This is a genomic window from Nocardia kruczakiae NBRC 101016, assembly GCF_001612965.1.
Lineage (GTDB): Bacteria > Actinomycetota > Actinomycetes > Mycobacteriales > Mycobacteriaceae > Nocardia > Nocardia kruczakiae.
Genome location: NZ_BDBL01000001.1, coordinates 230686 through 286744, shown reverse-complemented (window position 1 = coordinate 286744; position 56059 = coordinate 230686). Strand labels below are relative to the sequence as shown.

Genomic DNA, 56059 nt, shown 5'->3' with positions numbered 1-56059 from the left:
GCCGAGTCCGCCGCGCACGACCTCCTCGTAGGTCTTGGTCAGCTCCCGGCACACCGCGGCCCGGCGTTCGGGGCCCAGCACCTCGGCGGCATCGGCCAGGCAGCCGGCGAGCCGATGCGGCGCCTCGAAGAACACCACCGCGCGCGGCTCGGTGACCAGCGTCGCGAGCCACTGCTTGCGCTGCCCGGACTTGCGCGGGGCGAAGCCGTCGAAGCAGAACCGTTCCATCGGCAGTCCGGACAGGGCCAGGGCGGTGGTGACGGCCGAGGGACCGGGCAGACAGGTCACCGCCAGGCCCCGCTCGATACATGCCGCGACCATCCGATAACCGGGATCGCTGACCGAGGGCATCCCCGCATCGGTGACCAGCAGCACGGTCCTCCCGGATTCGATCTCGTCCAGTAGCAACGGAATTCGCGCGGCCTCCACATGATCGTAGAAGCTCACCATCCGCCCGCTGATCTCCACCTCGAGCGCCTTGGCCAGCGCCCGGGTCCGGCGGGTGTCCTCGGCGGCCACGATGTCCGCGCTCGCGAGGGCGTCGCGCAACCGCTGCGACGCATCACCGATATCGCCCATCGGCGTCGCCGCCAGCACCAACCGCCCGCCGTGCTCGCCCATCGCCGTCCTTTCACCGCCGGCCGACCCATCCGACCGGCCGCCACCGCGCACCCGCGCCCGGTCCGGGCAAACGCTACCCCTGGGACGGACCGCGCCCGAGTCCGCAGGTCGGCTCACCGCCGCGCAGCCCACCGCCGCACACCGCATACGATCGGAGCGTGACCCAGCTGACCGATACGCGACCGGCGATCGGCGCGGGCCCGGCCTTGTCCAGTCCGGCGCCGCTGCGCCCCGCACCCGATTTCGGACCGACCGACCGGGCCCGAGGCTGGCTGGTCACGCTATTCCTGACGGTGGTCGCCGCGGTCACCCGGTTCACCATGCTGAACTACCCGACCGACGCCGGCACCCCGGTCTTCGACGAGAAGCACTACGCACCGCAGGCCTGGCAGATGCTCACCGGCGGCGGGGTCGAGGACAATCCGGCCTATGGGCTGGTGGTCCATCCGCCGGTCGGTAAACAGATGATCGCGCTGGGTGAAGCGCTGTTCGGCTACACCAGCTGGGGCTGGCGATTCACCGCGGCGATCTTCGGATCGCTGCTGGTCCTGCTGGTCATCCGCATCACCCGGCGAATGACCCGATCCACCCTCATCGGCGCGATCGCGGGTGTGCTGCTGATCGCCGACGGCCTGACCTTCGTGTCCTCGCGCATCGGCATGCTCGACATCTTCCAGGCGGTCTTCGTCGTCGGCGCCTTCGGCTGCCTGATCGTCGATCGCGACGAGATGCGGGCCCGCCTCGCCCGGGCCGACGCCGAAGGCCGGACAGCGCCCGCGGCGCGAGCGGCGGGCCCGGAGGCGGCAGCGCGCGTAACCACGGAGGGCACTGGGAGCGCCGCCATCGCATTCAGCGTGTTCGGGCCGCGACTGGGTGTGCGGTGGTGGCGGTTCGGGGCCGGTCTGCTGCTGGGGCTGTCGTGCGGAACGAAGTGGTCGGGCCTGTATTTCATCCTGTTCTTCGGGCTGATGACGGTGTGTTTCGATGTGGCCGCGCGCAAGGCCTACGGGGTGCCGCGTCCCTGGGCCGGCACGGCGGTCCGCGATATCGGTCCGGCTCTGTATGCGCTGGTGGCGATTCCGCTGCTGGTCTATCTGGCCACCTATTGGGGCTGGTTCGCCAGCGAGGACGGTTACGACCGCTATTCGGTGGGCAATGCCGTCGGCACCGGCGGCACCTGGTCGTGGATTCCGGACGCGTTGCGTTCGCTGTGGCACAACCAGGCCGAATCGCTGAAATTCCATCAGAGCCTGACCAATTCGGCCGGTAACCATCACCCGTGGGAATCCAAGCCGTGGTCGTGGCCGATGGGCCTGCGCCCGATGCTGTACTACTACGCCGACAACGGGGTCACCGGCTGTGGGCAGGCGGTCTGTGTGAAGGCCGTGATGCTGATCGGTACCCCGGCGATGTGGTGGCTGTCGCTGCCGATGCTCGCCTGGGCGGTGTGGCGCACCGCCACCCGCCGCGACTGGCGATATGCGGCGATGCTGGTCGGCTACGGCGCCGGGCTGCTGCCGTGGTTCGCGGATCTGGACCGGCAGATGTACTACTTCTACGCGGTCCCGATGGCGCCGTTCCTCGCGATGGGCCTCGCCTTGACGCTCGGCGACATCCTCGGCCCCGCGCCGCTGGTGCGCGCCCGGTCGGGGCGGTGGTTCGCGCTGTCCGGCGAACGCCGAAGTCTCGGACTACTTCTGGTGTGCCTGTATCTGGGTCTGGTGATCGCCAATTTCATCTGGTTGTGGCCCATTCTCACCGCCCTGCCGATCACGCCGTCCAACTGGCACGACCACCTCTGGCTACCCAGCTGGCGTTGAGGTCGGCTAGGGGGTCTCGCCCAGCGCCGCCCGCACGTAGCGCAGCGCCGCGTCGTCGTCGAGCCCCAATCGGCGTACCACCGCAACGTATTCCGTGGCCGCGCGCCCGGCCGCGTCGCGAGTCGGATCACCGGAGGAGGCGATGAACGACCCGAGCCGCCCCCGGGTCTCGAGCACACCGTCCTGTTCGAGCTCGCGGTAGGCGCGCGCGACGGTGTTCGGCGCCAAGCCGAGCTGAACGGCCAGTGCACGCACCGTCGGAATCTTGGTTCCGGCGGTGAGTTCGCCGGATTGCACCCGGGCGACGATGCCCAGCCGCAGTTGTTCGTACGGCGGGACCGTCGATTGATGGTCGACCGGGATATCCAGCATCGGTTTTTCACACCTCGTCACGCGACAGCGGGCAGGACAGGCAACGGGGCCCGCCACGCCCGGAACCCAGTTCGGATCCCGGAATGGTCAGCACCTCGATGCCCGCATCGGCCAGCCGTGTATTCGTATTCTCGTTGCGTTCATAGGCCACCACGACCCCGGGCGCCAGTGCGAGGGTGTTGTTGCCGTCGTCCCACTGTTCCCGCTCGGCGGTCACCCCGTCCAGCCCGGTGTCGATGACCCGTAGTTTGTCGATCCCCATCGCCTCGGCCGCGGCGGGCAGGAACGGATCGGGACCACTCATCCGCACCGAATCGCCGTCGGACCGGATGGTGAACGCGCGCAACGAATTCTGCACACCCGGGTACATCACCACCGCATCGCGGTCGACCATGGTGCACACGGTGTCCAGATGCATGGTGGCCCGGTTCTGCGCGATCGGCACCACCAGCACGGTGTGGGCCAGCGCATCGTCGAAGAGGCTGCGCGCCAACGCTTCCGCACCCGCCGGCGAGGTGCGCTCCCCCACCCCGATCGCGACCACGCCGGGCGAAAGCAGCAGCACGTCACCGCCTTCCATCGGTGCGGTGTGCGATTCGTAGGCCCGGCGCACGCCGAGGAATCGCGGATGGAACGCGTATACCAGGTCGGTGAGCGAGGTTTCGCGAGCGCGGGCCGGCAGCGCGAGCGACGTGATCGCCACCTTGGGCCCCACCCAGAACGAGGAATCGCGGGTGAACAGCAGATTCGGCAGCGGTTCGATGACGAAATCGGTGCCGTGGTGCATCCGCCGCACCAGTGAGGCGGCATCCGGTTCGAACGGCAATTCGTCGAAGGTCATGCCGGCCATGAGGATTCGCGACAGATCCGGCGCGGGCACCGCGCGCAGATAGGTCTTCAGTTCCTCGGCGAGGGCGTAGCCGATGCGGCGGGCGTCGACGGCCGCGGTGATGCCCATACTGCGTCCGGCGCCGCTGACCGCGAGCGTCTCGGTCAGCAGATCGGCGAGCAACAGCACCTCGACGCCCCGGCCGCGCAGCACATCGGCGAAGATCTCGTGCTCCTGCTGGGCCCGCTCGACCCAGGGAATGGCGTCGAACAACAGTTGATCGTTGTTACGCGGCGTGAGTCGGCGCAGCTCATCGCCCGGGCGATGCAGCAGTACCGCGCGCAGCGTCCCGACCTCGGTCGTCACGGAAAACGGTCGCGCCGGGGGCACAGCCTCTGTTCCCATATCCCGACCGTAATGGGCCGTCGCCGGGTTGGCACGAAATTGTTCGCCGACCGCACCGTATCCGGCTCCGGACGCTGCCCCCGCTGCGCGGCGGCGAAGTTCCCGGTTCTCGCCCGGCCACCCAGAACCTGAAGTATCGTTGAGGTATGCAGCATACGACGTGGCAAGCCAAGGAGCTCACCCCCGGCCAACTGTCGGAACGCAGTGGCGTCGCGGTGTCGGCACTGCATTTCTACGAACGCGAGGGCCTGATCGCCAGCCGCCGCACCAGCGGAAACCAGCGCCGATACTCACGGGAAACGCTGCGCAGGGTGGCATTCATCCGGATCTCGCAGCGCGTCGGAATTCCGCTCAGCGAAATTCGCAAGGCTCTCGACACCCTACCGGAGGGGCGGACGCCCAATCGGAAGGATTGGGAACGATTGTCGGTAACGTGGCGCACCGATCTCGATCAGCGGATCGAACAGCTCACCCGGTTGCGCAACAGCCTCACCGACTGCATCGGCTGTGGGTGTCTGTCACTGGGCAGCTGCCGGATCGTCAACTATCACGACCGGCTCGGCGACGAGGGCCCCGGCGCGCGCACGCTGGATGTGAGCATCGACTGCACGCGGGCCGAGGGATGCGAGGAACCGCCCGCGGCGGGCCGCGAAAATCTCACGGATGCCGATGTGGCGGCGTGCGCCGAGAAGATGTGCGGATGAATCCCGCCGAGCTCAGCGCAGGAAGCGGTTGAACTGGTCGTTGGCGCGGCGCATCGTGAACTCGTAGGGCCAGGCGAACTTTCGCGCCCACCAATATCCGAACCGCACGTCGAACGAGGTGTAGACGAGGAAGCGATTCTTCTCGATGCCCCGGAAGATGGCTCGCGCGGCCTGGTCGGGTGAGGCGGCGTGCGACTGGAAACGCTTCACATACCGTTGGATTCGCGGATCGTCGCGGTCCACACCGGCGATCTCGACGGTCTGCACCAGATGGGTGTTCACCGCGCCCGGCGCCACCAGATGCACCGTGATCCCGTGCCGGGCCAGGTCGAAGCGCAGCACCTCCGAGACGCCGCGCAACCCGTATTTGCTCGCGCTGTAGGCCGCATGCCAGGGAAAGGCCAGCAGCCCCGCCGCCGAGGACACGTTGACCAGCGCGCCGCCCCGCCCGGCCCGCACCATCTCCGGCACGAAGCTCTCGATGACGTGGATCGGACCCATCAGATTCACATCGACCATCGAGCGCCAGTGCCGGTGCTCGAGATTCTCGACGGTGCCCCAGGCCGAGATGCCGGCCACGTTCATCACCACGTCCAGGCTGCCGTGCCGATCGTGCACGTCGCGGGCGAAGGCGGCGACCGCCTCGTAATCGCTGATGTCGAGAGCCCGCGATGCCAGCACCTTGCCGCCGGTGCGCCCGATTTCCTCGACGGTATCCGCGAGCCCGGCGGCGTCGATATCGGTCAGGACGAGTTCGGCCCCCTGTGCGGCGGCGGCGATCGCGGTCGCCCGACCGATTCCGCTGGCCGCGCCGGTGACCAGAGTCTTCTTGCCGCTCACGGACTTCAAGCGATCACGCACGCCGTTCCTCGAATGCTCTGCGGTGTGATGCCGGTGCTGGGCCGGCATCCGGACTGACTATCTCCGTCGCCCTGGAGCATACGTGTTCCCCGACACACCGCATCCGTACCGGGCCGCACGGGCACGTCGCGGCTACGACAACCCGCGCAATACCGACAGCATCCCGGCGACCGCGACCGGCCACGGGAATTGTTCGGCCCGCGAGCGCGCCGCACGCCGTCGCTGCGCCGCCGGGCGGGCCAGCACATCGGTGACGGCCTCGGCGAAGGCTGACGGGTGATCGGCGGCCACGGCCCCGCATTCGGCGGTCACGATGTCGGCCAGCGCCGAGGAACGGCTCGCCACCACCGGGGTGCCGGCGGCCAATGCCTCGAGCGCCGCCAGTCCGAAGGTTTCGTGCGGACCGGGCGCGAGGGAGATGTCGGCGCTGGCCAGCAGGGTCGCCAAATGCGTTCGGTCGTCGATGAATCCGGCGAAATGGACGCCGGGACGCCCGTCGGGCAAAGCCGCCACGCCGCGCGCCTGCCGGACCAGCGCGTCGCGGCGCGGGCCGTCCCCCGCGACCACCAGGCGCACGTTCACCCCGCCCCGGCGCAGATGATCCACCGCCTCGATACTGCGATCGACCCGCTTCTCCACCGACAGCCGCCCGCAGTGCACCACCAGATGCGAACCACCGAGCCGCGCTCGCAGGGCCCGATCGTGACGATGCGGCGCGAACAGTTCCAGATCCACCCCCAACGGGACGAGCGCGACATTCGGGGCATCGATCCGGTCGAATTCCGCGCGGGCGAACGCCGTCGTGCAGACGACCATGTCGTAATCGGCGGCGGTGCGACGGTTGGCCACATCGGCGGCTCGGCGAGCGACCGAGGTGGGCAGCACCTGGCCGAGCAACCGGTCGAGACGCTCGTGCGAGATCATCACCGACGCGATATCCCGGCGGCGGGCCCACCGTCCGAAACCGCGCAGCGTCAGCCGATCCGACACCTCGAGCGCATCCGGCGCCAACCCCACCAGCAGATCGGCGACACGACGCGGATCGGCCGCGCGATATCCGCCGGTCCACGGAATCCCCACTGCCGGCACGGTCATCCGCACCACACCGTTGGGCAGGATCTCCTCGCCCCGGCGCGCGCCCGGCACGATCAGCACCACCTCGTGCCCGGCCCCCACATATCCGGCGCCGAGGTGATGCAGTGCGGTGCGAAGTCCGCCCGAACGCGGCCCGTAGAAGTTCGCCAGCTGAGCGATGCGCACGCGCCGATCGTCCCCGTCCCGCGAACCGGCGGGACGAACACGGGATGAATGCTCGCGAAAGCCTGAGCCAATGCCGCGTCCTCGGTCTGCGGGCGCGCGCGGCTCAGCCGGCGGCTACGACCCTGATCATGCCGTGCGCGCGCTCCGAACCGAGCCTCGACAATTCCGCCCGCACCACGATCCAGTCCGAACGTTCGAATCGGATGCGAAATTCGAATTCCCTTGCCGACGAGTCGATCTCATCGGCGAGGACGGCCGCGAACGCGGCCCGGTAATCCCGCTGATCATCGGGATGCACGAGCGGCCGTTCGGTGCTCCAGCGTTCCAGCGGCGGTGGCGGCGGACTGGCCCACTCGTACACCAGCCCCATCGCCAATTCGACGAACCCCACACCGGCATCGGTCGACCGCGATACCGCCCGGGTGATCGCCAGATCGGTATCCGGGCGCGGCGGGCTGACGTCGGTGATCTCGTGCACCAGCGCGCGGGTGACATGCGCGGTCCGGGGCGAGACGGCCAGATGCGGATCCTCGCGATGCACCCGGACGACCAGCTGGAAGTTGCGCACGATCTCGTCGTCACCGCGAATCGCCAGTTCCCCCTGCCAGCGACCGGCCGGGTCGGTCCCCGCCACCACCGCGGTGTAGCCCATCCGCTCGTCGAAGCGCACCATCCGCCCGAACACCTCCGGCGGCGTGCGCACCACCCGCACGTGTTCGCGGGCGCGGGCGAAGGCGAGTTCCTCCAGGCCGGGGCCGTGATGGGCGAGTTCGGTATCGGAATCCCAGTCCCATGCCGCGACCGCGCGCCGGGGCGGCGGCTGCTGTCCCGCGCCACCCACCCATACCTGCACCCCGTGCACTGCCCCGAACGCGCAGAAGACCGGCACCGCGATCGCGGTCCAGCCGCCCTCGGAGACGACGATCCGGCCGTCCGCCGACTCCACCGAGCCGGACGGAACGGTCGCTGCTGCTATCTCGACGGCGGCGACGGCCAGCGCGGAGGCACCTGCCCCGAGGGAGCGTCCGGCGCGCGAAAGACTCGTCCATTCCCGGACGCGAGGCCCGTCGGCGACGATCGTCGGCGCATTCGCGGGCGCGAGCGTTTCCACCAGGAGCCATGGCGAACCCACGGATTCGGCGACGGCCATCCGCGGGAAATCAGATCCGATGCGCCCCACGGGAAACCCGCGGGAGTTCCAGGTCGAGCGGGATCCGCCCCTCCGCCAGATGCGGTTCGGCCTCGTCGGCGGGCATCGGCCGCGCGATGAGGAAGCCCTGCGCCCGATAGCAGCCCAGCCCGACCAGGGTGCGCGCGGCCACCGCCGTCTCCACCCCTTCGCCGACCACCCCGAGGCCGAACGAACCGGCAAGTCCCACAATGGATTTCACGATCGCCAGATCGTCGGTACTGGCGCCGAGCCGCTGCACGAAACCGCGGTCGATCTTCACCGCGTCCACCGGCAGGGCCTTGAGATGCGACAGCGAACTGTAGCCGGTGCCGAAATCGTCGATCGCGATCTGCACGCCCATGCGCTTGAGTCCGCGCAAGGTCACCTGCGTGCGGGTCAGATCCGAGACCACGACGTGTTCGGTGATCTCCAGACACACCGAACTGCCGTCGATTCCGTGCCGGCGCAGCACATCCTCGACACATTCCACGAAGTCCAGGCTCACCAGCTGCACCGGCGAGACGTTGATCCGGATCACCACGTTCGAGGCGAGCCCGGCGCGCCGCCATTTCGCGAATTGCGCCAGGGCCGTGCGCAATACCCAGCGACCGAGTTCGCCGGCCAGATTCGTGGCCTCGGCCACCCCGACGAACGCACCGGGCGGCAGCAGTCCGCGGGTGGGATGCTGCCAGCGCACCAACGCCTCCAGCGCCACGATGCGCCCGGTCCGCAGATCCACCTCGGGCTGATAGTGCAGCAGCAGCGAACCGTCGGAGACCGCGCCGCGCAGATTCAATTCGACGTCGTCCTGCAGTTCGAACTGCGCGCGCATGGCATCGGTGAACACCGCGACGCCGTTGCCGCCACCGGATTTCGCCGACAACAGCGCGTGGTCGGCCCGGCGCAACAGATCGGCGACAGTGGTCTCTCCCGGCATACCCAGCGCGACACCGACACTCGCGCCGCGGCTCACCGTTTCCCCGCCGACCGACACCCGGCGGGTGATCAACTGCTGAATCCGGGTGGCCTCTAGTTCGGCCGCGACCGGATCCACCGGTTTGGCCGGAACGATCACGAATTCGTCGCCGCCCAGCCGCGCGATCATGTCGTTCGGATCGAGATGTTCCTTCAGCCGCGACGACAGGGTGCGGATGAAATTGTCACCGGCGGTATGCCCCAGGAAATCGTTGAGCGCCTTGAGCCGGTCGAGATCGAGGAAGAAGGCGGCGACCGGCCCCGAACTGCCCGGACGCAATCGCTCCTCCATATGTTCGAGCAGGGCGCGACGGTTGGCCAATCCGGTGAGGTCGTCGTGCAGGGCGATGTAGCGCAGCCGTTCCTCGGCCACCACCCGGGCCTGCAATTGCGCCAGCAGCGCCGCGATCGCCTTCAGGACGTTGATCTCCCGGGTGCTCCACTGCCGGTCGCCCTGTTTCATGAATCCGAGTAATCCGGTCGGCTCACCGCGCGACATCAGCGGAACGGTCGCGGTCGTCACATCGCTCAATCCGGAACGGCGAATCGTCTCCTGATAGTCGGAGAATTCCGGGGTGGGGCGGGCGATCATCGGTTCGGTGGCGTGCTCGACGGCGCGGAACACCGAATCGGCCTGTTCGAAATACACCACACGCAGCGGGTCGGGGTCGGGCACGTCCTGACGCGGCGGCCATTCGGCGACCAGCACCGTCGCCCGCCGCTCCCGGTCGGTATGGCGGACGAAACTGAAATCGACGTCGAAGTAGTCGACCAGCTTGGCCAGCACTCGTTCGGTCGCCGCCACCATCGTCGTGGCGTCGACACCCATCAACTCCGCGGCGACCTGGGTCACCAACGAGTCGAGCGTTCGCCGAGGCACCTTGTCTCCGATCGCGCTATCCACGGCATGTCAAGGGAAGGACGTCCACGCCCCGAGCGCCGATGAATCCGCCCTGAACCGACGCTAGTGTATCGACGTATTGCGATGAAATCGCGGCGAGTTCGCGGAGAGATGCGGCAGAGAATTCGCCGAGGGCCGGCACGGGGGCCGTACGGCGGGGTCGCACAGGGTGGTCAGCAGCCATATCGTCGCAGCGCCTCCGGTGCGACTTCCAGCCCAGTCATACGGTTCCTACTCTGTTGCTGCGCGGCGCGGCGCGATCGTTCGGCCACCTCCGCTCGGCACGCGGTACCGCCGGTGTCGGATATGGCCACCTAGGGAAGTATCCGTCATCCCTCCGAAATTGACCAGACGTCCGGCAAATCTTCCGAAACCCGAGCGTGGCGCGCGGTATCGATCGAGGTCATCCAGTCGGTGTCGTACACCACACAGAACAAAAAGACCGCCCGGTTCACAGTTGGTTACCCGTTGGCAACCAAATATCACACCAGAATCGAGATGAACAACTCCAACCGGTCGGGACCACGCCACACCTCGATCTCCTCGCGATACGCGCGGGTGATCTCGGCCGACGCGGTGGCGTCGTCGACCTGGGCCCAGACGTCCTCCACCGGATCGTGATAATCACCGTTGGGTTCGAATCGGGCATATACGCCCTTCGGGACGCGAATCATCACATCGCCGACCGGCACCTCTTTGGGTGCGTGATATTCGTAGCTGACCAGCACGTTGTAATTTCCGGCCGGATCGGGAACGTACACGGTGTAGAGCGGGCCGCCGATCTCGCGATCACGCAGCCGGTCACGCAGAAATTCGATCAGCTCACTGTTGCTGACCTTGAAACTCGGCCGGACCCGCGGCACCACCAAGCCGCCGTAGATGGCCGCGTCGCGGACCACGATCGAATATGTCATCGGGGGTCTACCGCCAGGTACAGATCGATCTTGTACGCGTGCGGATAGCATTCGAAATCCCCGGTGAAGGTGCGTTTGATCTGATTGTGTTCCTCGGCGTAAGCGATCTGGGTCCACAGGTCGGTCATGATCTGCGGAAAATTGCCGACCGCGGAGAAACGCGCATAGGCGCCGGCCGGCAGACGGGACACGATATGCCCGCGGGTCACCCGGTCGAACGAGGTGCATTCGTAGCCGACGATCTGCGTATTGAACGTGCCCAGATCCGGTGCGTAATCGGTGTACGAGGAGGCCAGCGGACCGCCCAATTCCTGATGCAGCACCGCGGCCCAGGCCGCCTCGAGATCACGGTCGCGCAGTTCTCCGAGCGCACGTTTCGGACTGCGCACCGGTAGCCCGGCGACCCACGTCTCGTCCCGCTCGACGATTTCGAACTGCATGCAAGAACTCTCTCGATGTGATCGCGTTGGGCCGCGCAACCGGTGCTGCGGCGGACCGTCCGGCTGGAAACGCCATGCTATCAACATCGAAAGCTACGGACCTGCACGTCTGCTGCCGGGACAGCTGATCATCCGACCGGTCCGGTTCCAGCGACCTGTCGGCTTTTCGACCGACAGCCGCCCCCATCCCGAAAATCGGCGACTCTGCTCGCCGCCGCGAACACCTCGCGCCGGATCGAACGAATCGCCCACAAGGCACGAATCGGCATGTACCAGACGGTGCGCCGAGCCTCGCTACCTGCCAGCTATCGACAGCGGTAGGTGTGACACGACCGGAGAACGGGCAGACTCGCAGGTGCACCGACCGAACGGAGGGACCGATGGCGCGTCGCACCGCCCACAGCGAAACACCGAACACCGCCGCGACCGCGTCGGCCGACTATCCCGACCTCGACGCCATGGACACCGCGCTCACCGACTGCCGCGCCTGTCCGCGACTGGTCGCCTGGCGCGAACAGGTCGCCCGCGAGAAGCGCGCCGCCTTCCGCGACGAGACCTACTGGGGCCGCCCGGTGACCGGTTTCGGCCCCACGGATGCCGCCATGCTGCTGGTCGGCCTCGCCCCCGCCGCCCACGGCGGAAACCGCACCGGCCGGATGTTCACCGGCGACCGCAGCGGCGACGTACTCTTCGCCTCCCTCTACACGATCGGCGCCGCCACCCAGCCCACCGCCACCCGCCGCGACGACGGCCTCCGGCTGATCGGCACCCGCGTCACCTCCCCCGTGCACTGCGCGCCCCCGGACAACAAACCCACCATCGACGAACGCGACCGCTGCCGGCACTGGCTGATCAACGAACTCGAATTGCTCTCCCCCACAGTCCGTTCCGTCGTCGTCCTCGGCGCCTGGGGCTGGCAGGCACTGATGCCCGCCCTCACCGCGGCCGGCTGGCAGGTCCCCCGCCCCCGCCCCAAATTCGGCCACGGCGTCCACTACTCGATCGAACCCGCCCGCCCCGGCCGCCACCGCCTCGAACTGTTCGGCAGCTACCACGTCAGCCAGCAGAACACCTTCACCGGCCGCCTCACCCCCGCCATGCTCGACACCGTCCTCGCCGAAGCCGCCACCGCCGCCGGCCTCCACCTCACCCCACCCACCCCCGAACCCACCTGACCCCGCATTTCCCCATCTCGACCAGCCGATTCGGATTCTCCCGCCCCCACCTGCTAAAGTTCTCCTCCGTTGGCCCGGAAACGAGCCACGGGGCTATAGCGCAGTTGGTAGCGCGTCTCGTTCGCATCGAGAAGGTCAGGGGTTCGATTCCCCTTAGCTCCACCAGGAAAAGGCTCAGCATTTGCTGAGCCTTTTGTCTATTCCGATGACAGTTCTGATGGCAACTCATACCGCGTTGCCGTCATCCGACTGTTCGACCAGCGACCCCATCGAGTCCACGACTGCCACCTCATCTTCGAAGGCTCGAAACCGACCTCGTGCTCCAGGATCCCGACCGTAGGGTTCCGCGGTCCGCGCCGTGCCGGTTCGAGTCCGGTCTACCTGGACCGTGAAAATGCAGGTAGACAGGGGTTTTGAAACCTGCGAACTCGGACACACCGGCGATCAGTGCACTGTCGACCTGCGCCCGAACAGTCTTCCCCTACCGTGCCGGTGGGGCGCGGTCGGGCTTCCGGTGTCGTGTTCGGCGACCTCGGGAGGTGCGGATGTGACGCTGGTGGTGCCGGTGTGACTGTAGTAGACCGGGGTCTCCCGCCGGGTCGACTCGAGTTCGTGGCGGGCGGCGCGTCCACGGCGGGCAGTGCGGCGGGTGCCGGCGAGTAGCAGGGCCAATCCGGCGACCGCGATGGCGCCGAGCACCATGCCGTATAGGAACAGCACGCCGGTCGATCCGGTGACGTGATAGCCGAACACCGCGAAGTTGTCGGTCAGGAGGTGACTGTTGCCGCTGTTGGCGAATACTCCTATGACGCCGATGATTACGGCGGCGACCAGGATGACGAGTCCGATGATGACGATCACGGCAATTCCTCGGTTCGGTTTATTTCCCCGCCGGTCGGGCGCGGTTGCTCGAGCCGGTCTCGCCAGCTGGGATGAGTGCGGATATGCCGCGAGCCACCGGCGTTTTCGTGCAGGTCGCGGTCGGCCGCCGAATCGTGGTGACGACGGCCGGGACGGGCTCGCCGGGCAGAGGGGTAGACACCGGATCGGCGGCGATCGATCAGGGCCATCGCGACCGCTCCGATCGCCATGCCGGCGAACAAGGTAACGATGATCATCCGCGTATGCCGCGCTGGTTTCGGACGTCGCGGCGAATCTCGTCGAGTTCATGTCCGCGCGCCGCGATGTCGACCGCAATCGGATGAACAGGGGGCGCGGAGTCGGTAGGTGCCATCGTTCACAACCTCGGTTCTCATCCGGCCGAGGGTGGCCGGATAACTCCAGCGTAGGCCGCTCCTACAACGTATGTCTACAGCGTTGACGGACAACGTAGGCGCACAAACACCCCCGCGCCCGATGAAGGACGCGACACCGATGCTGACCCTCGATGGGTACGGGAGCAGAGATATCGCAGTCACCGCGGGCGAGGCGGACTGGCCCACCGTGCCCGAGGCGCGCGACGCCCTTGAACGCCCCTGTCCGCGCGCCGGAGGCGCGCGGACAGGGGGTTGAGATCCTTTCGGTGAGTCGGCTCAGGCGGCCGTGATGGTGTCGGTGTCGAGGGTGACCGCGCCGTTGAGGGCCAGGACGCTCCCGTTCACGGTGGTGCCGGTGGTCACCGTGTCCGAGGTGAAGGTCAAGATGTTGCCGGCGAAGTTGGTGTTGGCACCCAGCGTGGCCGAGCTACCGACTTGCCAGAACACATTGTGCGCGGTGGCTCCGTTGATGAGGTTGACCACACTGTTCGCGCCCGTGATCAGCGTCGACCCGGCCTGGAAGATGAACACCGCATTCGGATTGCCTTGCCCGTCCAGGGTGACGGTGCCGTTGAGACCGATCCCGCCGGTTGCCTTGTACACCCCGGAGGTCAGGGTTTGACCCGCGAGATCAGCGGTCACGAAAGCGGTGGGCGTGCGGCCCGCCGCGTCGAGGTAGGCGGCCTGCAAATCGGTGTGCGCCTGCGCCGCGACCGCGTCCCCGGCATGGATCGCTCCACCGGTCACCGTGCCCGGCGGGAATCCGGTCACTGCGGTGCCCGGACTGACGCCCAGGTTCCCGGTGATGGCCGTGGCTCCGGCGTTGGTGACTGTCGAGGCACCCAGCACCGCGAACGTCGACGCCGTACCCAGATTGACCGGCGCCAGACCCGACACGTAGGTGTAGGTGACTCCGTTGCTGGTACCGCCGGGGGTGGTGACAGTGACCTGCACTGTCCCCGCCGAATGGGCCGGGGTGAGAACGGTGATCTGAGTGTCGGAATTGACAGTGAACAGAGTCGCCGGTGTCCCACCGAAACTCACCGCGGTCGCTCCGGTCAGGCCCGTGCCGGTGAGCACGACCACCGTCCCACCACTCGGCGGACCCGAGCTCGGAGTAACGCTGGTAAGCGTCGGCACCGCGATATAGGTGAACGCGACCCCGTTGCTGGTACCGCTGGGAGTGGTGACAGTGACCTGCACTGTCCCCGCCGAATGGGCCGGGGCCACCGCGGTGATCTGGGTCGAGGAGTTGACTGTGAACGAGGTTGCCGGTGTACCACCGAAACTCACCGCGGTGGCTCCGGTCAGATGCGTCCCGGTGAGCACGACCGTCGTCCCACCGGCCGCCGACCCCGACGCCGGGATGATGCTGGTCAACGTAGGAAGCGCACCGCCATAGGTGTAGGGCAGCGGGTTGCTCGTGCCGTCCAGCAACGCCTGTACGGTGACGTTCACCGTGCCTGTCCCCGGCGGGACGATGGCCGTGATCTGGGTGTCGGAGTCGATGGTGAATGTTGTTGCCGTCGTGCCGAACCGAACAGTCAGCGGACCGACATTGGCGAAGCCGGAACCGGTGATGATGACAGAGTTGAGACCCGCCGGAGGACCGAAAGAGGGATTCAGCGAGGTGATAACAGGTGACATTTTCTTGCCTTAATACGGGAAGCAGTGAAAAGGGTTCTCACGCAGCGACACCGACTCAGCTGGATGACGCCGCTGCTATCAGTTACCGCCCAGCGAAGGCACCTCGGCAATGACTCTTCGGTTCGGTTTGAGTCCGTTTTCCGTTCAGCGGATAGCTGTTCGGAAGCTGGACACCAGCAGTGATCTTTGCTTCCCCGCTCCGGCCGGCGCCGCCGCCCGGCTGCGTTCGCGAAATCCGATATCGGTCGGGCGGGGTGGTTCCGATCATGGTCGGCACCATTGACATCGCCTGCGGCGGTGCCGGATTGGCGTGTCGTGCTCGCGTGAAGGACGTCCGCGGTCGGGTGTCCGGACGCCCTGGACACCGATGGGGGTACCTAACGGCCCAGCTGAGCGCAGCGTGGAAGAAACGTGGTCCATCGCCCCTGTCCGCCCGCTCGGTCATCGGCGGGAGCTCCGAGCGAGAACTCGCCACCCCCGGGTGTCGACATCACTACCAACCGCAGCCCGGATCGGCGATGAGAATCACGTGCCGGCAAGAGTCGTTTTCTGTGAAATATTAAGCGGCACCGACTGGTAGCTGACGATGACCGGTGGAGTTTGCCGTGTGAGGAGGGGATTGACAAAGATGATCTGATCGACTGGTGAACGCGTCCCGGCGAGGTAGTGGCCATCGAAACGACAACGCGGCCATCGAGGTCACCCTCCTCGAGTTGAAGGACATCCAACTGCGCGAGAGCATGAAACAGGCGATGGCCCGCCAGGCCGAAGCCGAGCGGGAGAAGCGCGCGAAAATCATTGCCGCCGAGGGCGAATCGATGGCTGACTGGTTATCGGACGGTGGAGGCACCCATCGCGGCGTGGTTGGTAATCGGCCGTCCTGGGGCGTGGTCCTTATCCGTCGCAGATGGTGCCACGGATCGAGCGGGCTCGCCGGTTGCTCTCGATGCCGAGTCCGTGCCGGTGCGCGAGGGGACGACTCGTAGCACGATGACGGTGCCGTTGGTTCCATACGCGTACAAGGTGCCGAAGAGCTCGAAAGGATACGGATCGAGTCGTATGACCCGATCGTCGATGCGCAGCCGCCGCTCGGCGGGTGACCAGGCGGTCGGATCGTAGACCACGCGCCATATCGGCCCGGTCCGCAGCTGGAGCGCGGTGATCAACTCGGGAAGCTCGGTGACGAGGCTGCCCGATAGGGGCCACCATGTGGCCTCGATGTAGCCACCGGGGTCCCCACCGAGAAGGAATCTCGGCGTGCCGGTGGGGGCGCGCGGCGATACCGAAGGCGTATGCAGCGGTGACAGCGTCATCGGACGCTCCTGTCCAGGCCCGAAAAAGAGGCCGGATCCGAATCCGGGAACGGCGCGATCTCTGCTGATCGGCGCGCGTGATGCCGCCGGATACACCCCAGCCTACGCCCGCGGGTGGCCGCTGGCGTGGGTAGACAGCGGCACCGGCGCGGGCGGTGATGGCCGGCCGGACGGCTCAGGGATGTGGAGCGCTACGAGCCCGCTCACGCGGGAGCTGGTCGGCGTCCCAGACCGGTTGCAGCATGTGCCAGTCGGCGGGATGAGCGGCGATCGCCGCGGCGAACCGGTCGGCCAATGCCTGCGTGGTAGGCCGCAGACCGCCGGCGGTGTCGATCGGTGCGCCGACCTCGAAGCCCCAGCCGTCGGGGGTGAACCAGCAATGCACCGGTAGCAGCGGGGCACCGGTGTCGATCGCCAGCCGAGCCGGACCGACCGGCATGTGTGCCGGTTCACCGAAGAAGGTGACCGGCACTCCCGTGCCGGACAGGTCGCGTTCGCCGAGGAGTCCGACGATTCGTCCCTGCCGTAGCCGCGTGGTCAGCTGCTGGAAGGGCGGGGTAGCGGCGCCGTTGAGTGGGACGATCTCGAAACCGAGGCGCTCCCGAAACCGGACGAAGCGCCGGTACAGCGATTCCGGTTTCAGTCGCTCGGCGACGGTCGTCGGGGAACCGATCCGCTGGACGAGCCAGACGCCGGCCACCTCCCAGTTGCCGCTGTGCGGTAGCGCCAGCACCGCTCCACGCCCGCGCCCGGCCGCCTCGTGGATATGTTCGAGCCCGGTGGCCGCGGAGTCGATACGCTCGGCCAACCGCGCCGGATCCATCGATGGCAGCCGGAACGCTTCGCACCAGTAGCGCGCGTAGGAGCGCAGGCTCGCGCGCACGAGTTCGTCGGGCACCTGCGCCGGGGTGGTGGCCAGCACCCTGGCCAGGTTGCGCCGCAACTGAATCGGTCCACCGCCGCGGGCGGCGCGGTCGGCGATGGCTTCGAACGATCGCATCGCCCACCGTTCCGGCAAGGCTCGCACCAGGTGCCAGCCGGCCGCGTACCCGAGATCCCACGCACGCTCGGTCAGGGGCATCGGCCACCACCGATCGAGGAGGTCACGATTTCGTCGCCGCAGGCTCCGGGGAAATCGGCCAGCCGGAAAATGATGATCATGATGGCCCCCAACGCCGGGAGGTGTACTTCCCCAGTGAACGCCGGGTAGTGCGCGCTGTCCAGGCTCGACTCGCCGACGAGCGATTCCGCTTCAAGGTATGGGCTCACCGTGATGCCCGAAGGTTCATCGTCGACGCACGAGGCGGCCCGGGTGGGTTCATCGCGGGTAGGCTCGAAGTGTCGGGGGCTTTTCGTACGAGACCATCCACAGTCTCGTCGTCGCTCGGCGAATGAACAGGGACCATCTATGCGGTCCCGGTCAGGAGCGTCGCGATGACGCTACAACACGAGCCGATCCTGCTGGACCGCTCGGCACGCTTTTCCCTCCGCGGCGGCCCCTCGCCGCTGTCACCGCAAGCGCCCAGGCCCGGGGTGGTAGGCGGGGCCTGGTGGCCCCACACGACCGACCTCGTCGCCGAAATGGCCGGTCTCGAGGCGCTTTTGGGCCGGCGGGCGGGCGGCGTGGAACGAATCGTGTACAACATCGATGCCTGGGACCCGGCGCCCAAGCGCACGGTGCTCGGGAAGCGTTCGGTACGCCTGGACGGCTACCGGCATCTGCCCGCGCACATGCTCTGTGTCCTGGGACTCGACGGCACCCGCCTCGTCCTGCTGGTGATCCCGGCAAGAACCGAGGCCGCGGCGGCCCAGGCGTTGCTGACGGCCGCAGCTCGACCGGGCAGCGAGTTCACCGCCGACGAACTCGTGGCCGCCGGTACCGGCCGCAGCCTCGAGAACACCCAGAACCGGGTTGCGTTGTGCCGCTGGGACGACGAAGGCGGACACAATGCGCCAGTGGCCCCGCAAGACCGAGATACGTCTATCGCGGTTGCGGGAGGTTCGAGATGACACAGAACCCGCCGCCGAAAGAGGGCGGTGGTACTGGCGGCGGTGATGCCGGACGACCCCGGCACACCGGGGGCGGCGGCCAACCATTCGACACGCCGACCCGCACCCCTCGGCTGCTGCTACGCGACCGTGATGAGGAATCCGCAGGCGTGGACGGTGCCTGGTGGCCCAGAACCGACAACCTCACCACCGAACTGCACGACCTGGTCGCCGCTCTGACCACGCGACTGGGCGCCACCGCGCGCATCACCTTCGATTGGAATTTCCTGAGCCGGTCGCAGCGCGGAATCGATCCTCCGGACGGGATCGAGGTCACCGGACCGCTCCCAGGACAACCGCCCGGACTGATGTACGTCTTCGGTCCGCACGACCGGCACCTTCGATTGCTGGTGATCGACCCCGCCACCTTCCCCGCCCAGGCCGAAGCACAGTTCCGCAAGACCGTGAACGACGCCGCGGAACAGCCACGATGACGAACCACTCCATGCCACTGCCCCACCACCGGTTTCCGTAGCGAACCTCGCCGGACGGGACCGCCCCAGCATCGCACACGCATATCTCTGTGGCCGGTGTCCTGCCACCGCGAGGCGCATGCGCTCGCGGGCGTGTCCGAGCGAAGCCGCTGACGACGGGGCGTCGTGCAGGCGAGGCATGCCTCGACCCGAAACTCCGGCCGAGCCAACTCACGCGTCGAAGGCAAGGGCCACGAAACGGGTGATCACCGTGGATGCTTCGCTGGGGGCGACGTCGCCGCGGGCCAGTTGCAGCAGCAAGCCCTCGACGAGGGACAGGAGTCCGCGCGCGGTGGACAGCGCGTCATCGCGTGAGTGTCGGGTCGTGGGGAGGGTGGCTGCGATCGCTTCCGCTAGTCGGTCGGAGCCGGCGGAGAGGCGGGCCGACATTTCCGGATTTCGTGCGGCCCTGGTGACCACGGCCAGCCATGCCATCACCTGAATGCGCCAGGTGTCGCCGGGGTGCTGCCCGGCCGCGGAATCGACGACGGCTCCGGGGATCATGCTCCGAAGTACTTCGCGCACAGTCGATTCGGCGTCGCGCGGGTCGGCGAGGGTGGTGAGTTGCTCGACGAGCCGCTCGTCGAGCATGTCGACCACTCCCCCGACGGAATAGTCGAGAAGATCGTCCATCCCGGCGAAATAGTGTTGCAGCGAACCGAGCGACAACCCCGCCTCCGCGGCGACCCGGCGCAGGCTCACCGCGTTCCAGCCCTCGCGGTAGGCCAGTCGCCACAGTGCGGCCGCCACCTCGTCGCGCCGTTGGGTCCGATCGACGATCTTCGGCATCGCACCTCCTTTTTAGTACAGTGACTTATATCAGAGTTCTGCCGAAGCAAGGGAGGGGCACGATGGATGTGGTCGTTCGCACGGCGTGTGGGGCGGTCCGAGGCGAAGCGCGACAGGGGTACTCGGTCTTCTTCGCCATTCCCTATGCCGCACCCCTGGTCGGCGTCCGTCGCTTCCAGGCCCCGGCTCCGCCGCAGCGGTGGAGTGGTGTGCGCGATGCGCGCAGGTTCGGGTCCTCGGTTCCGCAGCCGATTCTCTGGCATCCCGGCGACGATCCGGAATGCTTGACCGTGAACGTGTGGACGCCCGATGCCGGCACCTCCGGGATGCCGGTCGTGGTGTGGCTGCACGGCGGCGCCTGCATGGGCGGCACCGCCGTCACCGCCGATTTCGACGGTGCGGCCTTCGCGGCCGCGGGAGTCGTCCTCGTCACGATGAACTATCGAGTGGGCTACGAGGGCTTCGGCTGGGTCGACGATGCGCCGTGCAATCGGGGTGTACTCGACCAGATCGCCGCGCTCGGCTGGGTCCACGACAACATCGCCGCCTTCGGTGGCGATCCGGACGCGCTCACTCTGATCGGACAGTCGGCGGGTGCGTCGTCGGTCGTGGGCCTGATGGCCGGCGATCGCGCATCCGATCTGTTCCGGCGCGGAATCGCGCAGAGTCCGGGGAAGATCTTCGTTCCCGCCGACGAGGCGCGTGCCGTGTCGGCGATGATCACGTCGCAACTCGACGTCCGCCCGACGACCGACGCATTGGCAGCGCTGCCGCCCGAAGCGATTCACGCCGTTCAGATGGCGCCGGTGGCTGTGATGGCGGCGGAGCCGGGCAGGTGGACCCATCCGAACGCGCCGTACTCGATGATCATCGACGACGAATTGTTCGACGCCCCACCCTGGTTCGACCACCGAGCGTCCGGAACGAGCCTGGAACTCGTGTGCGGATTCACCACGGACGAGGCTCGGATGTTCACCGCGGATGTCGACCTGTCCGGCTCCGACCCCGTCGAGACCGCCCGTGCCTGCGGTCTCGACGCCAACGCGGTCCGGACCTACCGAAGGGGAAATCCGGGCATCACCGACGAGGAGCTGCACGCTCTGATCCTCTCCGATGCCCTGTTCCGGATGCCCGCGCTGTGGTGCGCCGAGGCCGCCGCCGAGGCGGGAAACGACACCTACCTGTACGAGTTCGCATGGCCGAGCCCGGCGCGCGGCGGCGTACTTCGGGCCTGTCACGGCCTCGACGTTCCCTTCACCTTCGATACGCCCCACGGCCCGCTCGCCGCGGAGCTCATCGGGCCGGAGATTCCGCCGGACTTCGGCGACCTCTCGGCGGCGATGCGCCACGCCTTCATCTCCTTCGCCGCGACCGGCGACCCCGGATGGCCGCGTTTCGACACCGCCGAACGGATTCGCCGCATCTGGGCGACCCCACCGGAGCAGGGCAGCGACACGCTGGCGACGTCCCGCCGGATCTGGCAGCGCGACCGCCTCCCCGATCGGCCGAGCTCGGCCGACGTCTGAAAACCGGATAACTCGAAATGCATACCCATCCGGTGCCGAGCGAGTTTGATGGTGATGTGGACGGCACCACGATGTCGAGGCCGGTGAACCTGGTGGTCGGCGCCGCCGCGAAGGTCGGCGGAGCTGCCGGGCGCGTGCTGGGGTTCGGATTCGATGTCGGCCGGCATGTGCCGGGCGTCGAGCCGGCGCTCGCGGAGCTCGGCCAGCGGGGCGCCGAGACGCTGGAAGCCGTCGATGATCTCACCGAGCGGGTGCTGCAGGCGGTGATCGGCCGGATCGTGCGGACCGCGGTCGGCGCCGTCGACCTCACGGCGATCGTCGTCGACAATGTGGATCTCGACGCGGTGGCCGAACGGATCGATGTCGACAAGATCATCGGGCGGGTGGACCTGGTCGGGCTGGCCGATACCGTGATCGACGGCGTCGATCTCCCCCGGATCATCCGGGAATCCACCGATTCGATGTCCGCAGAGGCGGTTCTCGGCATCCGAAGCCAGGGGATGCATGCGGACGACGCGGTCGCGGGGTTCGTCGGGAAATTGCTCCGGCGAACACCGTCCGAATCGGGCGCGGGGTGAGCGCCCCTGCCCATCGGCCCGCCGGAATCGTGACCCGGTCGGTCGCATCGGGGGTCGATATCGCCGTCGTCCTGGCGATCATGGCCGGGATCTACCTGTGTCTGGCGTTCGCTCGGCTGCTGTTCTCGCCGCAGGACTTCGCATGGCCGGACACCGGCGCGGTCATGTCGACGGGCATATTCATCGTGGTGTCGGTGCTGTACCTCACCGGATGCTGGGCCGTGAGCGGTCGCACCGTCGGCGCCGTGATGATGGGCCTGCGGGTGGTGAGCCGCGACGGCGAACTCGTGGGATGGCCGCGGGCCTTGCTGCGGGCGGTGTTCTGCGTGATGTTCGCCGTCGGATTGTTCTGGGTGGCAATCGATTCGCGTCGGCACTCGATTCAAGACATCGTTTTGCGCACCACAGTCGTCTACGACTGGCAGCCGGAGTCCCATCCGGCGACGTAGGTGCGCCCGTGAACGATCGGCCGACAACCGCAGATGCTCGAATGCACCGCGCCCTCGACCATGTAACCGCTTATCCCCCTGCGACTTTCGGCGATGTGGCCGGTGGACGTGCGGTCGCCGGAGCCGTCGGACGCGACTTCGGGTGTGGCGGGAGCGCGGTCGTCTTCGGCGCCATCGTCGTCATAGATCGCGTCGCCGGGGTTGTCGGCGGCCCGGATGTCGTGACCACCTCCGGTGATGGGGATGGCGTCGCACTCGCCGCATTGGTGGTCGTCGAGGCGGGCGTGGACACCGTCGTGGTCCCGGCCGGAGTGTCGGTAGGTGCCGTCGTCGCGGTGTCGGCCGGTGCCGTCGGCGTGGTGGTCCGCAGCGTTGTGGTCGGCACTGGGGTGGTGGGCACTGTCGATGTCGGCACCGTCGTGGTCGGCGCCGTGGTGAGCACCGTCGTGGCGCGCAGTGTCGTTGTCGCCGCTGTGGTGGTGGGCGCTGCCGTTGTCGGCACTGTCGTGGTCGCTGTACTTGGATCGGCCGTCACCGTGACCGTCGACGTCTCCGTCGGCGCCGTGGGTATCGCAGGCGGGACGACCGGGCCCGAGTCCGGCGCGCCGGGCATGATCTGGATCGAAAGGCTCGCCGTGGCAGAGAAACTCGCGCCGAGCGAACCGGCCGTCGAGCTCGGAGGCGTGGATTCCGTCGCAGTGGCGGGGCCGGAACCCGGGTCGGCGGGATCGGCGGCCGGCGGGGCGCTTCCGGGATCGGCAGCCGCGCCGGTATCGCCCGAGACGTCGACCGGTACGGGGAGCTCGCTCGAGGGGCCGAAAGCCGTACTCCCGTTCGCCGCGGCGATTTCGCTTCGCGAGGCACCGCCGTCGAAAGTCTGCACGGTGGGTTCGCCCGAGTGCGCCCGAGAATCGTTCACACGCACCGGCGGACCCGAATCCGCTCGTACCACGAGCGTTATCCCGATTGCGGTGGTCACCAACGCGGCGACCACACCCGCACGCGAGAGCTGCCGCCGGAATCGATCGGCCGGAGGCTTCGCGGATTGCCGCCCGGACCACCGCGGAATTCGAGCCCGCGGCTCACCCGCTCGGTTGTCGCTGTTGTCGACGGTTTGCATCCCACTGTCGCTTTCTTCCTCCGGATGCGCCGGCCGCCGGGAAACGGTGTTCACACCGTTTGCACCACCGAAAACACGCCCGGGAATCGGACATCGAATTGCGGCCGTTCCGCGAATACCGAAACGCGAGCATTACGGCGTCGCCTCGCCGAACAACTCGAGCGGGCATCCATACGTGAATGTTGTGCCGAGAAGAGCAGCGCCCGGACGGCGCGCGGCCGGACTTCACTGCGAGGTCTGGGCGCCGAATCTCGCAGCGCCTCGAATTTCTGTCTATGTGGACGAGGCTTCGTGGTCGATGTTTCAGGCCCTGGAATAGGGATCCACGTCGCGCAGCCGTTGCCGGTGGATTCGCTGCAATTCACCGGCGCGGGTGAGAAAGTCGGCGATTATCTCGAGTTCGGCAGAGTCGTACCAGCTCAGCAACATCTTGTAACTCTCGACGATCATGGGGACGACGAGTTGCTGTATGCGATAGGCCGCCAGGTCGGTCGCCATCACGATCACGCGACGACGATCGGTCGGATGCAGCGAACGGGCGATATAGCCCTGCTTCTCCAGCCGGTTCAGCATGATCGTGACGCCGGCCGCGGTGATGCCGAGCCGTTCGGCCAGCATCCCCGGCGTCGTGGACTTCTCGTCGTCGGCCAGGACGATCTCCAGTGCCCGCCGGTCGGTCTCGTTCACGCCCAGCACCCGGATCAATTCGCGGGTCAGATCCTCGACGGTTCCGTGATAGAACCCCAGGGCCCTTTTGAGTTCGGCCGAGATCCGGGCGGGTTCGATTGGTCTCGGGCACACGCGCTTTCCCCTCGATCACTGTGAAACATCAAACCGCTCAAGAGAAGTCGCCGATCAGGGTGTGTGCACCATCATTTCCCCTGCGTACGGTAGGGATCGCCGCCGGTCGCGTGAAGCGGGCATATGTGCTCCTGTCAATCGATTTGGCCGGCAACCCGAACCGCGGCTGCCGAACATCACGAAAGCTGGCACAGCTGCGGCCGCCGAAGCGACCACGGCTGTGTCGGACATGCACTGTACGACACACCGACCCATGCGATACGGTGCATCACAGAATTCGGTGCGAGTGGCCGCCCTGCACCAAACGTGAAGCGGGGCAATCACTATGAAGAACCGTGGCCACCCGTCCGACCCGGGTGAGACCTGGACCGGGCTGCCGACACAACCCGGCCCAGGCATGTTCACCACCGGCCGCCGGTGCGGACACCGACCGTCACGCCGTGGCGCCTGCCCGCGAAATCAGCTGACGGCAGTGGTGGTGAGGGTCGGCGACGGGTTCGGGTAACACGAGGTCGCGACATTGCCGACCAGTGCGACGTTGGTCGTCATGGTCATACCGGGACTGGTGTAGCTGGTCCCCGCGTACTTGCTGGTGATCGGCGTTCCGGGGGTTCCGGCGGTGACATTGATGGTCACCGCCGGCGGCGTGAAGCTGGTGCCGCCGGCGATCGGACCCGGCACGGTCAGAACGACATTCCCACCCGATGTGGCGACGGTGCCGGCCACGGTACCCCCGGAGGCGGTAGCGGAGACCAATGTCGAATTCGCGGGTGTCGGAAACGTCATCTTCAGATTGCTGATGTTGTTCACGGTGAAGCCGGACGCCGAACTGGGCACCGACGACGAGCCCGGCGTCAGGGTGATGGCCACCGCGGAACCCGACGCCGCCGAACTCGGCGCGGTGCCGGTGACCGATGTGGTCATGCTCGAGGTCTGGCCGATCCCGAAAATGGTGCCCTTACAGCTCCAGTTGACGCTGACCGGGGCGGCATTCGCCGGTGCCGCCAGACAAAAGACGGTGGCGACCGCCACCGGAGCGAGAACGCCGGCACGAACCAGGGAAGACATGGATCTCATGACTGACTCCAGAAAAGGTAGAGCAACGTTGCGACCGAATACCGGACCGCAACACCGAGTTTCTAAAATATAGCCTCTTCTCATCTTTTCATGGCCGAAATCGCACAAGCGATTCGAGAAGAAAATATCATTATCCGCGATTAATTATTCAGACTGGAAAGTTAATTCCGGCAAGATTCTTTTAGTGAGTCACTCATTTCCATGACACCTCGCGGCCGGGCCATCGACGCGGCTTATCCTGCAATTCCCCCGAATACAAGGCTCGACCTGAGAATATATCCACGCGCACTGGTCGTCAGCTTCCGGATGGTTACCGTGCGCGGCATTCACCCCACCGGGACGGCATGCCAGTGGGACGTCAGGGCGGTGCAAGAGCACCGAGGCGGGGTTGCCGGTATGACATGGCACAGCGGCTGTCGAGCCGACGGGAAGACGATCCTGATCACCGGCGCTGATTGCGCGAGGACACGAATCGATGTTCGCGACGAAGCATCTCGGGCATTTCGCGTTGGTCGCACATCTGGCGCCGTTGCCGACGGCCGCCCCGCGGGGCCGGGTGATCACGGTGGGCAGCTTCGCCGCGCGGTCGGAACGGCTGGATCTCACCGATCTGCAGTCGGAGCGCGATTACCGGCCCAAGCGCACCTACGGACGATCGAAACTGGCGCAGATGCTGTTCGGCTTCGAACTCGATCGCCGACTGCGGGCATCCGGCGCCGACACCGCGAGCATCGTCGCCACCCCAGTGACGCATATGACCGATCCGGACGCCGCGGCCGAGCTGCGGGCGGCCGGCGCCGAGCTCACGGGCGTGGATCCCCTGGACTGTCCGACTACGTCGATCCGGTGACGGCGGAGGGTATTCGCCGACCTCAGCGGTCGGAAACGCGGTCGGCAATGTGATGGCAAACGCCGAATTGCCTCCCACCCTGTAGTAGCTTGACGATTACCGTTGCTCGCCCGAGAAGAGCGGAGGCGCCGATGCCGAACCTGCCCGGTCCGCATGAGCCGATGGGCGCGCGGCCGCGATCGACGCCTGATGATCAGTGAAGGCGCTATGAACAATTCGGTCGAAAGGCGACAGATCGGACAGCGAAACCATCGTTTTCCGGACAACCCTTTTCACTTTCACGAGCGCCCTCGGGGCGCACCGAATTGTCACCCGAAATTCCGCCGAATGTATTGCGGGAAACCGTCTTCTACCTTATCCTCGCCGGCCCTGCCGATTTGTTTGCTGAAAATCGCCGGGGGTACTCGCGCACAGAACGCACCTATTGTCAGCGCCGATCAATTCCGAGTGGTGATGACCTGCGCAACTTAGGCAACTCGAGGAGAGGATTGATTGCGATGACGGTTGGTCTCGACGTTCGGTCCGAGCGTGAGCGAGTCGCTCGCGCGTGCCGCCCGGGGCAGCCCCTGCCCGAATTCCTTTACAGTAGTGACGAAGACATCTTGTGGACCCGCGTCTTCGCGACGCTTCGCGCCATGCACGAACAGCTCGCGTGCGCGGACTATCGGTGCGCGGCTCGCGTCGTTCAGCTGCCCGCCGAGCGGGTACCGCAGATGAGCGAGGTGTCGCACATGCTTCGTTCGCTGACCGGTTTCGCGTTGGCGCCGGCCATCGGAAGCCAACCGGGCCGGCTGTTCTACGGACCGATGGCCGACGGCATCCTCCACGCCACTCCGGACGTGCGGCCGGTGACCGAGCAATCGTTCTCGCCCGATCCGGACGTCATCCACGAACTGGTCGGACATGCGGTGATACTGGCCGACCCCGAATTCGCGGAGCTGTATCGCTGTTTCGGCCGCGCCGCCAACCGCGCCACCTCCGACGAGGAGCGGGCCGCGATCGCGCGGTTGTTCTGGTTCACCCTGGAGGTCGGCGTGGTCGCCGAGAAAGGTCACCCGCGAGCGTACGGCGCCGCGATCCTGTCCTCGGTGACGGAGATGGAGTCCTTCGTGGAGGCGGATCTGCGAGAATTCCGGGTGGAGGACATACTCGCCGCCGATATCGACGACAGCATCTGTCAACCTCTCCTCTTCGTCGCCGATTCGGTCAGCCGGATGATGGCGGAGGTAACGAGCTTCCTCCGGACGAGGATCGGTTCGTGACGACGCCATATCGCACGATCCCCCGGACGACAACCTCGCCGGCGACGATTAAGGAATTGCGGTGGTAGACCTTTCGAGTACCACGCGTCGTCACGACGACGCGACTCCGGACGCGGACTTCTTCGAATTGTCGGTGGCGCAGTACGAACTGTGGCTGGCTCAGCAATTACATCCCACGGTTCCGTTCTCCATCTCGCAATACACCGATGTGCAAGGCGATCTCGACCTGGAACTGCTCCAGCGGTGTGCCCGCCGCGCCGCACGCGAATTACAGTCGCCGCATGTGCGATTCGCCATCGTCGATGGGCGGCCGCGCCAATATCTCGACCACGATGCGGACACCGGATTCGACTGCATAGATCTCAGTGATCACCCCGATCCCGAACGCGCCGCACAGGAGTGGATGAGCCGGGATCATCACGCGGGCATCGATCTGACCGGAGACGACGTCACCAAGACGGTGCTGTTCACCCTCGGCCCCGGCCGGTATCGCTGCTACGCGCGCAGCCACCACATCGCCGTCGACGGTTTCGGCGCCGCTCAGGTGTTGCAGCGAACGGCCGAATTGCATTCCGCCGCAACGGAAGGACGGCCGCCGGTTGCGTGCCGGGCGGTATCGCTGGCAGAGATCGTGGCGGCCGAGCAGCGGTATCGGTCCTCGTCGCGGTTCGCGGCCGACCGCGAGTACTGGGGTCGGCAACTCGCCGGCCTCGACCACACGACCCGCCTCACTGAGCGGTACGCCGCACCTTCGGCCCGGCCGCACATCTCGCACGCGACCGTCGACGCGGAGGTGATGGCACGGCTCGGCGACGCGGCCCGCCGGTACGGCACCGGAATGGCCGAGGTGCTGGTCGCGGCGGTGACCGCTTTTCTGGCGCAGATGACGGGCCATTCCGATGTGACGGTGTCGCTGCCCGTCGCCGGGCGCACCACCGGAGCGCTGCGGCAGTCGGCGGGAATGGTTTCGAACGTGGTGCCCTTGCGGGTGCGCGGCGTGGCCGAGAGCACGGTCGGTGAGCTGGTTCACGAGGTACGGCTGAGCATGATCGGCGCATTGCGCCATCAGTTGTACCGGCACGAGGACCTGCTCCGCGACCACGGTGTGGGGCAGGCCGGCCGGCACGGCTACGGTCCGCTGATCAACGTCCTCAGCCTGCCCGACAGCATCGACTTCGGCGCCGTTCGCGGGCGGACGCAACTGCTTTCGGCCGGGCCGGTGGATGATTTGGCGATCAGTTGCTACCGGTTCGGCACCGAGCCGTTCGTCATCGACTTCCATGCCAACCCGGAGCTGTACCGAGCAGACGAAGTGGAGGGGTATCGGCAGCAGTTCGTCGACTGCCTGACCCGATTCCTGCGGGCCGACGGCGCGGACACGGTGTTCGCGGCCGTCGCCGGCACGCACACGATCGCCGCCCCGCAGCGGCGGCACCACCAGCGGTTGCTGCCGGACCTGCTCGCGGCTGGAATCGATGCCGGTGACCGGATCGCGCTGAGCGGGCCTGATCGTTCGGTGACCTATCGCGAACTCGACGAGACAACCGCGCGGTGGGCGCGTGAGCTGATCGCGCACGGCGCCGGGCCGGAAGTCGTTGTCGCGGTGGCATTGTCGCGGTCGGTGGAATCGGTCATGGCGTTGTGGGCGGTCGCCCGCACGGGCGCGGTGTTCTTCCCGGTCAACCCCGCCGACCCGCCGGCCCGCGTCTCGAAGCTGATCGCCGATTCCGGTGCGTCGCTGGGCATCACCCTCACCAGGTGGCGCGCACCCCTGGAGACCACGACGGTCGACTGGTTGATGCTCGACAGCGACGAGTTCACCCGCGCCGCCGCCTCCCGGTCCTCCGAAGCGGTGACAGACAAAGACCGGTTACGACCGTTGCGGGCCGCGCACCCGGCGTATCTGATCTACACCTCCGGATCCACCGGCGCGCCCAAGGGGGTGCTGAGTACCCACGAGGGACTGGCGACCCTGGCCGACGATCTGCGCACCCGCAACGGCATCGGCAGCGATGCCGTAGTGCTGCAAGCACATTCGCCATTCTGCGACGCGTCGATGCTCGAATACCTGTCCGCGTTCGCTCCCGGCGCGAGGCTGGTCGCCATGGCACCGGACATTGTGGCCGGACAACGCCTTTCGCAAGTGATGGAGGACGAGGCCGTCACGCAGCTGATCGTCACGCCGGCCATTCTGGCCACGCTCGACCCGGATCGACTGCCCTCGCTGCGGACGGTCACCGTCGGTGGAGACAAATGCCCGCCCGCACTGGCGCAACGCTGGGCGGGCCGGTTACCGATGTTCAACTCCTACGGGCCCACCGAAGCCACCGTCGTGGTGACCCAGACCGAACCGCTCACCCCCGGCTCGCCGATCACGATCGGGCGCGGACTGCCCGGCGTGCAGACTCTCGTCCTGGACGCCCGGCTGCGGCCGGCTCCCCGTGGCGCCCGCGGCGAACTGTATCTCGCCGGTGACGCGTTGGCGCGGGGATATCTGGGGCGGCCCGGGATCACCGCGCAGAGTTTCGTGGCAAATCCCCACGGGCAGCCAGGAACCCGGATGTATCGCACCGGTGACATGGTCCGCGAGCAACCCGACGGCACGCTGGAGTACCTCGGCCGAGGCGATGTTCAGATCTCGCTGCGCGGACAGCGCATCGAGCCCTCCGAGGTGGAGCGCGCCCTGGCCGCCGACGCGACGGTCGATCAGGCCGTGGTGCGGGTGTGGACGTCCGAGACACTCGGCGATCGGCTGATCGGCTATGTCGTGCCGGCGGCGGCCGAGGAAGATTTCGACCGAGCCGCCGTCTTGGCGCGGTTGCGGACCGTGCTGCCGCCCGGCATGGTTCCGGCGATGCTGATTCCGCTGCCCGAGATACCGATCAATCCGAGCAGCGGCAAGACCGATCGATCCGCGTTGCCGGCTCCGCAGACGCTGCCGCGCCCGGCGTTCCGCGCGCCGGCCTCGGAGATCGAGCGCACCGTGGCGGAGACGATCGCCGAGGTGACCGGGCAGTCCCGAATCGGCCTGGACGACAACTTCTTCGAACTCGGCGGCAACTCGCTGCTGGGCGTCGAACTGTGCCGTCAACTGTCGGAGCGGACCGGGACCACGGTGACGATCTCGTCGCTGTTCACCCCGACGGTGCAGACCTTGGCCGCCGCCATCGAAGCCACTGCCACCCACGGGAACAACGATGCGGCAGTCGGCGGTTCGGCGTTGCAGCCGGTTCTTCCGTTGCGCGGCAGCGGTTCCGGGACGCCACTGATCTGCCTGCATTCGGCGGTCCCGCTGTCATGGTGCTATTCGGGCCTGTTGCGCTACGTCACCGACCGGCCCGTCTACGGCCTGCAGTCGCCGGCCGTCTCCGGGCAATCGCGCAGATATCACAGCGTCGACGAGCTTGCCGAGGTATATCTGCGGGAACTCACGCGCGTGCAACCGGAAGGGCCGTACCACCTGCTGGGCTGGTCCCTGGGCGGCCAGCTCGCGCACGCGCTCGCCGCCCGGCTGCGCGCCCGGGGGCACGACGTGGGATTGCTCGTCATGCTCGACAGCGTGGCCTTCGGGGAGGGTGCGCCGCAGCCGGAGCCGCCCACCGTCCGTGATCTGGTCACCCATCTGCAGGGCAACGAGTCGGCCACCCCCGATACGCGGCCGCTCACGCTCGACGAAGCGGTGGACGTGCTCGCCGACAGCCCCGGCCCCGGACGCGGGCTCACCCGCGAGCAGCTCGAATGCCTGCACCAGGGCTATGTCGACAGCGTCGCCATGTCCACGAGCTACCGGCCGGCATCCTATGACGGCGATCTGCTGTATTTCTCGGCGACCGAAGGCATCACCGGCGACCTGACCGGCGAGATGTGGCGGCCCTGGGTTTCCGGACGGATCGCGGAGCACCGCGTCGACGTCACCCACGCCCAGATGACCAACCCCGAGGCGCTCGCGGTCATCGGGCCGATCCTGGAGACCGAACTGAATCGGCACGGCGAAGGGAGAAGCAGGTGAGCAAGCATTCCGCCGCGATCGTGGCATCCGCGGTGTCGGTCGCGTCGTCGATCATGCTGGCCGCACGGAGGCCGGCGGTGTTCGGTCTCCGTCTCCCGCGCGCGGCGCTGGCCGCTGTCGCCGCGATCGCCTTGGCGGTCGCCGCCAACGAGAGCGTGGGCAAACCGGTGATGTTCCTGCGATGGTCGTATGTGCGGTTTCTGTTCGGCCTCCGGCATATGGGCGCCACCTGGCAGGTCGGTGACGGCCGCGAACAGGCGCTGGCCGACTATGTGTGCGCGCATGCGCGGCGCAACGACATCGACGACGTGATCCGGGCGATCGACGAGTTCTGCTACACCAAGAGCTACCTGATCAATATCGGTGACGAGAAGGGCCGGATCCTCGACCGTGCCGTCACCGCCGCGCGGCCGCGCCGCCTGCTGGAACTCGGAACCTATTGCGGCTACAGCGCATTGCGCATGGCGCGGGTCATGCCGGCCGACGCCGTGCTGTACTCGATCGAGTTCAACGCCGCCAATGCCGCTGTCGCCCAGCGGATCTGGGATCACGCGGGGGTAGGTGACCGCATCGTCGTCATCGTCGGCACATTGGGCGACGACGGAAAGACGCTCCGTGCGCTGCGCGACGACCACGAATTCTCCCCCGGCGCACTGGATTTCGCATTCCTCGACCACGAGAAGGACGAATATCTTCCCGATCTCCACCGGATCCTGGAGCAGGCGTGGCTGCGCCCCGGCGCGGTCGTCGTGGCGGACAACGTGAAATATCCGGGCGCCCCGGAATATCGAGCGTTCATGCGTCGCCACGAGGGCACCCGGTGGGCGACCCGCGAGCATCGGACGCACGCCGAATACCAGAAGGTCCTCAAGGATCTCGTACTCGAATCGACCTATCTCGGCTGAGCGGATGTTAATCATCGGTAATGGCGGGTAGTCGCAGATATGGTGCAACGTTGCGCCCCGACCTGATGCTGTCTATACGCCGAAGGACGAGATTCGCATGAGCACTCTTGACACGTCCACCCTGCTGGCCCAGCTGCGAGCACTGCTGACGTTGACCAATACCGAGATCCAAGTGGCCGAGACCCGGATCGCACAGGCGCGGACCGAGGCCGTCCGCAAGGAGCTCTCGGAGAACGCCGACAAGGGCCGCGCTCGCGCCGAGGCCATCGAGGCCGCCATCCGCGATCTGGGCAGTGTGCCCGAGGTGGTCGGCCCGTTCCTCGGTCGTGCGGTCGCCGCCATCAAGGCGATGGCCGAACAGGCCCAGCCGTTCGACGAGGCCCTGCTCGGCGATCTGGCGCTGGAGCACCAGCTGCTCGACCGCGCCCGCTACATCAAGGCCCTCGCGACCGCCGCCGGGCAGCGGGAGATCGTGACGCTGGCCGACCGCTTGATCACCGCGCATTCGGCCACGGTGGAATGGCTGACCACCGTCCTGGCCGAGGACGCCCTCGGCGGGCCGGCCGCGTTGCGCCGTACTGCGCTGCAGGCGGCGACCGGCACTGCGGTGAAACTGTTCAACCTGCCCGTCACCTGGTCGGCTCGCGGCCTGGACCGTGCGCTGGACACCGTCCGAACCACCCCGCCCGCGCTCGGTGACCTGCTCGCCCGAGGCGCCCACGCGGGCGATGTCGCGGTCAAGACTCTCTCGGCCTCCCGCGACGCCGCACTCGAGACCGCCGAACAGGTCACGCGTCACGAAGGCGCCGCCGCGGCCGCCGATGCCCTGCATTCGATCCGCGCGACCACCGGTGTCCTCGAACCCGATGAGTTGCCGGTTCGCGACTACGACGAGCTGAATGTGTCCCAGGCCGTCGCCGCGGTGAAGGACCTCACCGAACCGGCCGACATCCGCGCGATCGTCGCCTACGAGGAAGCTCACAAGAAGCGCCACGGCGTCGTGTCGGCCGCCCAGACCCGGCTCGCCGCGATCGCTCAGGAAGTGACCGGCCTCAGCTGACCGCTGATTTATTCGACCGGCCGGTCCCCATCCGGGGGCCGGCCGGTCGTCGTCTGGATCAGCCTCACGATCTCGACGGCCTGATGCTTGCCATATACCCCCTAGGGGTATACATTCGTCGATGTCGGACGAGAACAAGATCGGAAAGGCCGGAGCGATGACCGCGCACACTGACATCAATCACCATGGGGCACAGGGCAATCACGGAACCCACGACCCGCATGCGCATCACGGCGGGCATCAGGGCCACGGTGGACACGAGGGTCACGCCGCGCACGGTGGCGGACTGCCGGGCGGGCTCCAGATCACCCAGGACGGGTACACCTTGGCACTCGCCGAGCCGATCCTTACTCCCGGCGAGGTGGATTTCCGGTTCCGGATCCTCGGTCCGGACGGCGCACCGGTCACCGAGTACACCGCCATCCACGATCGGCAGCTGCACCTGATCGTGGTGCAGCGGGAACTGACCGGGTTCTGGCACGTGCATCCGGAACTCACCGCCGACGGCATCTGGACGGTGCGGCTGAACCTGCCGGAGGCGGGCGCGTATCGCGTGTTCACCGACATCGCCCCGCGGGCTCTCGGCACGACCATCACCCTCGGCGCGGACCTGGCCGTCGCCGGAACGTACGCACCGCGCCCGGCACCCGCGGCCGCCCGGACCGCCGACATCGACGGCTACGAGGTGACTCTCGACGGCGATCTGGTGCCCGGTGACGGCCGCCTGCTCACCCTGACCGTGCGCAAGAACGGCGAGCCGGTCACCGACCTACAGCCGTACCTGGCGGCCTACGGACATCTGGTGATCCTGCGGGCGGGGGACCTGGCCTACGTGCACGTCCACCCCAACGGCGAACCCGGTGACGGCGTCACCGCACCGGGCCCGGATGTCACCTTCCACACCGCAGTCCCCGGACCCGGAACCTACCGGCTGTTCCTGGATTTCGAGCACGGCGACGTCGTCCGCACCGCCGCGTTCACCCTGCCGACGACACGGTGAGTACTCTCGCAGGCCGCGGCGCTATTTCGCGTCTTCGCGGCGGGCGGTTCGGTTTCGAGATTCGGCCGAGGTGTCCGGCGCGGCGGAGAAGGTCGGTCGCAGGTCCCCTCGCGCCACGACGTCGGACGGGCTGTCGGTGGCCGCGTCTCGGTGACTGAAAAGTTGGGGTCCCAAATGTTTTTCGCTCACAGGCGGTGTCTTTCGATAGTCGGATGGATGCAGCCGGCCACTGCCGACTCACGGCCGGTCGCGCCGTTGCGCCACCGGCGAAGAGCGGCGGCCCGTCCGGTGCGGCCGGGTAATCGGGCCAGGAGTTCGTCGACCGTCGATTCGTCGTTCGCGCGACACGCGAGAGCCATGACAGCGCAGGCACGATGGGTATCGGTGCGCGGCGGGATGATCAGCAGTACTCGACGCCGGTCGCGCGCCCCCAGCACCTCGACGGTGTGGGCTGTGCCGTGCCGGGTCCCGTCGAGACGCACCGCTTCGAAGCCCGCGACCGGATTCCATTCGTCGGTGTTGTACACGACCCGGTGGATCGAGCCGAGGGCGGGCGATACGGCCGCGAGCAGGCCGGGAAGTTCGGTGGCGAGATCCGGACTACGGGGCCACCAGGCGCCGTCGACATATCCGGTCTTCGTCTCGTAGTCCTTGAACTGCACACGTGCGGCGGGCTCGACGTCGGCCCGCGCAGGGCTGTGTACAAAGTGGTTCGGTCGGGCCATGCCGACGCTCCTGACTCGGCCGAAGATCGGCCGCGTAATGACAACATCCGGGACCTGCGGAAACAGGTGCCGGGGCCGACATCGCCCCTGGACGACACGTCCAAGATCAGTGTCTGCATCGGCTGCGATACGTTCGTATCGACATGATCGAGAACACCGGCGATACAGCCTGTGCGGCTCGCGAGATTTCGTCGCAGCGCACTCGTATCCGGTTGCCTGCACGGCGTTGGAGGGACCGTTTCCCGAAACGAAAAGACGTCTGCTTACGCTGCTATTCCGATGGCAGCCATACGCCAGTGGGACCGGATATCTATTTCGACTCTACGCGACCGGGCCATCCCTGTCCACGTGGCCTCGCTCGGCTGCGGTAAAGCCGCTGAAAATAGCACGAAACCCGCGCCGCAGGCGCGGGTTTCGCTGGTCTGTCAGCTCCTAGATGGCGCGGACGTTCTGGGCCTGGGGACCCTTTTGGCCCTGGCCTACCTCGAACTCGACACGCTGTCCCTCATCGAGGGACTTGAACCCGGAACCGGAAATTTCGGAATAGTGGACGAAAACGTCAGGACCGCCCTCATCCTGGGCGATGAATCCGAAGCCCTTTTCGCCGTTGAACCACTTCACACTGCCTTGCGACATTCTTTTGATTTACTTCCTGTTGCGAGCCGGGCGATCACTGCAACAACCCGTGCTCACCCTCCAGTGTGGCACACCGTCGCGGTTCGGCACGAACCGCCGGCCGGAAACGCCACTATCCGCCCGTGAACGCCGCGAGGTCGGCGTCCTCGTCGTTCGCATCGCCGTGGGTGAAGGCGGCGATCGCGAAGCCCGGGCCGAAGGACGCCGAGGCGACGTAGGAGCCGTCGTCCGACCACCCCCATTTGGTGCCGACGGTCGCCGGGACGTGCGCGGTTCCCCAGTTCTGCGCGGTACCGTCGGCGGCGATCGGGCTCGCGGTGGCCATCCACCACAGCAGGAGCGAGGCAGGATCGGTGCGCTGCTTGGCGACGAGGAATTCGGCGACGTCCCGGGCGCTGGTGTAGGAGTCGCCCCAGAACGAACCGCGACGGGTGTCGGCCGAACCGAATTCCGCGGCGGCGGCATCGATGGCGTGCGGATACTTGGTATCCAGTTCACTCGCGGCATCACTGTCGGAGAGCTGGATCGCGCGCTGAGCCGCCTGCCGATCCGAACGGGATCCGTCGCCGTGGCGCAGTACGTAATCGACCAGATACAGCTTGATGATCGACAGGGCGGGCCGCCTTTCGCTCGAATTCCCTGTGCCGGTTTCTGTTCCGGGAATCAGCGAGACCATCGCGAACGATGTGCGCGGGTTCATCGGAATCGGCTCGGACGCCCCGCGGGCCGGACTTGCCGTCGCGGCACCGCCCGCTATCAGTAGAGCCAGCAGGGGTGCCACGAGAGTTGTTCGCACGAGTGAGTCCTCCCTCTTCGGTCCGAGCCACAGTGCCGCGCATCGATTCCACTACAGCGGGCGGTGCGCGGGGGCCACGCCACGCCGAAGGCGAAGCGCTCCGGCGCGCCTGCGGTGAATCGTCGCGCGCGAACCGCACAATCGCTGGTCATGGCGATGGGACGCAGATCCGCACTCGCACTGCTGGCCGGTCTGCCCCTGCTGGTCCCGGGAACGGCACGCGCGCAGCGCGCGCCCATCCGCTACACGATGGCGGCCTTTCGTGCCGACAGCGACTCCACCGTGGCCGTGTACGAATCGGTGGACGGGACACGGTTCACGCCGGTCGCCGAAGACGCATTCACGCCGCGGACCGGACTGGCTCGCGATCCCAGCGTGATGCTGCACACCGACGGCTGGTATTACCTCACCTACACCAGAGCCCCCGACGCGACCTCGATCGGCCTGGCGCGCAGCCGGGACCGAATCGCCTGGACGGAGATGGCCCCGGCGCCCATGCTGGTGCCGGGCCGTCTGGAAGGGACATGGGCCCCGGAGTGGTATGTCGATGCGGCGGGCCGAGTCGGGATCATCGTGTCGCTGACCTGGGGGCATGGTTTCACCCCGCATCTGCTGCTACCGGTCGGCGCGGGACTGTCCACCTGGGCGCCGCCGATTCCGCTGATCGGTGTGGGCCCGGGCGGTCCGGGTTCGCTGGGATTCATCGACACCCAGCTGGTGCGGTGGGACGGGCGGGTGTACGCCTTCGTGAAGAACGAGGACACCAAACTCGTCGAGCTGGCGGTCGCGGACAACCCGTTGGGCCCGTATACCTTTGTCGCCAGGGGTGATTGGGCCGGCTGGGGCGGTCCGAGTGAGGGGCCGTCGGTGGTGCCGCTTCCCGACGGCGGACATCGCGTCTATCTCGACGCCTACACCGAGGGCCGCTATCTCTACAGCGACAGCTACGACGGTTTCCGCACGTGGTCGGCGCCCACCGAACTGGCCGGACTTTCCCGAGTCGTCCGGCACGGCACGGTGCTGGCCGAATTCGGTTCCGCCCCATGAGTCTCGAGGGCCGGAAGGATCACTGGTCGCCGGGCGCCCAGTTGTCGGCGGTTTCGCCGGTGGTGAGGAAGATGGTGCGACGTCCCACTTCCACCGCATTGTCGGCGAAGCGCTCGTAATACCGTCCCAGCAGCGTGAGGTCGACCGCGGCCGTGATGCCATGGGCCCATTCGTGGTCCAGCACCGCGGCCAGTAACTGCTCGTGCAGAGTGTCCAGTGCGTCGTCCTGGGCGTCGAGACCGGCCGCGTCGTAGGGATCGCCGGTCTCGAGCACCGCCGCGGCGCTGGTGGCGATCGCACAGGCGGTGGAGCCCAGACGTTCGACCAACGGACGCACCGGTTCGGGGACGACGGGTTCGGGATGGCGCCGGCGCGCACTGGTGGCGATATGCCCGGCGAGGGCGCCCATGCGCTGCAGATGGCCGGTGAGCTGGATGGCGGTCACCACGCGCCGCAACTCGCTGGCGACCGGGGCTTGCAGTGCCAGCAGGCGCAGCGCTTCCTGTTCGGTCTGTTGCGCCATCTCCTCGACCTGGCCGACGATGTCCAGTGCGGCCTCGGCCTGTTCGATATCGGCGTTCACCACCGCGTAGGTGGCCGCCGAAATGGCGGTCCGGTCCTGTTCACACATGGCATGCAGCAACTCGGCGAGCTGCCGCAGATTCGCGTGATAGTCCGACCGCATATCCCGATTCAACCCCAGCGGGACGCACATTGCGAATCCCGTCCCGACCGGATCGATCGCCGCGAAATAGCCGGTAGCCGCCTCCACACGTTCGATCGGGGCGATCCGCCGCTCACCCGAGCCGATAGTTGTAACTCGCGTAGCGATGCGCATCGGCACCCGCTTCCTCCCAGCTGTAGCTGTAGGTCCCCACATGACCCAGCCGGAAGGAGCTGTCGGCCATGATTCGGTAGCCGCTGCGCCGCGCCCGTTCACAAAATGCGTAGTCCTCGCCCAGGTACCAGGTGTGTTCGCCGTCGGGAACCAGCATGGGCAGGAAGTACGGGACGGTAGGGCGGTCGAACCGCAGGTTGCACACCGGAAGTTGTTCGTGCTCGGCGACGGTCTCGTAGACGTCGCGGTGGGTGAAGAGGAAGCCGGTAGCGGCGTACTTGATCTCCAGCAGTCCCCCGCCCTCGCCGAACAAAATGTTCCCCGTGCCGGGCAGCACGTGGCAGGCCAGGCCGCGTACCCCCTTCTTCGCATAGATCCCGCAGACGACCGGCAGATCGTGTTCGCGTAACCGATCCACCGAATCCACGTCGAACGCGATATCGGAATCGATCCACATCAGCCCCTCGAATCCGTCGCGCAACGCGTCGGTGGCCATCTGACTGCGTCCTTGATCGATCGCGGCGAATCCCGTGACGGTCCGGACCTCGTAACCCCGATGCTCCAGCCGAGCCAGATTGCGGGCGAAATCCGGTGCGATCGATCCGTGGGTCGGGACCAGCACAACACAGCGCGAGGGCTCCATGCCCGCAGCCTGCCATGCCCGCGAAGGGGCCGCGCGGCGTGGGACGGACCTGATCGCCGGGCCCACGCCGTCGGTATCCCTACGCGGGCAGCGGGTTCTGCCCCAGGAAGCGGTGGCCGTTCGCGGCCCCGGCGCGGACGGCGGTGAATCCGTACTCGATCAGTCGTTGTTCGTAGTCGTGCAGCGCGCTGCGCAGATCACGGCCTGCCACAACGGAATCGATGGTTTCGGACAGGTCGGCCGCGTCCCGTAACGCGGTGCAGGCGCCGGATCCGGCCGCGGGACTCATGGCGTGCACCGCATCGCCCAACAGGGTCGTCGGTGTGGTCGGCCAAGCTGGGATCGGCACACTTGTGCGCAGCGGGAGTGCGAACATGGTGTCGGGATCGCAGGCGGCGACGATGTCGCGAATCCGTGGATGCCAGGTCCGGACCGCCGCGGAGATGATGTCTTTCAGCCGGCCGCCGTCCAGGTCGCGCAATTCCTGTTCCGCGGCGCCGAACCACTCGGCGCGAGCACCGAACGAGCAGGTCATGTAGTCCGGGACGGATGGCAGTTTCGCAGCCGGAACGATGCGGGCCGCCGCAATCGCCGGGTCCTGCGGAAATTCGACCGGCGCGACCCCGACGAAACTACCGTCGGGGCCGGCGATCATGGTGAAGATGCCGAACATGCTGTCTTCGAACAAGTCCCGAGTCCGCGCGTTCAGCGGTATCGCGCCGTAGAGCTGGCGCACCCCGGTGTCGACGATGCGCGCATGCGGCAGATATCGCTGACGCACAACGGAATTGATCCCGTCGGCACCGATCAGAACGTCGGCGCCGGCACTGTCACCGTCGGCGAAGTGAACGGCGATGCGATCGCCGTCGGTGCCGAAACCGCTGACCGCCCTGCCGAATACGACACGGTCGTCGATACCGGCGAGCAGGATGCGGCGCAGCGTCAGGCGGTCGACCGCGAAGGCCGGTTCCGCCGAATCCTGTGCGAACCGTTCGTTCAGTGCACTGTCCAGCACGGTGAATCGGGGTTTCGGGGTGCCCGTCGTCGCGTCGAACAGTGCGCGCAGCGGCGCGGGCAGCACCCGATGAAGCGCGAGTCGCGCCGCGGCGTCCAGATGCAGCCGATAGCCCTGGCGACGGGTATCCACCGCGGAATCGCGTTCGTACACAACGACATCGATGCCCCGGCGGCGCAATCCCTGCGCCAACGCCAGCCCGCCCAGCCCGGCGCCGGATATGATGACCTCGAATCTCGACATGACCAAGTCCCTTCGCATGGAACATCATCGGAAGGGACGTACAGGTCACACCTGCGGAAGGTGCGGTGTTCAACGGTTCACGTCACCGGGACTAACCCATACCCGGCCGGGTCTTCGCACGTCCGGAAGTCAGTTTACGCGGGTTCCGCCGCGCGCAGTCCGGCATCCGCCGCGGCGGCGGTGAGCGCGTCCAGGCCGAAGGCTTCGACCGGGCCGAGGGCGCCGGTGCCGAGAAGCCCGCCGGCGAGCGTGGTCTGCGCACCCCAGGCGAGGATCTCGGCGGTGAAGTCGTAGGGGTCGACGCCCGTCAGCGTGGCAGAGGACAGGATGCGGCCGCTGGCGTCGCGGGTTTCGGCGACCGCCCAGGTGCGGGTGCGGGCCCGGGTTGCCGCATCGGGTCCCCCGGTCGAGCCCTTGATCAGGGCGCTCAGCGCGCTCTCGGCCAGCCGCTTCACGGGCGCCACCCGGGCGACGGTGTCCGCGACGAGCGAGGTCGCCTGCAGCGCGCGAGCGGCATTACCTGGCATGCCGAGATAGACGTCGGCCTCGCGCAGGTTCGGGTGGGCGCGGTGCAGGACGAGGTGTTCCGACCCGGGAATCGAGGCGCCGGTCAGCGCGCGGCCCGCCACATCGAAGGTGTGGGTCCGCGCACCGCTGCGCTCCGGCACGATATCGCCGTTGCGGAGGGCGAAGCCTCGTTCGAACAACATGCCGACCATCGACGCGCGGGTGCCGCCGCTGGTGCCTGGGGAGGCGATGAAGTAGCCGATGTCGACACGGGCGGCGTCCGGCGCGTCGCGCAACGCCAGGGCCGCGGCCACATTGCCTGGGACGTAATCGAATCCGAAGGCCGTCAGCAGAGCGGCGCCCGCCCGGCGCGCCTCGGCGTCGCGATCGAACACCTCGCGGATGAACGGGCCCTCGCCGGTCGAGTCGAAGTAGTGCGCGCCGGCCTCGAGCGCCGCACCCAGCGCCGGGCCGCCGTACCGCAGGAAGGGCCCCACCGTCGTCACCAGCACATCGCCGCGCCCCAGCAGGGCGCGCACCGAGGCGGGATCGGTCACGTCGGCCACGGCGGTCTCGGCACCGCCGAGGTCGGCCGCGAGTTGCCGCAGCGCGGTGGCGTTACGGGCGGCCAGTACCGGCTCGGCGCCACGAGCCAGCAGGGCCCGAGCCGTCAGGCGGCCCGTGTAGCCGGTCGCTCCGAACAGGACGATCTTTGCCATTGCCATCACCTGTGTTTCGTTGGTTGCCGGCGGTGCGCGCCGGTTCGCGTCGACGTCGGCACCGTATCCGACGATAGGGCCGTCGAGCCCCGCCTCGCCACGGTGCGTATACCTAGCCGGCCGTGGGGCCCTGGTCCTGGAACTGCGCCAGCGACTCCCACGACCAGGTGAGCGTGCCGTCGGCGAGGTCGGCGACAACGCCTTCCAGCCACCGTATTTCGGCCTCGGTGACGGCACGCTGATATTCGTCTTCGAGCATGGTGACCCGCGGCAGGCCGAACCGCACGGCCTGGGCGATGCCGGTCTCCAGCTCGGAATGCCCGGCGCGCAACGCTTGCAGCCGGCGTTCCAGTTCCACCCGGGCGCCGTCCGGACCGAGAAGCATCAGAAACGACAGGGCCGCAGGGAATTCGGGGAATTCGTCGCGCGGCACGGCGAGCATGTCGGTGATCCAGGCGGTGCAGGCCGCGCGGCCGGTGTCGGTGATCTCGTAGACCGTACGTTCCGGATACTGCTGGTCGCGACCCGTCGCGCGGACCGTCACCAAACCGGCGTCCTGCAGTCGCGCGATCGTCTTGTACAGCTGAGCGCGCTGCCCCACGTTGACGACCTTGTCCTTCCCCCACTCCTTGATGCGGCGCTGAATGGCGTACGGGTGCATCGGCTCCAGGTGCAGGATGCCGAGCACCGCCATGGCGAGCGGGGATCGCTTGAACCGGTCGGGGGTGGGCATGCGGCTCATCCTACTAGGTGCCGCACAACTAGTTTTTCAACAACTAGTTGCTTCGACACTAGTTTGTGTGCCACTATCGAAGAGCAGGCGAACCCGTCCACTGCGATCCGGAAGGACCAGAACAATGACCGTCCCGACCGATACCGTCCGCATTCACGCCGACCACGAGACGACCAAGCGCCTCGGCGATTGGACTCGCGCCACCGACTTCGCGGTGAAAGCCCGATATGCGAGCGTCGTCATCGACCTGCGCTCGCCGTGGATCGAGGGCGACGACCCGATCGTGGTCCACGCCGACCTCGACCACGCCATGGTCAAACTCCTCGTTCCCGACGACGCGGTCGTCGAGCACAGCGACCTGGAGTGGACCGGGCGTGGCCGGGTGAAGGATTTCGCGCGGCCGCAGGACGCCGCCGGCCGGATCGTCCGGCTGACCGGAACCAGCGCCAAGAGCGAGTTCCGCGTTCACCGCGGCGGCATCGCGATCCTCTCGGCACTGTTCAGCCGTGAGTTCTTCGACGACGCCAGGCAGGCACACCGGCAGGGACGCACCCCGGCCCTCGCCGATCCGGCCAACGCGCCGCGCTGATCACGGGTTGCGCCGGGCGGCGGCAAACGCCCGGCGCGGCCTCTCAGCGAGCAGGCAGCGGTTCGATCCGCGCCACTGTGCGGGTGTTGCCGTCGACTTCGAGCTGCACATGCAGCCCGTCCTCGTCCCGCCGGGCCCGCATCAGCACCTCGTCGGCGCCCAGCACCGGCCCGGCGTGTTCGAGAATCACCCGATAGGGCGGCGCCGATACGTCGGGGAACCGCGCGAGCGCCTCCTCCACGGCTCCCCAATGCACCGCGTTGTTCACATGTCCGTAGCGGTCGACATCGGTGACGCGCAGCGGGAACGGCCGCACTTCGCCACCGTCTCCGGGCTGTTCGCGCAGGGCGGCGCGCCACCGCAAGCGGTGCTCGTCGGTGGCCGCGCGCATCGGCGCCATGAACCGTTCGGTCATCCGCGCCGGCCGCCCGGCTTCGATATCGACGTGGATGAGGAACATCTCGGTCTCGATCAGACCGCCGTTCTCACTGCGCACCTGAATGCGCATGTTGCACCACCGATTCGACAGGGCCGACGGCCAGCGCCGCAGATGCACCCGATCGCCGAACTCGATGGGCCGCAGCACGTCGATCACGGTCCGGCGCACGATCCACCCCGGATGCAGATCCCCGTCCTCGACCACCTTCAGATGGTCGTAGCCGATGTCCTGCAGATACCGCGCCACCGCATCGAGCCGCAGCCGCTGATCCCCATCGGTGTCCCCGAGCCGCACCGGCCACTGTTCGTGAAACGCCCGGCTCTCGTCCGGGCACGCCGGCAACGGAAACGCGATCTCGGCCAACCGATCGACAGCGGCACTCATGAACGCTCCTTCTCATGGGGTCCGCGCCAGCGTAGCGACCCCACACCGGACCACCGGCGTCAACACGGCGAGCGGTCCGGACGGGGCACACTGGTTCCATGGGTCCCCACGCCGGAGTCGATGCGTGATCGAAATTCCGGAATCACTCATAACCGGCAAGCTCGCGGCGAGGCAGCCGGGCCGGGCCGGGCATGAGGCTGTGCGGGGCCGCCTGCACGGCGGCCCCACCTGGTTGATCGACGTTACCGATCAGCTTGCCGTGGCGTCGGCGTGAGCGGAGTGCCGAGTTCCTCGGCGAGGATGGGGATGCCGAGGTTGCAGGCGTGGATGCCGAGGACGCTGACCATCTGGAGGACGGTCACGATCTGTTCGGGTGGGACACCCAGATCCAGTGCGGCGCGGATGTGGCGGCGTACACCGGGGGCGTACATGTGGGTGCAGGCCGCGTCGATGGCGATGCTCAGCAGTTCGACGAATTCCGGCGGGAAGATGTGGCGCGCGATCGGTGTGGCGTTCATGGCCATGAACCGTTCGGTCCATTCGGGGTCCCACTCGTAGAGCTGATCCCAGAGCGGATTCCAGCTTCCGCCGGCCCGCATGGCGTCGACGACCGGCGTGGAAATCGTTGTGGGCGAATCGAACACGATGTCTCCTCAGAGGTGGTCGAAGACCTGGCGGACGACTACTTGGCGGGTGCGGGCTGTGCGGGGTCCTTGCAGTAGGGCAGCTCGGGCGGGCACGGTGCCAGCACGGTCGAGAAGTATTGGATGGCGGAGAAGAGAGTGATGGGGCCACCAGCCAGAATTAGGCCGGCCATCGATCCCACGGCGCCGAGCGTGGCGGCGCCCAGGACACAGCCGGCGACGGTCGCTCCGACGAACGGCGCCAAAAGCATGATCACCGGGCTGGAGATCGCCGCGCCGACGGCGCCGCCGACCAGGCAGCCGATTCCGCCGCCGATCACCGCGCCGAGGACCGCGCTGACTCCGGCCGCGATGGCGATGCGCTGACCGAATGCGCCCAGCGCTTGCGAATCGCGCGGCGTGAACGACTCCGCCGCCTGCCGTACGGAGACGACATCGCGTCGTGCCTTGGTGGGCCGCCCGTTACCGCGGTCCGGGGTGAGTGTGGCGGTGGAGCCGTCGACGTGAGCGGTGATCGGATACGCGGTGTCGCCGACGGCGAAGGTCAGCGGTACGGCAGCGACCGGCCGATCGTCACGCGTGGTGAGAATCAGTTGGTCCGCAACCACTTTCAGCTTGCCGTCGGGGGTCGTCACCAGGGCCGAGTCCGCCCGGCGGCCGATCTCGTAGTGCACCACGGTGCGATCGGGCTCCGCGTGCGCGGTACCGGTGGTGACGGCGGCGGCCGTGACCCCGAGAACCGTGATCAGTGCGGGTGTCATGAATTTCATCGGATTCCTCATCATCGGTTGTGAACAGCGGCGAGTGCGCGCAGCCCGGCCGGGTACAGACAGCGACCGGCCACCAGGGCGGCGATAGCGACCAGATAGGCGAGCGGGGCCAGTCGTAGTGCGGCGGTCAGGCCGTAGCGGTCGGCGAGCACGCCGACGACGAAGGGGCCCAGCGCCATTCCGAGCAGACTGTTGGACAGCGTCAGGGTCCCCATCGCGGAGGCGCGGACCGACGAATGGGTGAGGTTGGCCACCATGGCGGCGGTGGGGCCCGAGGAACCACCCGAGAACCAGGCCCCGACGCCGATCAGAATCAGTTGCGCCGCACCGTGTTCGACGCTGAATCCGAGCGTCAGGCAGATCAGCGAGATCGAGCAGAACGCGATGGCGGCGAGCCATTTGCGTGACAGGTCGCGGCGGCCGATCCGGTCGGTGACGATGCCGCAGCACACCATTCCGGCGCCGACCAGCAGGACGACACCGGCGGCGGCGATGGCCGCGGTATCGGGCGCCAGACCGTAGACCCGATTGAAGAAGCTCGGCGTCCACGCCAGCAGCACCGCGGCGGCGAACAGCTGTACGCCACCACCGACATAAGCGCACAGCACCGCCGGATTGGTGAACAGCGACGACACCGGTGCGCGAAACCCGTTGCGCGTCGCGGGTTCGCCCGATCCCGGGTCGGCGTGCCGAGCCAGTTTCCGCTCGTCGACCAGCGCCGCGAAGAGCCCGGCGAGCAGCAGGCCCACCACCGCCATGGTGACGAACGACCACCGCCACCCGAGGTGTACCGCGATCGCACCGCCGGCCGCGACTCCGAGAACCGAACCGAACGACCCGCCGGCCATGAACGCACCGCTCAGCGCGGCATGGACTCGCGGCGCGAAGACACCGAGGACCACCGCGATCCCGACGCTGCCGTAGGCCGCCTCACCGACCCCCACCAGGAACCGCGCGCCGAGCATCTGGTGATAGTTCGACGCGAGCGCGCACAGCAGCGTGGCGATACTCCACACCGTCGCCATCAGCACCAGGCTCTTCACCCGCCCCCACCGATCGGCCAGCAGCGACAGCGGGAACGTCAGCAGCCCCACCATCAGCGCCACCACGCTGTTCAGCGATCCGAGTTGCGAATCGGTCAGACCCCATTCGGTTTTCAGCAGGGGAAAGACCGCGCTGAGAACCTGCCGGGTCATGTAGTCGGCGAGCAACAGTCCGAAGGCGAGGGCGAAGACCAGCCAGGGGTATCGCCGCCGCGCCCGGCCGGGCAGACCGGTCGATGCGACCGAATCCCGCGCCGCTGGACGCTCAGGGGTGGTGTTCAACTGCATGGGTGCTCCTACGAACGCGGCGGGCGATGGACCACCCGCCGGAGCTGGGAAGGTAGGGCGCCGGACCGCTCGGGCCCGGTGGCCGCTCGGCGAAATCGGGGCGCCTGCCTCGATGTGATGGAGACAACAGTAGGGTCGCCGACCCTATCGTGCTTTACTCTCAGGGACACGGATGCGAACAATCTGGGACAGCGAGGCGCTGATGAAACCCTTGGCGCGGTACGCGGCACTGAACGATTACGTGGATCTGGGCCAATCTCTCGGGCTCGATCCGGCCCGTCTGATTCTCGAGGCCGGGCTCGATCCCGCGGGCCTGAGCCTGCAGGACCGCTGGGTGCCCGCCGCAGCCGTCACCGAACTTCTCGAGCGCTCGGCCGCCGAATCCGGACGACAGGATTTCGGGCTGCTGCTCGCGGAGCGGCGGCGATTGTCCAATCTGGGGCCGCTGAGTCTGGTGATCCGCGAGGAACCCGATGTGCGCAGCGCCCTCGAACTGATGGTGCGCCATCAGCACACCTACAACGAATCCCTGCACATCCGGCTCACCGAACGCAACGGCATCGCCCACGTCCGTCTGAGTCTGGACATCGGCGAGCACCGTAGTACCCGGCAGGCCACCGAGCTGGCCATGGGCGCGATGCAGGGAATTCTGCGTGCGTTCCTCGGCGCGGCATGGCAACCGGCGGAAACCACCTTCACCCATTCCGCGCCGCGGGATCGCAGCACGCATCTGCGATTGTTCGGGTCCCAGTTGAGATTCGAGCACGAATTCAGTGGAATAACGCTCTACACAAGCGATCTCGATACCCCGAATCCGATGTCGGACCCGCTGTTGCGGCCGTACACGCAACAATTGCTCGGCGCCGTGGACACCGCCCATGAAACGGCCATGCGCGACCGGGTGCAGGAACTCGTCGAAATGCTGCTGCCCACCGGCCGCTGCTCCGCCGACCAGATCGCGCGCAGTCTCGGCGTGGACCGCCGCACCGTCCACCGCCGGCTGGCAGACGAGGGACACACCTACTCGGAGATCGTGAACACCACCCGGCTGGATCTGGCCCGCCGGGTGGTGGGAAATCAGGGGCGTTCACTCACCGAGATCGCGGATATGCTCGGTTTCTCCAGCCCCGCCAGTTTCACGCGCTGGTTCCGCAGCCATCACGGATGCAGCCCGAGCCAATGGCGTCGGGCCGCATCGAAAAACAGTGGCGAAAGCGGCGATACCGCTCAATGATCCGAACCTGCGGGCACGCCGGTTCGCTCCCGCCGGTCGCGCACGCGCAATTCGCGTTCGAGGATTTTGCCGCTCGCGGTCATGGGCAAGGTGTCGGTGAACTCGATCCAGCGCGGATATTTGTAGGCCGCCAGGCGTTGGCGCCGCCCGATACCGCCCGCCGCAAGGTGGCGGATGTGCTCGTCGGCCATCAGCCGGAGGGCGGCCGCGGCGTCGAACAGCGGCATCCCGCGCGGCGCAGGTGGCCAACCCGATTCCGCGGCGGCCTCACGGTATCCGGGTATCGAAACATCGGACCGGGCGCTCGCGTCGCAACCCACGACCTTCGATACGGCGGTGCGCCGCCCGGACGACACCGCGGTCATCCTCTACACGAGCGGCACGACCGGAAAACCCGACGTTCAGATCGCGTAGGTCGTGCGCAGCGCACCGAGCCGCACCGCATCGGTATCCGGGCGGCGGCGCGCGGAATCCTCCAGCAGCATCGCGAGATCGAGCACGGTCAGTGTCCTCCGATGTCGATGCGGACGGGCGCGCCGGTCGCGGCGACGACGTCGTCCTCGGTCACGCCCGGTGCGCATTCGCGCAGCACCGGACCGGATGCGGTGATGTCGAGAACGGCCAGGTCGGTGATGACGCGATGGACCACACCCACACCGGTCAGCGGTAATGTGCAGCGGCTCACCAGTTTCGGAGCGCCGGATTTGTCGGTGTGCTCCATCAGCACGATCACGCGGCGGGCGCCGTGTACCAGGTCCATCGCTCCGCCCATGCCCTTGACCAGGTGACCCGGCACCATCCAATTGGCGAGGTCACCGGTCGCCGACACCTGCATACCGCCGAGGATCGCGGTATCGATGTGGCCACCCCGGATCATCGCGAAACTGGTGGCGGAATCGAAGAAGGACGCGCCGGGAAGCACCGTGACGGTCTCCTTGCCGGCATTGATCAGATTCGCGTCGACCTCGGACTCGGCCGGATAGGGTCCGGTGCCGAGGATGCCGTTCTCCGAGTGCAGGGTGACCCGGATATCGGCGGGCAGGTGGTCGGGAATCAGCGTGGGCAGGCCGATGCCGAGATTGACGTATTCACCCGAGCGCAGTTCTCGCGCCGCCCGCGCCGCCATCGCGGAGCGATCCCATCCGGAACGGGTGATGACGCCGCTCATTTCTTCTCCTCGCCGCGCACGGTCCGCTTCTCGATGAGACCCCGCGCCGGGCCGGTCGCCACGACGCGATCGACGAAGATTCCGGGCAGGTGGACGCGGTCGGGATCGAGATCGCCTGCGGGCACGAGTGTTTCGACCTCGGCGATACAGATCCGGCCCGCGGCCGCGACCAGTGGATTGAAGTTGCGCGCCGATTTGTCGAAGACCAGATTGCCGGCGGTGTCACCGATGAGCGCGTGCACCAGGGCGAAGTCGGTGGTGATCGCCTCCTCCAGCACATAGCGTTTCGGCCCGGCGGGACCGGCGAAGGTGGCCACCGGTTTCGGCGGCGACGCGACCGCCACGCTCCCGTTCGGCCCGAAGCGCCACGGCATTCCGCCGTCGGCGATCAGCGTGCCGACCCCGGCCGGTGTGTAGAAGGCGGCGATACCGGCTCCGCCGGCCCGCAGCCGTTCGGCGAGGGTGCCCTGCGGAGTGAGCTCGACTTCGAGTTCGCCCGACAGATACTGCCGGGCGAACTCCGCGTTCTCACCGACATAGGAGGCGGTGACGCGTCGTACTCGCTTGTCCGCCAATAGGATTCCCGTGCCGTGCGTCGCCGTGCCGCAATTGTTGGAGACGAGGGCGAGTCCATCCGCTCCCGCGGCGGCGAGCGCCTCGATCAGCGTGTCCGGGATACCGCACACGCCGAATCCCCCCACCGCCACCGACGATCCGGACGAGATATCGGCGACCGCGGCGGCCGCCGACGTCATCACCTCGGTCATCACACCTCCTGCCCGACAGCGGACGGGCGGCCCAGATCGACGGTTTCCCGCAGCAGTTCCCGGGCGCGGTCCCACCGGCCGAATCCCGAGGCCGGATTGAGATGCCCGACATCACCCAGGTCGACCAGCCGGCTGCCCCACGCCTCCGCCATACCGGCCACCCGCCGGAAGGATGCCAGCGGATCGGTGGTGCTGGCCGCGACGATGCTCGGGAACGGGAGGCGTCGACGCGGAATCGGCTGCCAGCCGTTCTGATTCAGCTCGGCCGAGGTCGGATAGCCAGGGGGAAAGGGCTTTTCGACATCAGCGGGCGTCGCGAGCAGCGCACTGTGAATGTCGCGGCCGGCCCGTTGCGCCCAGTGCACGGTGATCATGACACCCGCGCTGTGCGCCACCAGGACGACCGGGCCGTCCACCTCGGCCAGCACCCGGTCCAACGCCGCCACTCGGGCCGGCAGACCGAGTTTGTCGTGCTCGAGCGGCGGTACCGTGCGCACCCGGTCCAGATCCTCGGCCAACCTGGTCTGCCAGTGATCGGGTACGTGATCGCGGAGGCCGGGCACGATCACCACGGTCGGTTCGATGGCGCATTGCACTGTGCGGCAATCCCTTCTGTGCTCAGGCGTGGTGAGTGAATCCGACCTGACCGGACTTCCGGTTCGGCGCGAACCCGATCTTCGCCAGCGTCTCGTCGGCGTCGGCGTAGGTGGTGCCGATCTTGTAGATATCGCGCGCCTCTTTGCCGGTGGCGACGTCACGGCCCAGCTCGCCGGCGATGCGGACCAGCTGCTGGATCTGCTCGACCGAGGTCGCCTTGCGGCCCTTGCGCCCCCAGATGGTGTCCTCGTTACCGCAGCGGGTGTGCAGACCCAGGGCGATCGCCATCGCATTGACCGGCAACACCGAGCGCATCAGCGTCTCGAGGGTCAGGCACGCCCCGTCGGGGACGCGCTGGATGAAATTCATGATGTTGTACGGATTCGGTCCGTCGAAGCCGCCACCGATGCCGACCCAGGTCAGATTCAGCGGACCGGTGTACACGCCGCGACGGATCAGCCGCTCGACCGTCTCGAGCTGCGGAATGCTCGACAGCTGGAAATGCGGCTGGATCCCCGCGGCCTGCAGGCGACGCAGATGTTCGGCGACCCACGCCGGTCCAGCCGGGACGGTCATCTCGCGGTAGGCCTCGGCCAGTTCCGGCCGCTGCATCGAGGTGCCGGCGATATCGTCGGCGGTCATCAACTCCATGATGTTCATCTGACTGGTGTTGATCGCGATCGTCACCTGATCCGGTGCGGGATCGAGTTCGGCCAGCATGTGACGGGTGTCGTCGGACAACCACTTCGCCTCGGCGCCTTCGCCTTCGGGTGCGAACGAGATCGATCCGCCCACCTGCAGGATCATCTCCGGAACGGCTTCGCGCAGCCCGGCGAGCAATTCGTTGAACTTCGACAGCCGCTTGGAGCCCTTGCCGTCGAGCTCACGCACGTGGATGTGCAGTACGGTGGCGCCGGCCTCGTAGCAGTCGACCGCCTGCTGGATATGTTCCTCCATGGTCAGCGGCAGATCTTCGCGGAAATCGTCGGGCTCCCATTCCGGCCCGTACGGCGCGCTGGTGATGACCAGCTTGTCCTGGCTCTCCGGGAACAGGGCGTCGTCGTGAAAGAACATGGCTGTACTCCGATCGAAACAAATTGCGGTGAAATGACTTTCAGAACGGCTTGTCGCCGATGATGCCCGCGCGTTCCATCTTGCGAACGTCGGGGAAGTAGTCCTGCACGGCATAGTGCTGGGTGCAGCGGTTGTCCCAGATGGCGAAGCTGTTCTCGGACCACCGCCAGCGGACCTGATATTCGGGGACACTCGCCTGCCGGACCAGATAGTTCAGCAGTTCCGAGGCACCGGGCGCGTAGTCGATGCCGAAGCGCACATTCTCCGGCGTGTGGTAATTGACGAAATGTGTGGTGAAGGCGTTGACGAACAACACCTTTTCGCCGGTTTCCGGATGGGTGCGCACCACCGGGTGCTCCGCGTCCGGGAACTGCTCGTGCAACCGCAGGCGTTCGGAGTCCGGGCGCATCGCGCCGAAGCTGGCCTCGATGGAATGGCGCGCCCGCAAACCAGCGATCCGCGAGCGCACCGACTCGGGCAGCCGGCGATACGCCTCGGCCATATTCACCCAGATGGTGTCGCCGCCGACCGCCGGCGTCTCGACGCAGCGGAGCACGCAGCCCATCGGCGGGGCCTCGCGCCAGGTCGCATCGCAATGGAAGGCGTTCTCGTAGTGTTCCGGCGCGCTGTCGAGATCCTTGTAGATGCGAACCAGCCCGGGATGTTCGGGGTCACTGCCCAGTACGGGATGGTCCTCCAGCGGCCCGAAACGCTGTGCGAGAGCGACATGTTCGGCGCGGCTGATGTTCTGATTCCGGAGGAACAGCACCTTGTGTTCGAGGAGCAGGTCCTTCAGTGCGGCGAACAGCGTGTCGTCGCGTGCCACCTCGGCCAGGTCCAGATCGAACAACTCCGCGCCGATGGTGCAGGTGAGCGGTCGCACGCCGAACGGCGCCGAGCGCGCCGAATGGCGCACGGGGGCAATGCTTGTCATGACTGTCCTTCCCGGCCCACGGTGAAGACCGACGAGCCGATGCTCGTACCCTGCTCCAGATCGCGGTGTGCGGCCACCGCGTCCGCGAGCTCGTAGCGCTGATTGATGTCGATGCGAATGCGGCCCGCGGCGACGTGGGCGAACAACTCACCGGCCAGTTCGGCGCGCTCGGCCGGGTCGGCGATGTAGTCGGCCAGCGCCGGCCGGGTGACGAACAGCGAACCCTTGACGGCCAGTCTCATGGCGTCGATCGGCGGCACCGGGCCCGACGCCGTGCCGAAGCACACCAGCAGCCCGCGTCGCGCCAGCGAATCCAGCGAGGATTCGAAGGTCGTCTTGCCGATGCTGTCGTAGACCACGCGGACGCCGGCGCCGTCGGTGAGTTCGCGCACGCGCTCCGCGACGTTCTCCCGGGTGTACACGATGACGTGATCGCAACCGTGGGCCCGCGCGATCTCGGCCTTCCGGTCGGAGGAGACGGTGCCGATCACGGTGACGCCCAGCAGCTTCGCCCATTGCGTGAAGATCAGCCCGACCCCGCCCGCGGCGGCGTGCACCAGCACCGCATCGCCGGGGCGCAGCGGGTGGATCCGGCGCAGCAGGTACGCCGCCGTCAGGCCGCGCATGGTCATCGCCGCCGCGGTGTCGAAGCCGATCCCGTCCGGAAGCGCGATCAGATGTTCGGCCGGCATCACGCGCTCCGTGCTGTAGGCGCCGAGCGGACTGCCCGTGTAGGTCACCCGGTCGCCCGGGGCGAAGCCGGTGACACCGGGCCCCACGGCCTCGATCACGCCCGCGCCCTCGACGCCCATTCCCGCGGGCAGGGGCGCCGGGTACAGCCCCGTACGGAAGTAGGTGTCGGCGAAGTTCAGGCCCACCGCTCGGTGGCTGATCCGCACCTCTTCCGGACCCGGTTCGCCGACTTCCACGTGCTCCCAGCGCAGCACCTCCGGCGCACCGGTCTCGTAATAGCGAAAGGCTTGTGGCACTGGACATCTCCTCTTTCTGCGGGCCGGAGCATCGGCCTCGCACCGGGTGATGCACTCAACGGTAGGCACAGAATGGCTCAAATGCTTATCTGCACGGGACTTGAAACTTGATATTTCGGGACATTGCCTAACCGATGCGCCGCCCGATCACCCAGCCGGACGCGGGGCCACCGCATCGCTGGTTTCGTTCGCAGGAGCGGGGAATCCTCCCCTCAGAGCGACCCGGATGCCGAGGCGACTCTCGACATCCGGCCGATTTCGATGGATCGACCGATGGGAGCCGGACCATGAACGTTCGACGCGCCGCGGCCGGAGCCGCACTGGCCGCCGCCACCCTTTCCGCGGTGCCGGCCACCGCCTCCGCCGACAACCCGGAAGACCCCGCCAACGGGATCATTCCGGCCGGGATCTACCACATCACGCAACACCCCGACAATACGATCGGCTCGCCCGTGCACAACTGCGACCTGCAGGTATTCGTCGACAGCACGGCCGTGACCCTGGTGTGCGGGAACTCCTCGAAGACCGGCCGGCAGAACGCGGCGGGCCCCGATGAGACCTATGTGACGTTCGAGGGCGTGCCGGTCGGATTGGATCTGCGGGATATCGATGCGCGACAGGGGTATTGGGAAGGCACCCTGAACGCCGCCGGAACCTCGATCGACGCCCCGTATCCGATCGCGGGAATTACCCTCCAGCGACGCTGACCGGGCATTCGCGCCGGCATGTCACACTCTTGGCCACGGCGTCGTCATACCGGCATGAACATCGCGTATTACATCGTCGGCACGGCAACGGCACTGTGGATCGGATTCTCCGGCTATTCACTGTTCAACAAGAGCGAATTCGTCGTGGAACCGCTGAACCAGTACGGGGTGCCGCGAAGCTGGTGGAACTGGCTCGCCCTCGCCAAATCCGCCGGGGCGCTGGGGCTCGTGGCGGGTTTCTTCGTCCCGGCGATCGGGGTGGCGGCGGCCGTAGGCTTGATTCTGTATTTCCTCGGCGCGATGGCGACCACCGTGCGCGCCCATTCCTACGGGACCACGATCTTCCCGGCTCTGTATCTGATTCCGGCCGCGGCGACGCTGGCATTGCAATTGGTCCGCTGAGCAGCGGGGTCTGGAAGTCGGCGGCGATCACCACCTTCCCGACCGGACTCCCGGCCACGAAGGAACATCTGTCTCGCTGAGCGAGACGCCTTCGGACGCTTCCGAATCCGCCGCGCTACGGTCCGGCTCCCCGCAAGTCGCGTGCGATATCGCACGCGACGTGCGGGGAGCCGGGCTTCACGAGCGCCCGGATCGAGACGAGGGGGCGCCCCATGAAGATTCGGATCTCGACGATCGCGGCAGTCTGCGCCGCAACACTGGCCGCGGCGGGGACGGCAGCAGCCGATCCGGCCCCGGCGGTCGTCACCTACCACGCCGAAGCAACCGACAGCGGTTCGGTGACAGTCGAATTGACGCACGGCACCTTCGTCGTAGACCCCTCGGGCACCGCGGTCACCATCCGGGACGAGGCGGGACGCGCGCTCGATGCCCTGCCGCTGGCCTACGCGATCGGCGACCAGCACATGCCGATCCGCGGGCAGATCGGCGGGGATGCGACGACTCTCACGCTGACACCGGATACCGCGGGCCTGCGCCGCGATGCCCTGACCCCGGTCGCCTCCCCGTTGGAGAACCAGCTCGCGATGAACGACCTGGTCAATGCGGTCAGTATCGGCACGTCCGTCGGCGCGCTGATCGGCACGGCGGTCGGCGCGGTCCTCGGCGTCGGGCTCGGAATCGCGCTCGCGGGCGCCTCGTGCGCGGTCCTGAGCGTCGCCTGTGTGGTCGCGGTGCTGCCGATCGTCAGCCTCGCGGGGGCCGCGGGCGGTGTCGCGGGCCTGGTCCTGGGCGGCGGTCCCACCACCGCCGTCGGACTCTACCGCTATGTCACGACGCTGCTGGCACCCCCGGGAACCAGCGAATACGCCCCCGATCTGCGTGGCCGGCCGGGTGTGCCGGACACAGGTCGCTGAGCGCGGGAGGCGAAGATGTCCCACCGTACGATCGCCGCGCTCACCGCGGCCACCGCGGCCGTGACCGCGTTCCTCACCGCCGCCACCGCGACCGCCGAGCCTCCCGCACCGAGTATCGAAACCATCTCGGGCGCAGTCGTTCTCAGCGGTTTCGCCACCGGCGCATTCAGCGCGGGTGCCGTCCGCGTGACCGTGGACGGCACTCCGGTCGCGACACTGCCCGCGAGCTTCACCGTGGACGGCATCGCCCACCGCATCGACACCCGCATCGGCGACGGCGGCCGAACCCTCACGATGACACCGGATATCGCCAGGCACCCCGCGGCGTCCGCGATGGAGAATCAGTTGGCGCTCAACGATTTCGCGACCATCATGTCGCGCGGGCCGGTGATCGGGACGGTCGTCGGCACCGTGCTGGGCGCCCTCGTCGGCGCCGCGGTCGGCGCGAGTACCTGCCTGGTGGTGGGGCCCGGCTGCCTGGCGACGATTCCGGCGGCCGTCCTGGCATTCGCCGGTGCGGGCGGTGTCGCGGGGACGGTGCTGGTCGGCGGCGGTGCGCTCGCGGCGGGATTGTGGAACTACCTCACCGTGCTGCAGGCGCC

Annotated in this window: 56 protein-coding genes, 1 tRNA gene and 1 pseudogene (2 of these 58 running past the window's edge); 23 read left to right on the top strand and 35 right to left on the bottom strand. The window is 67.5% G+C overall.

Annotation, left to right across the window (positions count from 1 at the left end):
• Nucleotides 1-621, bottom strand: partial view of a 16S rRNA (cytidine(1402)-2'-O)-methyltransferase gene (gene rsmI / locus NK1_RS00895; protein ID WP_063006712.1) — the 5' portion only. The gene continues 225 nt to the left of window position 1, outside the view; the window shows 621 of its 846 coding nt (coding positions 1-621); the start codon lies at nt 619-621; its stop codon lies off the left edge, out of view.
• A gap of 158 nt (nt 622-779) precedes the next feature.
• Here rsmI and NK1_RS00890 point away from each other — a divergent pair, with 158 nt between their 5' ends.
• The gene (locus NK1_RS00890; RefSeq protein WP_063006711.1) at nt 780-2441 is read left to right on the top strand and encodes a dolichyl-phosphate-mannose--protein mannosyltransferase; all 1662 of its coding nucleotides are present in this window, start codon (nt 780-782) and stop codon (nt 2439-2441) included.
• A 6-nt stretch (nt 2442-2447) separates the two neighbouring features.
• On the opposite strand, the gene NK1_RS00885 is transcribed toward NK1_RS00890, so the two are convergent.
• Nucleotides 2448-2813 (bottom strand): GntR family transcriptional regulator, encoded by a 366-nt coding sequence (locus NK1_RS00885; protein ID WP_063006710.1) that lies wholly within the window; start codon nt 2811-2813, stop codon nt 2448-2450.
• A 7-nt stretch (nt 2814-2820) separates the two neighbouring features.
• The gene (gene arcA, locus NK1_RS00880) at nt 2821-4047 is read right to left on the bottom strand and encodes an arginine deiminase (protein ID WP_063006709.1); all 1227 of its coding nucleotides are present in this window, start codon (nt 4045-4047) and stop codon (nt 2821-2823) included.
• Nucleotides 4048-4193: 146 nt separating this feature from the next.
• On the opposite strand from arcA, the gene soxR reads away from it, so the two are divergent.
• Nucleotides 4194-4751, top strand: a complete 558-nt coding sequence (gene soxR / locus NK1_RS00875) for a redox-sensitive transcriptional activator SoxR (RefSeq protein ID WP_084460472.1) — start codon at nt 4194-4196, stop codon at nt 4749-4751.
• A 12-nt stretch (nt 4752-4763) separates the two neighbouring features.
• Here the strand turns inward: soxR and NK1_RS00870 are convergent, their stop codons facing one another.
• From NK1_RS00870 to NK1_RS00845, 6 genes are all read right to left on the bottom strand, one after another.
• A complete protein-coding gene (locus NK1_RS00870; protein WP_063006708.1) occupies nt 4764-5660 on the bottom strand; it encodes an SDR family oxidoreductase in 897 nt (298 codons plus the stop codon).
• 84 nt (nt 5661-5744) lie between these two features.
• On the bottom strand, nt 5745-6872 hold the full coding sequence (locus NK1_RS00865; protein WP_063006707.1) for a glycosyltransferase: 1128 nt from the start codon (nt 6870-6872) through the stop codon (nt 5745-5747).
• Nucleotides 6873-6975: 103 nt separating this feature from the next.
• The gene (locus tag NK1_RS00860; RefSeq protein ID WP_063006706.1) at nt 6976-8022 is read right to left on the bottom strand and encodes a GAF domain-containing protein; all 1047 of its coding nucleotides are present in this window, start codon (nt 8020-8022) and stop codon (nt 6976-6978) included.
• A 10-nt stretch (nt 8023-8032) separates the two neighbouring features.
• Nucleotides 8033-9847, bottom strand: coding sequence for a putative bifunctional diguanylate cyclase/phosphodiesterase (locus tag NK1_RS00855; protein ID WP_063006797.1), 1815 nt, complete (start codon nt 9845-9847; stop codon nt 8033-8035).
• 554 nt (nt 9848-10401) lie between these two features.
• On the bottom strand, nt 10402-10833 hold the full coding sequence (locus tag NK1_RS00850) for an effector binding domain-containing protein (RefSeq protein ID WP_063006705.1): 432 nt from the start codon (nt 10831-10833) through the stop codon (nt 10402-10404).
• Complete coding sequence (locus NK1_RS00845; protein ID WP_039780728.1) at nt 10830-11273, bottom strand: GyrI-like domain-containing protein; 444 nt, start codon at nt 11271-11273, stop codon at nt 10830-10832. The genes NK1_RS00850 and NK1_RS00845 overlap by 4 nt, the downstream gene beginning before the upstream one ends.
• Nucleotides 11274-11731: 458 nt before the next feature.
• Between NK1_RS00845 and NK1_RS00840 the strand changes: the two genes are divergently transcribed.
• A complete protein-coding gene (locus NK1_RS00840; protein WP_063006796.1) occupies nt 11732-12448 on the top strand; it encodes a uracil-DNA glycosylase in 717 nt (238 codons plus the stop codon).
• An 89-nt stretch (nt 12449-12537) separates the two neighbouring features.
• Nucleotides 12538-12613, top strand: a tRNA-Ala gene (locus NK1_RS00835).
• Nucleotides 12614-12892: 279 nt separating this feature from the next.
• Here the strand turns inward: NK1_RS00835 and NK1_RS35280 are convergent.
• Together NK1_RS35280 and NK1_RS34860 are read right to left on the bottom strand one after the other, a co-directional pair.
• Entirely contained in the window at nt 12893-13309 is a 417-nt protein-coding gene (locus tag NK1_RS35280; protein ID WP_174552678.1) for a hypothetical protein, read from the bottom strand.
• Between the two features lie 671 nt (nt 13310-13980).
• On the bottom strand, nt 13981-15351 hold the full coding sequence (locus NK1_RS34860) for an ice-binding family protein (RefSeq protein ID WP_063006703.1): 1371 nt from the start codon (nt 15349-15351) through the stop codon (nt 13981-13983).
• Nucleotides 15352-16043: 692 nt separating this feature from the next.
• Here NK1_RS34860 and NK1_RS35505 point away from each other — a divergent pair.
• A pseudogene (locus NK1_RS35505) lies at nt 16044-16175 on the top strand (slipin family protein); the annotation flags it as partial.
• A gap of 6 nt (nt 16176-16181) precedes the next feature.
• Here the strand turns inward: NK1_RS35505 and NK1_RS36135 are convergent.
• Both NK1_RS36135 and NK1_RS00810 read right to left on the bottom strand, forming a co-directional pair.
• The gene (locus NK1_RS36135; RefSeq protein ID WP_063006702.1) at nt 16182-16664 is read right to left on the bottom strand and encodes a DUF5994 family protein; all 483 of its coding nucleotides are present in this window, start codon (nt 16662-16664) and stop codon (nt 16182-16184) included.
• Nucleotides 16665-16839: 175 nt separating this feature from the next.
• Nucleotides 16840-17745: a phosphatidylinositol mannoside acyltransferase gene (locus NK1_RS00810; RefSeq protein WP_063006701.1), complete on the bottom strand. Its 906-nt coding sequence runs from the start codon at nt 17743-17745 to the stop codon at nt 16840-16842.
• Between the two features lie 353 nt (nt 17746-18098).
• Here NK1_RS00810 and NK1_RS00800 point away from each other — a divergent pair, with 353 nt between their 5' ends.
• Both NK1_RS00800 and NK1_RS00795 read left to right on the top strand, forming a co-directional pair.
• Entirely contained in the window at nt 18099-18674 is a 576-nt protein-coding gene (locus NK1_RS00800; protein ID WP_174552677.1) for a DUF5994 family protein, read from the top strand.
• On the top strand, nt 18671-19147 hold the full coding sequence (locus NK1_RS00795; RefSeq protein WP_063006698.1) for a DUF5994 family protein: 477 nt from the start codon (nt 18671-18673) through the stop codon (nt 19145-19147). The genes NK1_RS00800 and NK1_RS00795 overlap by 4 nt, the downstream gene beginning before the upstream one ends.
• 210 nt (nt 19148-19357) lie before the next feature.
• Here the strand turns inward: NK1_RS00795 and NK1_RS00790 are convergent, their stop codons facing one another.
• Nucleotides 19358-19975 (bottom strand): TetR/AcrR family transcriptional regulator, encoded by a 618-nt coding sequence (locus NK1_RS00790; protein ID WP_063006697.1) that lies wholly within the window; start codon nt 19973-19975, stop codon nt 19358-19360.
• Between the two features lie 62 nt (nt 19976-20037).
• Here NK1_RS00790 and NK1_RS00785 point away from each other — a divergent pair, with 62 nt between their 5' ends.
• From NK1_RS00785 to NK1_RS00775, 3 genes are read left to right on the top strand one after another with little or no spacing between them, the layout of a single operon-like run.
• Nucleotides 20038-21501 carry a carboxylesterase/lipase family protein gene (locus NK1_RS00785; RefSeq protein ID WP_063006696.1) on the top strand — a complete coding sequence of 488 codons (1464 nt, stop codon included), beginning with the start codon at nt 20038-20040 and terminating at the stop codon, nt 21499-21501.
• A gap of 56 nt (nt 21502-21557) precedes the next feature.
• Nucleotides 21558-22079, top strand: coding sequence for a hypothetical protein (locus NK1_RS00780; RefSeq protein ID WP_439955920.1), 522 nt, complete (start codon nt 21558-21560; stop codon nt 22077-22079).
• Entirely contained in the window at nt 22076-22528 is a 453-nt protein-coding gene (locus NK1_RS00775) for an RDD family protein (RefSeq protein ID WP_063006695.1), read from the top strand. Before NK1_RS00780 ends, NK1_RS00775 begins: the two co-directional genes overlap by 4 nt.
• 1423 nt (nt 22529-23951) lie before the next feature.
• Here the strand turns inward: NK1_RS00775 and NK1_RS00765 are convergent.
• Together NK1_RS00765 and NK1_RS35500 are read right to left on the bottom strand one after the other, a co-directional pair.
• Nucleotides 23952-24449: a MarR family winged helix-turn-helix transcriptional regulator gene (locus NK1_RS00765; RefSeq protein ID WP_062995731.1), complete on the bottom strand. Its 498-nt coding sequence runs from the start codon at nt 24447-24449 to the stop codon at nt 23952-23954.
• Nucleotides 24450-24908: 459 nt separating this feature from the next.
• On the bottom strand, nt 24909-25526 hold the full coding sequence (locus NK1_RS35500) for a hypothetical protein (RefSeq protein ID WP_063905867.1): 618 nt from the start codon (nt 25524-25526) through the stop codon (nt 24909-24911).
• Nucleotides 25527-26001: 475 nt separating this feature from the next.
• On the opposite strand from NK1_RS35500, the gene NK1_RS00755 reads away from it, so the two are divergent.
• The 6 genes from NK1_RS00755 (at nt 26002) to NK1_RS00730 (ending at nt 34612) form a co-directional block, all read left to right on the top strand.
• Nucleotides 26002-26376, top strand: a complete 375-nt coding sequence (locus NK1_RS00755) for a Rossmann-fold NAD(P)-binding domain-containing protein (RefSeq protein ID WP_063006693.1) — start codon at nt 26002-26004, stop codon at nt 26374-26376.
• Nucleotides 26377-26708: 332 nt separating this feature from the next.
• Nucleotides 26709-27638 (top strand): amino acid hydroxylase, encoded by a 930-nt coding sequence (locus NK1_RS00750; RefSeq protein ID WP_245660292.1) that lies wholly within the window; start codon nt 26709-26711, stop codon nt 27636-27638.
• Nucleotides 27639-27699: 61 nt separating this feature from the next.
• Nucleotides 27700-31647 carry a non-ribosomal peptide synthetase gene (locus NK1_RS00745; RefSeq protein WP_063006691.1) on the top strand — a complete coding sequence of 1316 codons (3948 nt, stop codon included), beginning with the start codon at nt 27700-27702 and terminating at the stop codon, nt 31645-31647.
• Between the two features lie 170 nt (nt 31648-31817).
• On the top strand, nt 31818-32552 hold the full coding sequence (locus tag NK1_RS00740; RefSeq protein ID WP_063006794.1) for an O-methyltransferase: 735 nt from the start codon (nt 31818-31820) through the stop codon (nt 32550-32552).
• Between the two features lie 97 nt (nt 32553-32649).
• Nucleotides 32650-33612, top strand: coding sequence for a hypothetical protein (locus tag NK1_RS00735; RefSeq protein ID WP_063006690.1), 963 nt, complete (start codon nt 32650-32652; stop codon nt 33610-33612).
• Nucleotides 33613-33733: 121 nt separating this feature from the next.
• Nucleotides 33734-34612 (top strand): DUF8832 domain-containing protein, encoded by an 879-nt coding sequence (locus NK1_RS00730; protein WP_245660291.1) that lies wholly within the window; start codon nt 33734-33736, stop codon nt 34610-34612.
• A 185-nt stretch (nt 34613-34797) separates the two neighbouring features.
• Here NK1_RS00730 and NK1_RS00725 read toward each other — a convergent pair whose 3' ends face one another.
• The 3 genes from NK1_RS00725 to NK1_RS00715 all read right to left on the bottom strand — a co-directional run bounded on the left by NK1_RS00725 (nt 34798) and on the right by NK1_RS00715 (nt 36769).
• The gene (locus NK1_RS00725; protein WP_157104022.1) at nt 34798-35337 is read right to left on the bottom strand and encodes a DUF5994 family protein; all 540 of its coding nucleotides are present in this window, start codon (nt 35335-35337) and stop codon (nt 34798-34800) included.
• A 432-nt stretch (nt 35338-35769) separates the two neighbouring features.
• On the bottom strand, nt 35770-35973 hold the full coding sequence (locus NK1_RS00720) for a cold-shock protein (protein WP_039780742.1): 204 nt from the start codon (nt 35971-35973) through the stop codon (nt 35770-35772).
• Between the two features lie 112 nt (nt 35974-36085).
• On the bottom strand, nt 36086-36769 hold the full coding sequence (locus tag NK1_RS00715) for a hypothetical protein (protein WP_245660290.1): 684 nt from the start codon (nt 36767-36769) through the stop codon (nt 36086-36088).
• A 150-nt stretch (nt 36770-36919) separates the two neighbouring features.
• On the opposite strand from NK1_RS00715, the gene NK1_RS00710 reads away from it, so the two are divergent.
• A complete protein-coding gene (locus tag NK1_RS00710) occupies nt 36920-37816 on the top strand; it encodes a glycoside hydrolase family protein (RefSeq protein ID WP_245660289.1) in 897 nt (298 codons plus the stop codon).
• Between the two features lie 19 nt (nt 37817-37835).
• Here NK1_RS00710 and NK1_RS00705 read toward each other — a convergent pair whose 3' ends face one another.
• The 5 genes from NK1_RS00705 to NK1_RS00685 all read right to left on the bottom strand — a co-directional run bounded on the left by NK1_RS00705 (nt 37836) and on the right by NK1_RS00685 (nt 42514).
• Entirely contained in the window at nt 37836-38654 is an 819-nt protein-coding gene (locus NK1_RS00705) for a phosphate signaling complex PhoU family protein (RefSeq protein WP_245660288.1), read from the bottom strand.
• Nucleotides 38614-39297, bottom strand: a complete 684-nt coding sequence (locus NK1_RS00700; protein ID WP_063006687.1) for a hypothetical protein — start codon at nt 39295-39297, stop codon at nt 38614-38616. Before NK1_RS00700 ends, NK1_RS00705 begins: the two co-directional genes overlap by 41 nt.
• Nucleotides 39298-39376: 79 nt before the next feature.
• A complete protein-coding gene (locus tag NK1_RS00695; RefSeq protein ID WP_063006686.1) occupies nt 39377-40555 on the bottom strand; it encodes an FAD-dependent oxidoreductase in 1179 nt (392 codons plus the stop codon).
• A gap of 134 nt (nt 40556-40689) precedes the next feature.
• Nucleotides 40690-41781 carry a saccharopine dehydrogenase family protein gene (locus NK1_RS00690; protein ID WP_063006685.1) on the bottom strand — a complete coding sequence of 364 codons (1092 nt, stop codon included), beginning with the start codon at nt 41779-41781 and terminating at the stop codon, nt 40690-40692.
• Between the two features lie 112 nt (nt 41782-41893).
• Nucleotides 41894-42514, bottom strand: a complete 621-nt coding sequence (locus tag NK1_RS00685) for a PadR family transcriptional regulator (protein ID WP_218023033.1) — start codon at nt 42512-42514, stop codon at nt 41894-41896.
• A gap of 124 nt (nt 42515-42638) precedes the next feature.
• On the opposite strand from NK1_RS00685, the gene NK1_RS00680 reads away from it, so the two are divergent.
• Nucleotides 42639-43103 carry a hypothetical protein gene (locus NK1_RS00680; protein WP_063006683.1) on the top strand — a complete coding sequence of 155 codons (465 nt, stop codon included), beginning with the start codon at nt 42639-42641 and terminating at the stop codon, nt 43101-43103.
• 43 nt (nt 43104-43146) lie between these two features.
• Here NK1_RS00680 and NK1_RS00675 read toward each other — a convergent pair whose 3' ends face one another.
• The 4 genes from NK1_RS00675 to NK1_RS00660 all read right to left on the bottom strand — a co-directional run bounded on the left by NK1_RS00675 (nt 43147) and on the right by NK1_RS00660 (nt 46671).
• Entirely contained in the window at nt 43147-43926 is a 780-nt protein-coding gene (locus tag NK1_RS00675; protein WP_063006682.1) for an acyl-[acyl-carrier-protein] thioesterase, read from the bottom strand.
• Between the two features lie 242 nt (nt 43927-44168).
• The gene (locus NK1_RS00670) at nt 44169-44525 is read right to left on the bottom strand and encodes a carboxymuconolactone decarboxylase family protein (protein ID WP_063006791.1); all 357 of its coding nucleotides are present in this window, start codon (nt 44523-44525) and stop codon (nt 44169-44171) included.
• An 83-nt stretch (nt 44526-44608) separates the two neighbouring features.
• Nucleotides 44609-45340 (bottom strand): DUF8020 domain-containing protein, encoded by a 732-nt coding sequence (locus tag NK1_RS00665; RefSeq protein ID WP_063006681.1) that lies wholly within the window; start codon nt 45338-45340, stop codon nt 44609-44611.
• A gap of 11 nt (nt 45341-45351) precedes the next feature.
• A complete protein-coding gene (locus NK1_RS00660; RefSeq protein WP_063006680.1) occupies nt 45352-46671 on the bottom strand; it encodes an MFS transporter in 1320 nt (439 codons plus the stop codon).
• Nucleotides 46672-46873: 202 nt separating this feature from the next.
• Between NK1_RS00660 and NK1_RS00655 the strand changes: the two genes are divergently transcribed.
• Nucleotides 46874-47905: an AraC family transcriptional regulator gene (locus NK1_RS00655; protein ID WP_063006790.1), complete on the top strand. Its 1032-nt coding sequence runs from the start codon at nt 46874-46876 to the stop codon at nt 47903-47905.
• On the opposite strand, the gene NK1_RS35275 is transcribed toward NK1_RS00655, so the two are convergent.
• The 7 genes from NK1_RS35275 to NK1_RS00620 form a co-directional block, all read right to left on the bottom strand.
• Entirely contained in the window at nt 47899-48270 is a 372-nt protein-coding gene (locus NK1_RS35275; protein WP_063006679.1) for a hypothetical protein, read from the bottom strand. The genes NK1_RS00655 and NK1_RS35275 overlap by 7 nt on opposite strands.
• Nucleotides 48271-48407: 137 nt before the next feature.
• A complete protein-coding gene (locus NK1_RS00645; protein ID WP_063006678.1) occupies nt 48408-49073 on the bottom strand; it encodes a 3-oxoacid CoA-transferase subunit B in 666 nt (221 codons plus the stop codon).
• Nucleotides 49070-49840 (bottom strand): CoA transferase subunit A, encoded by a 771-nt coding sequence (locus NK1_RS00640; RefSeq protein WP_063006789.1) that lies wholly within the window; start codon nt 49838-49840, stop codon nt 49070-49072. Before NK1_RS00640 ends, NK1_RS00645 begins: the two co-directional genes overlap by 4 nt.
• The gene (locus NK1_RS00635; RefSeq protein WP_063006677.1) at nt 49840-50436 is read right to left on the bottom strand and encodes an RBBP9/YdeN family alpha/beta hydrolase; all 597 of its coding nucleotides are present in this window, start codon (nt 50434-50436) and stop codon (nt 49840-49842) included. The genes NK1_RS00640 and NK1_RS00635 overlap by 1 nt, the downstream gene beginning before the upstream one ends.
• Nucleotides 50437-50458: 22 nt before the next feature.
• A complete protein-coding gene (locus tag NK1_RS00630; protein WP_063006676.1) occupies nt 50459-51511 on the bottom strand; it encodes a beta-keto acid cleavage family enzyme in 1053 nt (350 codons plus the stop codon).
• 40 nt (nt 51512-51551) lie between these two features.
• Nucleotides 51552-52445, bottom strand: a complete 894-nt coding sequence (locus NK1_RS00625) for a TauD/TfdA dioxygenase family protein (RefSeq protein ID WP_063006675.1) — start codon at nt 52443-52445, stop codon at nt 51552-51554.
• Nucleotides 52442-53434 (bottom strand): quinone oxidoreductase family protein, encoded by a 993-nt coding sequence (locus NK1_RS00620; protein ID WP_063006674.1) that lies wholly within the window; start codon nt 53432-53434, stop codon nt 52442-52444. The genes NK1_RS00625 and NK1_RS00620 overlap by 4 nt, the downstream gene beginning before the upstream one ends.
• Nucleotides 53435-53721: 287 nt before the next feature.
• On the opposite strand from NK1_RS00620, the gene NK1_RS00615 reads away from it, so the two are divergent.
• From NK1_RS00615 to NK1_RS00600, 4 genes are all read left to right on the top strand, one after another.
• Entirely contained in the window at nt 53722-54141 is a 420-nt protein-coding gene (locus NK1_RS00615) for a hypothetical protein (protein ID WP_063006673.1), read from the top strand.
• A gap of 54 nt (nt 54142-54195) precedes the next feature.
• Nucleotides 54196-54543, top strand: coding sequence for a DoxX family protein (locus NK1_RS00610; protein ID WP_063006672.1), 348 nt, complete (start codon nt 54196-54198; stop codon nt 54541-54543).
• A gap of 212 nt (nt 54544-54755) precedes the next feature.
• A complete protein-coding gene (locus NK1_RS00605; RefSeq protein WP_063006671.1) occupies nt 54756-55457 on the top strand; it encodes a DUF8020 domain-containing protein in 702 nt (233 codons plus the stop codon).
• Between the two features lie 15 nt (nt 55458-55472).
• Nucleotides 55473-56059, top strand: partial view of a DUF8020 domain-containing protein gene (locus NK1_RS00600; protein WP_063006670.1) — the 5' portion only. It continues 139 nt past the right edge of the window; 587 of the gene's 726 nt are visible here — the first part of the coding sequence; its start codon is at nt 55473-55475; its stop codon lies beyond the right edge, outside the window.

Excerpts from the sequence above, each read along its gene's own strand:
- NK1_RS00845 (WP_039780728.1), bottom strand. The coding sequence starts at position 11,273 with ATGCAGTTCGAAATCGTCGAGCGGGACGAGACGTGGGTCGCCGGGCTA.
- NK1_RS00690 (WP_063006685.1), bottom strand. The coding sequence starts at position 41,781 with ATGGCAAAGATCGTCCTGTTCGGAGCGACCGGCTACACGGGCCGCCTG.
- NK1_RS00700 (WP_063006687.1), bottom strand. The coding sequence starts at position 39,297 with ATGGAGCCCTCGCGCTGTGTTGTGCTGGTCCCGACCCACGGATCGATC.
- NK1_RS00850 (WP_063006705.1), bottom strand. The coding sequence starts at position 10,833 with ATGACATATTCGATCGTGGTCCGCGACGCGGCCATCTACGGCGGCTTG.
- NK1_RS00605 (WP_063006671.1), top strand. The coding sequence starts at position 54,756 with ATGAAGATTCGGATCTCGACGATCGCGGCAGTCTGCGCCGCAACACTG.
- NK1_RS00645 (WP_063006678.1), bottom strand. The coding sequence starts at position 49,073 with ATGAGCGGCGTCATCACCCGTTCCGGATGGGATCGCTCCGCGATGGCG.
- NK1_RS00735 (WP_063006690.1), top strand. The coding sequence starts at position 32,650 with ATGAGCACTCTTGACACGTCCACCCTGCTGGCCCAGCTGCGAGCACTG.
- NK1_RS00660 (WP_063006680.1), bottom strand. The coding sequence starts at position 46,671 with ATGCAGTTGAACACCACCCCTGAGCGTCCAGCGGCGCGGGATTCGGTC.
- NK1_RS00610 (WP_063006672.1), top strand. The coding sequence starts at position 54,196 with ATGAACATCGCGTATTACATCGTCGGCACGGCAACGGCACTGTGGATC.
- NK1_RS00790 (WP_063006697.1), bottom strand. The coding sequence starts at position 19,975 with ATGCCGAAGATCGTCGATCGGACCCAACGGCGCGACGAGGTGGCGGCC.
- NK1_RS00725 (WP_157104022.1), bottom strand. The coding sequence starts at position 35,337 with ATGGCCCGACCGAACCACTTTGTACACAGCCCTGCGCGGGCCGACGTC.
- NK1_RS00855 (WP_063006797.1), bottom strand. The coding sequence starts at position 9,847 with ATGGGTGTCGACGCCACGACGATGGTGGCGGCGACCGAACGAGTGCTG.
- NK1_RS00870 (WP_063006708.1), bottom strand. The coding sequence starts at position 5,660 with ATGCCGGCCCAGCACCGGCATCACACCGCAGAGCATTCGAGGAACGGC.
- NK1_RS00860 (WP_063006706.1), bottom strand. The coding sequence starts at position 8,022 with ATGGCCGTCGCCGAATCCGTGGGTTCGCCATGGCTCCTGGTGGAAACG.
- NK1_RS00665 (WP_063006681.1), bottom strand. The coding sequence starts at position 45,340 with ATGAAATTCATGACACCCGCACTGATCACGGTTCTCGGGGTCACGGCC.
- soxR (WP_084460472.1), top strand. The coding sequence starts at position 4,194 with ATGCAGCATACGACGTGGCAAGCCAAGGAGCTCACCCCCGGCCAACTG.
- NK1_RS00710 (WP_245660289.1), top strand. The coding sequence starts at position 36,920 with ATGGCGATGGGACGCAGATCCGCACTCGCACTGCTGGCCGGTCTGCCC.
- NK1_RS00640 (WP_063006789.1), bottom strand. The coding sequence starts at position 49,840 with ATGACCGAGGTGATGACGTCGGCGGCCGCCGCGGTCGCCGATATCTCG.
- NK1_RS00625 (WP_063006675.1), bottom strand. The coding sequence starts at position 52,445 with ATGACAAGCATTGCCCCCGTGCGCCATTCGGCGCGCTCGGCGCCGTTC.
- NK1_RS00840 (WP_063006796.1), top strand. The coding sequence starts at position 11,732 with ATGGACACCGCGCTCACCGACTGCCGCGCCTGTCCGCGACTGGTCGCC.
- NK1_RS00885 (WP_063006710.1), bottom strand. The coding sequence starts at position 2,813 with ATGCTGGATATCCCGGTCGACCATCAATCGACGGTCCCGCCGTACGAA.
- NK1_RS36135 (WP_063006702.1), bottom strand. The coding sequence starts at position 16,664 with ATGACGCTGTCACCGCTGCATACGCCTTCGGTATCGCCGCGCGCCCCC.
- NK1_RS00655 (WP_063006790.1), top strand. The coding sequence starts at position 46,874 with ATGAAACCCTTGGCGCGGTACGCGGCACTGAACGATTACGTGGATCTG.
- NK1_RS00800 (WP_174552677.1), top strand. The coding sequence starts at position 18,099 with ATGACGCTACAACACGAGCCGATCCTGCTGGACCGCTCGGCACGCTTT.
- NK1_RS00785 (WP_063006696.1), top strand. The coding sequence starts at position 20,038 with ATGGATGTGGTCGTTCGCACGGCGTGTGGGGCGGTCCGAGGCGAAGCG.
- NK1_RS00795 (WP_063006698.1), top strand. The coding sequence starts at position 18,671 with ATGACACAGAACCCGCCGCCGAAAGAGGGCGGTGGTACTGGCGGCGGT.
- NK1_RS00670 (WP_063006791.1), bottom strand. The coding sequence starts at position 44,525 with ATGCGGGCCGGCGGAAGCTGGAATCCGCTCTGGGATCAGCTCTACGAG.
- NK1_RS00810 (WP_063006701.1), bottom strand. The coding sequence starts at position 17,745 with ATGCCCCTGACCGAGCGTGCGTGGGATCTCGGGTACGCGGCCGGCTGG.
- NK1_RS00740 (WP_063006794.1), top strand. The coding sequence starts at position 31,818 with ATGTTCCTGCGATGGTCGTATGTGCGGTTTCTGTTCGGCCTCCGGCAT.
- NK1_RS00720 (WP_039780742.1), bottom strand. The coding sequence starts at position 35,973 with ATGTCGCAAGGCAGTGTGAAGTGGTTCAACGGCGAAAAGGGCTTCGGA.
- NK1_RS00630 (WP_063006676.1), bottom strand. The coding sequence starts at position 51,511 with ATGTTCTTTCACGACGACGCCCTGTTCCCGGAGAGCCAGGACAAGCTG.
- NK1_RS00615 (WP_063006673.1), top strand. The coding sequence starts at position 53,722 with ATGAACGTTCGACGCGCCGCGGCCGGAGCCGCACTGGCCGCCGCCACC.
- NK1_RS35275 (WP_063006679.1), bottom strand. The coding sequence starts at position 48,270 with ATGACCGCGGTGTCGTCCGGGCGGCGCACCGCCGTATCGAAGGTCGTG.
- NK1_RS00695 (WP_063006686.1), bottom strand. The coding sequence starts at position 40,555 with ATGTCGAGATTCGAGGTCATCATATCCGGCGCCGGGCTGGGCGGGCTG.
- arcA (WP_063006709.1), bottom strand. The coding sequence starts at position 4,047 with ATGGGAACAGAGGCTGTGCCCCCGGCGCGACCGTTTTCCGTGACGACC.
- NK1_RS00705 (WP_245660288.1), bottom strand. The coding sequence starts at position 38,654 with ATGCGCATCGCTACGCGAGTTACAACTATCGGCTCGGGTGAGCGGCGG.
- NK1_RS00675 (WP_063006682.1), bottom strand. The coding sequence starts at position 43,926 with ATGAGTGCCGCTGTCGATCGGTTGGCCGAGATCGCGTTTCCGTTGCCG.
- NK1_RS00680 (WP_063006683.1), top strand. The coding sequence starts at position 42,639 with ATGACCGTCCCGACCGATACCGTCCGCATTCACGCCGACCACGAGACG.
- NK1_RS00730 (WP_245660291.1), top strand. The coding sequence starts at position 33,734 with ATGTCGGACGAGAACAAGATCGGAAAGGCCGGAGCGATGACCGCGCAC.
- NK1_RS34860 (WP_063006703.1), bottom strand. The coding sequence starts at position 15,351 with ATGTCACCTGTTATCACCTCGCTGAATCCCTCTTTCGGTCCTCCGGCG.
- NK1_RS00755 (WP_063006693.1), top strand. The coding sequence starts at position 26,002 with ATGTTCGCGACGAAGCATCTCGGGCATTTCGCGTTGGTCGCACATCTG.
- NK1_RS35500 (WP_063905867.1), bottom strand. The coding sequence starts at position 25,526 with ATGAGATCCATGTCTTCCCTGGTTCGTGCCGGCGTTCTCGCTCCGGTG.
- NK1_RS00685 (WP_218023033.1), bottom strand. The coding sequence starts at position 42,514 with ATGCCCACCCCCGACCGGTTCAAGCGATCCCCGCTCGCCATGGCGGTG.